This window comes from Roseomonas sp. CECT 9278 (assembly GCF_918698155.1).
Lineage (GTDB): Bacteria > Pseudomonadota > Alphaproteobacteria > Acetobacterales > Acetobacteraceae > Neoroseomonas.
In genome coordinates, this window is sequence record NZ_CAKKLX010000022.1 from 1 (window position 1) to 55002 (window position 55002).

The window sequence follows — 55002 nt, forward strand, 5'->3', positions numbered from 1 at the left end:
GGTCGCCGCCAGGCCACCAGGCCGGATCCTCAGACCCACACTCACCACCGCGGGGTGGAGCAGCCCGGTAGCTCGTCAGGCTCATAACCTGAAGGTCACAGGTTCAAATCCTGTCCCCGCATCCAACGTTCCCAGCACTAGACCAACAAGGCCGCCAACCCAATCGGGAGCGGCCTTTTTGTGTTGTGCCAAACCACCAGATGAAGGCCCAGCGCGCCGGGTGTCGCATCCCGCTGGCGCAGACCGCGCTTCATTTTGCCGTTGCCGCGCGCCATCATGCGCCGCGTCCGACACATGCGAACGGACGCCAACGCTATCATGAGACGCGGGCACGAATGCCCAGCAAGCAGAAGTACGGACGCCCAGCCCCATGGACGGTTCGCTTGAGGCCATAGAGGCGGTGCGCTCAACGCGCGAGGCTGCCAACCGAACGCATCGCTGGCGGTTCGGGGAATGGCTTGGACGGATCAACACGCGCGCGGCGATGATCAGCGTCTTGTTTCTCGTTGTCATCGGCCTGTTCGCGAGCAACGCGCTGACAACGCTCTCCCGGCAGTCATTGGTCATTGAAGACCTCGCTGGATACCGGCGAACCGCAGACGAAACGATCGAGGCGCTCGAATCGAGCGTCGCCGCCTATGGAACCGCGCTCGCAGGCATCGTTGCCGGAAGCGTCCCGCCCAATGCGATCGCTGCGCGCATGGTCGCGCAGGCGGCGCGGCTCTCCGCAGCCTTTCTTGCCGTCGAGCACGCGCTCGCGCCGGAACTCGATCCTGCCGCATTGGCCACGGCGCGTGATGCGCTCGCCCGATTGCCGGCCCTGGCCGAGCGCACGCAGCAGACCCTCGGCGCCCGCCGACGGGGCGACCCCGCCGCAATCCACGACGAATGGGTCAATGCCCAGGACGGCTTTTCCCGCCTTGTGGCGTCATACCGCGATCAATCCAGCAAGCGCATTGAAGCGAGCCTGGCGGCAGCGCGTCGCATCGAATCCGACGCACGTGCAGTCACCTTCGCCGCCATCGGCCTTGGCATTGCGGCGACGATTCTGGTGTGGGTCATCGTCGTCGCGATGATCACGCGCCCGATCGGCAACCTCGCGCAATCCATGGTGCGCGTCGCCCGCGGTGACGTGGCCGCAGCGGTGCCACTCACGGACCGCGAGGACCAACTCGGCATCATGGCGCGTGCCGTTCTGGTCTTTCGCGAGACCCTGAATGTCACCCGCAGCCTCGCCGCCAGGGCGCTCGAAGGTGCGACCCAGACCTCGACATCGCTCACACAGGCCGCCACCGCGATGGACCGTGTCGCGAGCAATGTCGCCGCACAGCGCGACGATCTGCGTGGACTGACCGAAAGCCTGGACAAGACCGTCGAATCGTTCCGACGCGTCGGCGACACCGCGCAGCAGGCGCGCGACCGCGCCGGGGACGCTAAGCTCCTGCTCGACGACACGCTGCGCAAGCTCCGCTGCCTCAAGCCGCCCGAGCGTGACGGGGCGCACGACCGGGATCACGTCAACCGCGTCACCGCCGCCATCGTGCGCATGGCGACACAAGCCAACACGCTCGCCGCCAACGCTGCGCAGGAAGCGCTGAGGACAGGCGCCGACAGCGGCGTCGCGGCAATCGCCGAGGAAGCGCGCAGACTTTCGGCAGGCAGCGCGACCCTTGCGATCGAGATCGCCGAGGCGATCGACATGCTGGGCAGCAAGGGTCGCGCGGGGGACGAGGCCGCGGAGGCCATCGCTGCATCATCCGACCGGCTGGAGGGGTTGGTCACGGATACCGCCCGCCTGGCCGTTACCATCGCTGAAGGGATGATGCAGCAACGCGAGACGCTGCGCCGCCTGGGTGAACAGATCGATCAGGTTGCCGCCAGCGGACAGTCCAACGCGACAGCAGCCCGAGACCTCGCGGCATCCATGGCCGACCTCAAGCGCCACGCCGCCGAGACACGAGTGGCGGTCGACTCCGTCGCCGCAGGCGCGCAGTTGGGCCGCAACGCCTGAACCATTTTCCGTTCAGACGGAACAGATTGGCCGGGGTGAAGCTGCGCTCGCCGCGTCGGCACGCGGCGTCAGGTCCTTCGCCGTGGTCACTTCACCAACATCACGTTCCGCGCGAAGGTGGCACATGAACCGTGCGACGCCCTCATCGGATCCAATGCATGCCACCGCACCCGATACGGTTGCCGGGCTGGTGGTGGCGGCGGTCGGGGCGCGCGGGACGCGCCGCATCTGGGGGCTGCCGGGCGGTGGTTCCTCGCTCGACCTGATCCAGGCGGCGGGCCGATGCGGCGTCGACTTCGTGCTGTGCCGGCACGAGGGAAGTGCCGCGATGATGGCGGTGGCCGATGCCGAACTGACCGGCGCACCCGGGGTCGTGCTCACCACCAAGGGGCCGGGCCTCTCGAACGCGGCGAACGGCGTCAGCTGCGCCACGCTCGAACGCGCCCCGGTCCTGCTGGTGACCGACGGCTTCACCCCCGCCCAAACCGGCTGGATCACGCACCAGGTCTTCGACCAGCGGGCCGCGACCGCTGCCTATGTGAAGGGCCATGCGCGCTGCGAAGGCGATGATGCGGCGGCAGAACTCGACACCTTGCTCGACATCGCTGCGGCACATCCGCGAGGCGCGGTCCATCTCGACCTTACCTCCGCGGCGGCGAAGCGCCAGGCGCGTCCAACTCCACGCCAGCCGCCGCCGCCCGTTGCGCTGACCGACCTGGAGCCGCTGCGGGCGCTGCTTGCCGCTGCGCATCGCCCGGTCCTCATCCTGGGTCTCGAAGCGACCGAGGCCGCAGCGGAATGCCGTGCGCTGGCCGCGGCGCTCGGCTGCCCGGTGCTGGTCACCTACAAGGCCAAGGGCGTCGTCGACGACGCACACCCCCAGCATGCCGGGATCTTCACCGGCGGCACGCTCGAAGCGCAGGTCGTCAGCGCGGCGGACCTGATTGTCCTGGTCGGCGCCGATCCTGTCGAATTCATCCTGCAGCCCTGGCGCTACCGGGCGCCGGTCGCCGAGATCGCCGCGCGTCCTTTCCCCGTGCACTACACGGCCATTGCCGCAGGGGCCTACGGGTCGATCGCGCGCATCGCTGCCACACTGGCCGAACATGCAACGCCATCGGACTGGAGGGCGACCGAAATCGCCGCGCATCGCGCTGCCATGCGCGACGCGCTCACCTGGCCGCCGGGCGGCGGCGGCGTCGCGCCGCCGCGCATCGTGCAGCTCGCCGCCGAGGCTGCGATGCGCGCCGGCCGTGACCCACGCGCCACGGTGGATGCGGGGGCGCACATGTTTTCCGCCACGGCCTTCTGGCCGTGTTCACGCCCACGCGACCTGCTGATCTCGAACGGGCTCGCCACCATGGGCTTCGCGTTGCCGGCCGGCATCGCGGCGGCATTGCACGATCCTGGACGCGGCGCCGTCGCCTTCACCGGTGATGGCGGGTTGATGATGTGCGTGGCTGAACTCGCGACCGCCGCGGATCAGTCTGCGCGCCTGGTGACGGTAGTGTTCAATGATGGCGCATTGTCGCTGATCGACGTGAAGCAGCAGCAGCGCCAGTTGCCGACCGAGGGCGTGCGCTGGGGCCGAGCCGATTTCGCCATGGTGGCCGAGGGCTTCGGCGCACGCGGCTTTCGCGCGCATGACGAAGCCGGCCTGGCGGCCGCGTTCGATGCAGCCTTCGCGCATGACGGGCCGTCGCTCGTCGATGTCCAGGTCGACCCGGCCGGCTATGTGCAGCAACTCCAGGCAATGCGGGGCTGAAGACAAGACATGGCAGGTTTTACGGCGCTGCGCCTCGGCTCGGCCTGGAGCCGAATCGCGGGGCTGATGGACGAGGCGGCGCAGAACTTCGTGCGCACCTCCTTCTCCTCCGTCGTGCGCGACAACTGGGACATGGCGATCGGGCTGATGGACAGCGCCGGTCGGCAGTTCGCACAGTCGTCGCGATCGGTGCCGTCCTTCGTCGGCACCATGCCGGTCACGCTCGGCCACATGCTGGCGCGCATCCCGCGCGAGAGCCTGCGCCCGGGCGATGTGCTGATCAGCAATGACGGCTACCTCGGCACCGGGCACCTGAACGACATCACGACCATCCGGCCGATCTTTCGCGAGGGACGCATCGCAGCGTGGATCGGCGGCACCTTCCATTCCACCGACATCGGCGGCGCGCCATCCGTCGAGGCACGCGATGCCTGGGAGGAGGGCCTGACCATCCCGATCGCGCGCATCCTGAAGAGCGGCGTCGAGAACGAGGATGTGATCGCCTTCCTGGAGGCGAACTTGCGTCAGCCGAGCGAGACTCTGGGCGACATCCGCGCCTTGTTCGCGGTGTACGAGCAGGCGGAGGCCCGCCTGTTCCGCATCATCGCCGAGGAAGGCATCGGCGATATCGATGCGCTGGCTGCCGAGATCTTCACGCGCTCGGAACGCTCCATGCGCCAGGCGATCGCCGCCGTGCCGGATGGCGAGGTGACCGATCAAGTCACCGCCGACGGCTTCGAGCATCCCGTCACGATCCGACTGCGCCTGGCCGTGAAGGGGGACGCACTGACACTCGACTTCGCCGGCAGCGATCCGCAGATCGCCCGGCCGGTGAACTCGCCGCTGAATTTCTCCCGCGCCTACAGCCATTACGCGGTGAAATGCGCCTTCGACCCCGAGACGCCGAACAATGACGGATGCTTCCGTCCGATCAGCCTGATCGCGCCCGAGGGCAGCATCGTGAATCCGCGCCGCCCCGCGCCGGTCTGGGGGCGGCACCTGACCGGCCACTACCTGCCCATCCTGGTGCTGGCCGCACTCGGCAAGCTGATCCCTGATCGCGTCATCGCCGAATGCGGCAGCCCCTTGTGGAACTGCTACTTCACCGGCGAACACGCCGATGGCCGCCGCTACGTCCGCATGTTCTTCATGAACGGCGGCCATGGCGCGCTGCCGATGCGCGACGGGCCGGCCTGCCTGTCCTTCCCCTCCAATGTCGCGACCCAGGCGGTCGAGCAGTTCGAGAACGCCGTGCCGATGCTGCTGACCGAGAAACGCCTGATCCCCGATTCCGGTGGCGCCGGGCGGATGCGCGGCGGCCTGTCGCAACGGCTGACCTTCGAGGCGACGGGGCCGAATCCGGTCACCGTCACCTACCGGCACGAACGTGTGCAGCACCCGCCGCGTGGCATCCTCGGTGGCCAAGCGGGGCGAGGCGGGCGTGACCTGGTCAATGATGCGCCTGTCGCCGCGAAGGCGCGCATCTCCCTCGCGCCCGGCGACCGCATCACCTTCGAGACGCCCGGCGGCGGCGGCATGGGGCCGCCGGCCGAACGCGACCCGTCGGCACTCGGGGCCGATATCGCCGAGGGCTACGTCACCGAAGCCGGCGCCAAGGCGTATCGCGCATGACCGCCGCGCCCTATCGCATCGGTGTCGACATCGGCGGCACCTTCACCGATTTCGTGCTGCTCGACACGCGCGACGGCACGCTGCGCAACGGCAAGGTGCTGACCACGCCGGCGGCGCCGGAGGAAGCCGTGCTCGCCGGCATCCGTCAATTGTTGACGGCGCACGGCATCGCGCCCGCCGATGTGCAGCACGTCATCCACGGCACGACGCTGGTGGCCAATGCGCTGATCGAACGCCGCGGCGTGCCGACCGGCCTCATCACCACCGACGGCTTCCGCGATATCGTGGAGATCGGCACGGAACTGCGGCACGACACCTACGACCTGTTCATGCGCGTGCCCGAACCGCTGGTGCCTCGCCGCCGCCGGGTCGAGGTGCCGGAACGTGTGCTGCCCGACGGCACCGTCCGCACGGCCTTGGATGAGGCAGCTGCGCGCGCTGCGGCGCGCGACCTGGTCGCGCAGGGGGCGCAGGCCGTCGCCGTCTGCTTCCTGCATGCCTTCCGCAACCCGGCGCATGAACGCCGCATGGCGGAGATCATCGCCGAGGAAGCGCCGGGGCTGACGCTGTGCCTGTCCTCCGACGTGGTGCCCGAGATCGGCGAATACGAACGCGCATCGACCACCATCTGCAACGCCTACGTCCTGCCGGTCTTCCGTCGCTACCTGACGCGCCTCGCGGAAGGGCTGCGCGGGCTCGGCCTGACCGGGCCGCTGTACCTGATGCTGTCGGATGGCGGCACGGTAGGCGAGGCAACCGCCGCGCGCCATCCGATCCGCCTGGTGCAGTCGGGACCCGCCGGCGGCGTGCGCGCCACGGCGCTGTACGGCGTCGCCGCCGGTGCGCCCGATATCCTGTGCTTCGACATGGGCGGCACCACCGCCAAGGCCTGCCTGATCGAGGGCGGCGAGCCGCTGCGCAGCCTCGACTTCGAAGTCGCGCGCGTGGATCGCTTCCGCAAGGGCAGCGGATTGCCGCTGAAGGTGCCGGTCATCGAGATGATCGAGATCGGCGCCGGTGGCGGTTCCATCGCCCAGGTCGATCGCCTCGGCCTGATCCGTGTCGGGCCGGAGAGCGCCTCCTCCGATCCCGGGCCGGCCTGCTACGGGCTCGGCGGTACGCGGCCGACGGTCACGGATGCCGATCTGGTGCTGGGCTACCTGGGTGCGGACAGCTTCCTCGGCGGCGACATGCGGCTTGATGTCGCCGCGGCCGAGCGTGCGCTGCGCGAACACCTCGCCGAACCGCTCGGCCTTTCGGTGGTGGAGGCCGCCTGGGCGCTGCACGAGACGGTCAACGGCAACATGGCCCAGGCCGCGGCGATCCATGCGCTGGAGAAGGCACGGCGGATCGAGGGCTACACCATGGTGCCGATCGGCGGTGCAGGGCCGGTCCATGCCGCGCAGGTCTGCCGCAAGCTCGGCATCGCGAAGCTGGTCGCGCCGGCGGGGGCGGGCGTGGCCTCAGCCTTCGGCTTCCTTGCCTCGCCGATCTCCTTCGCCTTCGTCCGCGGCTGGGTCGCCCCGCTCGACAGCATCGACTTCGGGGTGCTGCGCGACATGGTCGGCGGCATCGAGGCCGAGGGGCGCGCGATGCTGGCCGAGGCCGGCGTGGCGCCCGGCGCTGCGATCCGCACGGTGATCGGCGCCTTGCGCTATGTCGGCCAGGGCTTCCAGGTCGAGGCGGAGATCCCGGGCGATGCCCTGGCCGCCGGCGACCGCGATGCCGTTCGCGCGGCCTTCGAACGGCGCTACCTCCAGCAATACGGCCGCACGGAACCATCGCTTCCGGTGGAATGCGTCTCCTGGCAGGTCATCATGGCCGGGCCGGTGCCGGAGGTCTCGCTCTGCGGGCCGTCGGCCGGCGCCGGTGCGGCGGCGGCCCCGCGCCATCGCCTGGCCTGGTTCCCCGAGACGGGCGGCCATGTCGAGACACCGGTGATCGACCGCGCCAGCCTGCGCCCGGGCGACCGCGTGGCGGGGCCGGCCCTGGTCGAGGAACGCGAAAGCACCCTGGTGCTGCCACCTGGTACCGAGGCGATCTGCGACGCCTCGTTGAACCTGTTGGTGTCGCTGTAGAGCGTTACCGCGGCGGCACCACGAAGGCGCCCTGGCCCGGCGTCTCGGCCCAGGCGCGGAAGGCGGGCGACGGCGTGACGCGCCCCTCCCGCATCAGTCGCAGCCAAACCTCCGTCGCACGCACGAAGGGGTTCACGCCGCGCGGCCAGATCGCGAGGCTCATGGCTTCGGCGATCTGGGGTTCGGGCACGCCGGCGGCATAGGCAGCCTCGATCTCCGCCGCCAGGCCCCAGGGTTCGTCGCAGGCGGTCTGGATTCCGACCAGAGCGAGCCGCGCGGTCGCTTCGCCCAGCGGCGATCCGGCAATCAGCGCACGGCCTGCCGCGCGGTATTCGGCCGCGAGGTCAAGACCGGCCAACTTGTCCTGCCAGTTCGCAGCGAGGGTCGCGTAGGTCGCCGCCCCGGCTGCCCAGGCGGCAAGTCGAAACACCGCGCCGCCCTCGGCCTGCGTGCCGCCGGTCGCCATGAAGCGATGGAGGTGGTGCGTGCCGACCGGCTCGCGGCAGGCGGCCAGGATCGCGAGCCAGACCACCTCCTTCACATGCGGCGGCAAGTGGTGATCATCGACTGTCAGCGCGCGGTACATCGCCTCATAGGCCCCGTGCAACTCGGGCAGGGCGGCCGCCATGGCGCCGTGATGGGGCAGCACGAAGCCGCGCACGGCGCGGATCTCGGCCAAGCGCGCGCGCACCTGTTCGGCGCTGGGCGGTGTCATGCGGCGACCGGCGGCAGGGTCTCCAGCATCCAGCGCGCGATGGCGGCGGCCTGCGCATCCATGTTGACCTGTGCCATGACCTGGATGCCCATCGGCATCCCGCCCACCGTGGTGAGCGGAATGGTCACGGCCGGCGCACCGATCCCGGAGCTCGGCGTGTTGAACACGGCGTCGCCGGTGGGCCGCGCCACGGGCTTCGCGTTCGGCACCTCGCCGGCCCAGAGTGGCGCCGGGCCGGGCGAGGCGGGGGCAATCACCGCGTCGACGATCGGCGCGAGCAGCGCGTGGCGGAGGCGCAGTTCCTCGCGTTGCATCAGGCGCAGGCGGTAATCCTCGGGCGTCATGCGTTCGGCCATCGCCAGCACGGCGCGCGAGCGGGCGCTGATCGCCTCCGCCTCCGCGGCGACCAGGTTGCGGAACAGCCAGTGGTTTTCCCAGCCGGTGATGGCGCTGGTCATCGCCTGGACGCCAACCAGCGATGTCTCGAACGCCTCCAACATCGGGTGGTCGGCGCGGCGCAGCACCGTGACGCCGGCGGTGCGAAGCGCCGCGACCACCTGTTCGAAGGCCGCCTTGCTGGCATCGTCCAGCGCATCCCAGCCTTCGGTTTCCATCACGCCCAGCACGGTCGGGCGGCGCGCCTCGGGCGGCGCCGGCGGACCGAACAGGCCGGGGCGGCCGGGGTCGCCGCCGGCACGCTTCGCGATCTCGATGGCGACCTGCCACATGTCCTCGATCGTGCCGGCGTGGATGCCGGTGGTGCTCATGCTGGTGGCCTGGCGTTCGCCGCGGTTGATGCCACCCTGCGTCGGCTTCAGCGCGACATTCCCGCAATAGGAGGCCGGCCGGATCACCGACCCGCCAACCTGTGTGCCGAGTGCTGCCGGCACCATCCCCGCGCCGACCGCCGCCGCCGAGCCCGACGATGACCCGCCCGGCGTGCGCCGCTGGTCGAATGGGTTGGTCGTCGGGCCGGGATGCGCACCGCCCAGTTCCGTCGTGACGGTCTTGCCCAGCACGACGGCGCCCGCCTGGCGCAAGGCCCAGACTGCGGCATTGTCGCGCTTCGGGAAATTCCCGCGATAGGCCGGGCAGCCCATCTGCGTCGGCATGTCGCGTGTCTCGAGCAGGTCCTTGATGCCAAGCGGCATGCCGTCGATCGGCGAGAGCGCCCTGCCGTCGCGCCAGCGTTGCGTGCTCGCATCGGCGGCCGCGCGTGCGCCGGCCTCGTTCGTCACGACCCACGCGCGGACCACGGGTTCGCGCGTGGCGATCGTTTCGAGGCAGCGTTCGAGATACGCGCGTGGCGTGTCGGTCCCCGCGGCGAAGCCGCGAACGGCGTGATGAAAGCTGTGGGCGCGGGCGGTCATGGGCGTTCCTGCTGTCTTTCCGGGCATTCAGCTTCGATCGACGGGGCCTGTCCAGCCAGCCGCGTCGAGAAGCCTCTGGCGCTCACCCCGGATTCCACGGCAACGTGATGGTTGGGACAGGCAAGACGCCGAAACGTGGCGACTGGGAGCAGATGGCATGACCGAAGACGATCTCCGCGGGCTCATCGCGCGCGTGAAGGGCGGCAACCTGTCACGGCGCGGCTTCGTGAAGCGGCTTGCAGCGGTTGGCTTCACCGCGCCGATGGCGACTCAGCTGCTCGCGATAGCGGGCGCCGCGCCGGCCGGCGCGCAGGCCGCATCGGCCTATCGCCCGACGCGCCGCGGCGGGGGCGGGGCGCTGAAGGTCCTGTACTGGCAGGCTTCGACACTGCTGAACCCGCATTTCGCCGCCGGAACCACCAACCAGGATTCGAGCCGCGTCTTCTACGAACCGCTCGCCGGCTGGGCATCCGATGGCACGCTGGTGCCGATCCTCGCCGCCGAGGTCCCGTCGCGGGAGAATGGCAGCCTGGCCGCCGACGGCAGGTCGGTGACCTGGAAGCTCAAGCGCGGCGTGAAGTGGCATGACGGGCAGGATTTCTCGGCTGACGACGTCGTCTTCAACTGGGAATACGCCAAAAGCCCGCAGGTCGCGGCGGTCACCTCCGGCTCCTATCGCGACGTCAATGTCGTGAAGGTCGATGACCACACGGTGCGCGTGGAGTTCCAGCAGCCAACGCCGTTCTGGGCCGATGCCTTCGTCGGCGCGACCGGCCAGCTGATCCCCAAGCACCAGTTCAAGGACTTCGCCGGTGCCAATTCGCGCGATGCGCCCACCAACCTCCGACCGGTCGGCACCAGCGCCTACAGGTTCGTCTCCTTTGCGCCGGGCGACACGCTGCGCGCGGAATTGAACCCGAACTACCACATGGACAACCGTCCGTATTTCGACACGCTCGAGATCAAGGGCGGCGGCGATGCGGTTTCGGCCGCGCGCGCGGTGCTGCAGACGGGCGACTACGACTACGCCTGGAACATGCAGGTCGAGGACGACATCCTGAAGCGCCTTGAGGCTGCGGGGCGCGGCAAGGTCAATATCGTCGAGGGTGGCGGCATCGAGTTCGTGCAGCTCAATGCCACCGACCCGAACCGCGAGGTCGATGGCGAGCGTTCGCACATCAGCACGCAGCACCCCGCCTTCCGCGACGCCGCGGTGCGCCAGGCGATGGCGCTGCTGATCGACCGCAACGCGCTCGAACAATTCATCTACGGCCGCGGCGGCCCTGCCACCGCCAACTTCCTGAACAACCCGCCGCGCTTCCGCTCCGAGAACATGCGCTGGGAATTCAGCATCCAGAAGGCGAACGAGATCCTCGACGCCGCTGGCTGGGCACGCGCGCGCGATGGCATCAGGGCGAAGGATGGCGTGCGGCTGCGCTTCGTGTTCCAGACGTCGGTCAATGCGCCGCGCCAGCGCACCCAGGCGGTCTACAAGCAGGCGGCGCAGCGCGCAGGCATCGACCTCGAGCTCAAGTCGGTGACGGCCTCGGTGTTCTTTTCCTCGGATGTCGCGAATCCGGACACCTACACCAAGCTCTATGCCGACATGCAGATGTACACGACCACCATGCCGCAGGCGGATCCCGAGCGGTTCATGAACCAGTACACCTCCTGGGAAGTCTCCTCGAAGGCGAATTCCTGGCAGGGCCGCAACATCGTGCGCTGGCGCAGCGACGAATACGACACACTGTTCCGCTCGGCCCAGGGCGAGCTCGACCCGGTCAGGCGCGCCGCGATGTTCATCCGGCTGAACGACCTGGTGGTGTCGTCCAACCACATCATCCCGCTGGTGCGCCGTCCGACCGTCAGCGCCAGCCTGAACAACCTGCGCCATGTGCTCAGCGCCTGGGACCTCACGATGTGGTACCTCAACGACTGGTGGCGCGAGACCTGACGCGCCGCGCGTGACGCAGTACCTCATCCGGCGCCTGCTGATCGCGATCCCGAGCCTGCTCGGGATCAGCGTGGTGCTGTTCACCATCCTGGCGCTGGCACCGGGCGACCCGTTCGAGGAACTGGCCACCAACCCGGCCATCCCACCGGACGTACGTGCGAACCTTCGCGCGAGCCTTGGCCTCGATGACCCGGTGCATCAGCGCTACTTCAACTGGCTGTTTGCCATGCTGCGCGGCGAGTGGGGGTATTCCTTCGTCAGCCGCGTGAATGTGGACCAACTGATCCTGCAGCGGCTGCCCACCACGATCATCGTGATCGGGGCGGCGCAGGTGCTGGCGCTGTGCATCGCCCTTCCGGTTGGCGTCTATGCAGCGACGCGACCCTATTCGCTGTTCGACAAGATCGCCAATACGCTGGCCTTCATCGGCTTCTCGCTGCCTACCTTCTTCACCGGACTGCTGCTGATCCTGCTGTTCTCGATCACGCTGGACTGGCTGCCCTTCGTCTATCGCGCGCAGATCGACGCTACCGGCTGGCGCTGGTGGTGGGAGCACATCCGCCAGTCGATCATGCCTGTGCTGGTGCTCGGCCTGTTCCAGGGCGCCGCACTCGTGCGCTTCGTGCGATCGGCGGTGCTCGACGTCATTCGCCTCGACCACGTGACGACAGCCCGCTCGAAGGGCCTGCCGGAGCGCACCGTCACGCTCAAGCATGTGGTGCGCAATGCGATGATTCCGGTGGTCACGCTGGTCGCGCTGCAGATGCCTATCGTTTTCGGCGGCGCCATCGTGACCGAGCAGATCTTCCGCATCCCGGGCATCGGGTCGCTGCTGATCACCGCCATCCTGGCCAACGACACGCCGGTCATCATGGCGGTCACCTTCGTGCTCTCCTGCCTCGTTGTCCTTTTCAACCTGATCGCGGACCTGGTGTATGGCTGGCTCGATCCCCGCATCAGCTACCGCTAGCACCGGCGCCGCGGCGCCGCGCGTCGGGCCATGGCGGGAAGCCTGGCGGCGCTTCCGAAAGCATCGGCTGGCGGTCGTCAGCCTTGTCATCCTTTCCGTGCTCGTCCTGGCCGTGCTGGTCGGACCCTTCGCGTGGCAGGTGCCGATCGACGAGATCGACTTCACCGCGCGCCTGCAGGGCCCGTCCTGGGCGCATCCGATGGGGACCGACGACCTGGGCCAGGACATCCTGGCGCGCGTGCTCTATGGCGGGCGGATCTCGCTGGCGGTCGGCTTCGCGGCGATGATGGTGGCGATCTTCGTGGGCGTGCTGGTCGGCGCAGTGGCCGGCATGGCGGGCGGGCGCATCGATGCCGGGCTGATGTGGCTGACCGACCTGTTCCTGTCGCTGCCCCAGCTGCCGCTGCTGCTGCTGATCATCTACCTGTTCCGCGAAGGCCTGACGCAGGTGGTCGGGCAGGAGCTCGGCGTCTTCATCCTGATCGTCATCATCATCGGCGGCTTCAACTGGATGCAGGTGGCGCGGCTGGTGCGCGCACAGTTCTTCTCGCTGCGCGAGAAGGAATTCGTGGAAGCCGCGCGCGCGCTGGGCGCATCGCGCCTGCGCCTGGTCGTGCGCCATATCCTGCCCAATGCGCTGGGCCCGGTGATCGTCGCCGCCACCATCGACATCGCGGCCGCGATCATCGCGGAATCGACGCTCTCCTTCCTCGGGCTTGGCTTCCCGCCGGATGTGCCGACCTGGGGGCGGCTGCTGTTCGACGCGAAGGACAACCTGGATTTTGCACCGCACTGGGCGCTCTTTCCCGGCGCCATGATCTTCCTGACCGTGTTGTCCATCAACTTCATCGGCGATGGGCTGCGCGACGCCTTCGATCCGCGCCGGGTGATCGCCTCGTGACCGAACCGCTGCTTGCCATCCGCGGCCTCAAGGTCCACTTCGCCACCGATGACGGCATGGTCCGGGCGGTGGACGGCGTCGATATCTCGGTCGACCGCGGCGAAACGGTCTGCGTGGTGGGTGAATCCGGCTGCGGCAAGACCGTGACCGCGATGACGGTTCTGAAGCTCATCGCCATGCCGCCGGGCCGCATCGTGGCGGGTGAGATCCTTTGGCAGGGCCGCGACCTGGTGCCGTTGCCACCGGAGCAGATGCGCGCGATCCGCGCCAAGCAGATCGCCATCGTCTTCCAGGAACCGATGACCTCGCTCAACCCCGTCTACACGGTGGGCGACCAGATCGCCGAGGTCGTGCGCTACCAGGAGGGCCTGTCGCGCCGCGCCGCCCTGGACCGCGCGAAGGAAATGCTGGCGCTGGTCAACATCCCGAACGCCGCGCGCCGGGCATCGGACTACCCGCACCAGTTCTCCGGCGGGATGCGCCAGCGCGTGATGATCGCCATGGCGCTGTCCTGCAATCCGCAGTTGCTCATCGCGGATGAGCCGACCACCGCGCTCGATGTCACCATCCAGGCGCAGATCCTCGATCTGCTGGCCGAGATGAAGGATCGGCTCGGCATGGCGGTGATGCTGATCACCCATGCCATGGGCGTGGTGGCGGAAGTCGCGCAGCGCGTCGTGGTGATGTACGCCGGCAAGGTGGTCGAGGAAGCGCCGGTGCGCGCGTTGTTCGGGACCCCGCGCCACCCCTATACGCAGGGCCTGATCCGCTCGATTCCGCGCCTCGACCTCGCGGCCACGGAACACCGCCGGCTCGAAGCCATTCCAGGCACCGTGCCGCAGCTGCTCAACCCACCGCCCGGCTGCCGCTTCGCCGCGCGCTGCCGCCATGCCACCGACGCCTGCATGGCGGCCGAACCGCCGCTGCGGGAGGTCGCGCCGGGCCACAAGGTGGCCTGCATCCTGTGAGCGCCGCGAAGGACACCGCCATGGCGCAGCCGCTGCTATCGGTCCGCAACCTGGTGAAGCGCTTCCCGGTGCGCGGCGGGGTCCTGCGCCGCGTGGTGGACCAGGTCCATGCGGTGGATGGCGTGGGCTTCGACCTGGCTTCGGGCGAGACGCTCGGCCTGGTGGGCGAATCCGGCTGCGGCAAGTCCACCACAGGCCGCTGCATCCTGCGGCTGATCGAGCCCACCTCGGGCGAGGTGCGCTTCGAAGGGCGCGACGTGTGCGCGCTGACCGGCAATGAACTCGCCGCGATCCGCCGCGACATGCAGATCATCTTCCAGGACCCCTTCGCCTCGCTGAACCCACGCATGACGGTCGGGTCGATCATTGGCGAGGCGCTTGAGATCCACCGCCTGGCGAAGACGCGGCGCGAGCGCGAGGCGAAGGTCGCGGAACTGCTGGAAACCGTCGGCCTGCGCCCCGACCACATGTCCCGCTTCCCGCATGAATTCTCCGGCGGCCAGCGCCAGCGCATCGGCATCGCGCGCGCGCTCGCGGTATCGCCCAAGCTGATCATCTGTGACGAGCCGGTCAGCGCGCTGGATGTCTCGATCCAGGCGCAGGTGATCAACCTGCTGGAAGACCTGCAGGAAAAGTTCGGCCTGTCCTACCTGTTCATTGCGCATGATTTGTCGGTGGTGGAGCACATCAGCGACCGGGTGGCAGTGATGTATCTCGGGCGGATCGTCGAGGTCGCGCCGTCGCGCGATCTCTATGCCCAACCGCTGCACCCCTATACGGAGGCATTGCTCTCCGCGGTGCCGATCCCCGACCCGACCCTGAAGCGCGAGCGCATCAGGCTGCAGGGCGACATCCCGAGCCCGATGAACCCGCCTTCGGGCTGCCATTTCCACACCCGCTGCCCGATCGCCGAGAAGGGCCTGTGCGACGTGGCGGCCCCCGACTTTCGCGAAGCGACGTCGGGCCATTGGGTCGCCTGCCACAAGCGTGGATAGCGGCTGTCGCCGTCCGATCGGGCAAGGCTACGCTAGGCGCAGAACCAAGGTCTTCGATGCGGTGTCGTGAGCCGAGGCGAACGAAAGCTGCTTCAGTCCACCGCTTTCAGAAGAGCGAGGCGGCCCGGGGGCGGTCTCTCCCCCGGCCTTTCCGTCGTCAGGAACGCTTGCCCATCGGCACGAAATCCCGCGCTGCCGGCCCAGTGTAGATCTGCCGCGGCCGCCCGATGCGCTGCGACGGGTCTTCGATCAGTTCCTTCCACTGGCTCACCCAGCCCACGGTGCGCGCCACCGCGAACAGTACGGTGAACATCGACGTCGGGATGCCCATCGCCTTCAGGATGATGCCCGAATAGAAGTCCACGTTCGGGTAGAGCTTGCGGCTGATGAAGTAGTCGTCGGTCAGCGCGATCCGCTCCATCTCGATCGCCATGTCGAGCAGCGGCTCGTCCTTGATGCCGAGCTCGGCGAGCACCTCGTGGCAGGTCTCCTTCATGATCTTCGCACGCGGATCGAAGTTCTTGTAGACCCGGTGGCCGAAGCCCATGAGCTTCGTGTGGGAGTTCTTGTCCTTCACCTCGCTGATGAACTGCGGGATGTTCTCCGGCGAGCCGATCTCGGCCAGCATCTTCAGCACCGCCTCGTTCGCGCCGCCATGCGCGGGGCCCCACAGCGCGGCGATGCCGGCGGCGATGCAGGCGAAGGGGTTGGCACCTGTCGAACCTGCCAGGCGCACCGTGGAAGTGGAGGCGTTCTGCTCGTGATCCGCATGCAGGATCAGGATGCGGTCCATCGCGCGGGCGAGGATCGGGTTGTTGACGTAGGGCTCGGCCGGAACGCCGTTCAGCATGTAAAGGAAGTTCTCCGCGTAGCCGAGGTCGTTGCGCGGATACATGAAGGGCTGGCCGATCGAGTACTTGTAGGCCCAGGCCGCGATGGTCGGCACCTTCGCGATCAGACGGAAGGCCGCGATCTCGCGCTGCCGCTCGTCATTGATGTCGAGGTTGTCGTGGTAGAAGGCGGCCATCGCGCCGACCACACCGCACATCACGGCCATCGGGTGCGCGTCGCGGCGGAAGCCCTCGAAGAAGCGGCGCAGCTGCTCGTGCAGCATGGTGTGGTAGGTGACGCCCTTGTGGAACTCGGCGTACTGGCCCGGGTTCGGCAGGTCGCCGTTCAGCAGCAGGTAGCAGACCTCGAGGAAGGACGAATTCTCGGCCAGCTGCTCGATCGGGTAGCCGCGATACAGCAGCACGCCCTCGTCGCCGTCGATATAGGTGATGGTGCTCTCGCAGGACGCGGTGGCGCCGTAGCCGGGATCGAAGGTGAAGATGCCAAGCTCACCGTACAGCTTGCGGATATCGGCCACCTTCGGGCCGAGCGTACCGCCCAGCAGCGGCAGCGAGACGCTTTTGTTGGAGCCCTCCATCGTGACGGTGATGGCGCCGGCGGCCTTGCTGCTCATGCGGGGATTTCCTCAGGTCATCCGGGAGCGGGGAACCTCCCGCCGTGGCCGGAATTGGTGCGCCGCAAGATAAGGCGCTGCCCGGCGGCTTGGCAAACCGTCACGTTGGAGCGCGCGGCGCCCGCAGCCTTCGCAGCATTGCCAGCGCAAAGGTTCGGCTTGTCGGGTGCCACGGGCAAGAAAACGCGGGCCTTCGGCGCCGCGGCGCCGGTCTCAGTTGCGCGCCCGCCAGGTCGGCGGCACGCCCGCGCCATTCGCCCATAGGCCCTGCGCGGTGCGCCGCGCCGCCGCCTCCTGGTTTCGCAGGGCGCTTGTGGTGGCGATCGCGTAGCCACCGACGACCAGCGCACGGTTCAGATCCGCCCCGGCGGCGTCGCACTGGCCCAGGCCGCGCCCGAACGCATCCTGGCCGACGATCCGGCACTCCACGGGGCGCCCGGCGACCAGGCGCGTCAGCGCTGCGGCCGAGGCACCGCCGCAATCAAAGGCCTCGCCGGAGGACGCCCTGCACGCTTCGCCGCGCGCCGGTGCGGCCACGCCGTCCAGCCGCACGATCCGTTCGCCAAGTCCGATCGTCTCGCCATCGACGATACGAATGGCGTTGGCATCGGCCCGCCAATTGCGGTCGGTGGGCGCCGACCCGAACAGGTTCGACGGCAGCGCAACGCCAAGCACGACAGGCGCCGCGATCGCAGCCGATAGCAGCAGCGCCGCCCCGCGAAAGCGGGGGCGGGCTCTACGACCCTTGAAGATTCGACGTCTCTCGATCACGCGCGGATCGTTAAACGGACCGCCAACGGCCTGCAACCGCCGGACGCGTCGAAAAACGACACGCCACCGCGACCGCAGCGTGGGCGGTGGTTAAGGAAATGCGTCTAATCGCCTGTCCAAAAACGATCCTTGCCGCTCAAACGGCGCCAGGCCGCCAATGCGTCATCGCGATGATCCGCGACCCGGGCCTCGCACCAGCCCTCGACGCTGCCCACGGCCCAGCTCCGGCCCGCGCCAGGGCCTGCCAGCGACCGCGCCAGGCCCCGCGCCACCGCTGCGTCATTGGCGATGCCAAGGCCGTCCTGGAGCCGTCCGACCCGACGCAGGAAGCGCCGTGCCCGCCGCTGGTCGAACAGCGGCGCGAAGACCTCGGCGGCGTAACGCAGGCGCTTGCCGTCCAATCTCAGTTCATGCAGTTGCTCAGCCGACAGCGTCTCGAAGGCGGCACCGGCGCGGCGCAGCCGCGACCAGCGACGGTCGAGCACCACACGTCCGAAGCTGCGGGCAGCCATGTCCAGGGCGTCGCACTGCTCGGCCGATGCCGCATCGCGCCAGGGGCGCGCCAGCAGCACCGCCAGCGCGTCGATCAGCAGCAGCCGCCAGCCCGGCCCGCCGATCATCGCGATGGCCGCATCATAGGCCGCGCTCCGCCGCGCCTCGGCAGCGCGCAACAGCGCCGCGACGCGCGTGTCCCCGGCGAAGGCCGTCCCGACGTGCCGCCCGATCCCGGCCAGGAACACATCCCAGTCACGCGCCGGGCCCAGGATGCCGACCACCTCCCGCAGGCGCGCGTCCAGGCTTCGCAGTTCCGGCGCGTCCGTGGCGTTGCGGAATACGCGCAGCACCGAACGCAGGCGGCGGAGCGCCACACGGCTCTGGTGCACCGGCTCGGGACCGGCGGCGTGACGGATGCGCGCGCCTTGTTGGTGCAGGACTTCCAGCAGGTGTCCGACGGCACGCAGGAAGGCGTCCTCGACGGTCGTCGCCGCCGCGGTGTCGGGCGGTCCCAGCCGATGCGGCCGCGCCGACGTCCCGGCCGCCATCGCCCGGGCTTCCTCAGCCAGGGTCACGAGCGGCGGCGTCATCGGCAGGTGTTCGGCGATTCCGGTCGCTGCGGCAATGACCGCCGACAACGGGCCGGACAGGCACAGGCGCGCGACCGCCTGCTCGGCCGCCACGCTGCGCAGCCGGCCGCTCAGCATCTCGACCATCGCGGTGCCGGCGGGCAGGGCCAGGGCAAAGGACTGGCGGCGGCCGGTGAAGGCGGCGACCGCGACGAGAGGCGCGCCCTCGGCCTGCGGCACCGCCTCGCCGGTATCGAAGGTGGCTTCGATCGCGGCAGGCTGGCCGGGATGCCAGACGCAGTGCGGCAGCGGCACCAGGCGCCGCAACCTGCGCTTGCCGCGGCGTGGCGCCTCCAGGATCAAGCCCTCGGCCGACAGCGCGCCGTCTGCCGTGTCCGACCAGATCGTCTCGGCCGCCATGCTGCGCGCGCGGCCGTCGCGGTGCGCCTGCACGAACGGCAGCCTTGCCAGGCGGCCGGCCGCCTCCGGCGTCAGCGCGAACTCCAGGACCACGACCTCCACTGCCGCCTCGGCAGGCGCGGCGGGCGGCGGTTGGGCGGTGTCGGCCGGGGGCTCGGCGATGGGCAGGCGGTTTGCCGTCGATGCAGCGGACATGGTCAGGCGGCCATTTCCGGCAGGTCGGCGGGCGCGACGAATCGCACCAGGCGCCCGCCCCCTTCGGCCAGGTCGTGCCAGGGCGTGGCGATTCCGAATTCGGCCAAGGCGCAGGTGGGGAAGCCCTCGGCCAGGCGCCGCGCCGCCGCCGCGGCGCTGCCCGTCATGCCGCCGGCACCGACCAGCGCCAGCGCCAGGTCCTGCAACCCCGGATTGTGACCGATCAGCATGACGCTGCGCGCCGTCTCCGGCGCCCGGCGCAGCATGTCCATCAGCCGCGGCCAGGGTGCGAGGTACAGGTCGTCCATCGGCTCGACCATCGGGCTGTCGGGGAAGGGTGCGAGGGCTTCCAGTGTCTGCAACGTGCGCCGTGCGGAGGAGACCAGCACCACGTCCGGCGCCAGCCCCAGATCCTGCATCGCCGCGGCCATGGCCTGCGCCGCGCGCCGCCCGCGCGCATTGAGCGGGCGCGCATGGTCCGGGAGCGAAGGATCGTCCCAGGATGATTTCGCATGGCGAAGAAGAAGGAGTTGGCGCATCGCGAGGCATCCTGCCATGGACCGCGCCGGCTGTCGCGGCCTGGACCGACCCTCGCGGTCCAGGTCGGCACCCCCATGTGCGATGGCCGTGATGACGGTCTGGAGGCAGCATGTCGGGACGAATCGTGGTGGTTGGCGCCACCGGCGCGGTGGGCGCGGCCTTGGCGCGACGCTGCGCCGCGCGCGGCGTGGGGCTGGTTCTGGTGGCGCGGGACCCCGTGCGGCTCGCGGCGCTGGCGGCGGACCTGCCGGGGAGCCTCGCGGTGCCCGCCGATGCGACCGATCCGGCCGCCCTGCGAGCGGCCATTGCCGCAGCGGGGCCAGCGATCGCGGGGCTTGCCTACTGCGCCGGGTCGATCGCGCTGAAGCCGCTGAAGCGCCTGACCGAGGCTGATTTCCTAGACGCTTTCCGGCTCAACGCCCTGGGCGCGGCGATGGCTGTCCAGGCAGCGCAGGAGGCGCTCGTTTCGGCGAAGGGGTCGGTGGTCCTTTTTTCGACCATTGCCGCGCGCGCCGGTTTCCCGAACCATGCGGCCATCGCCGCCGCCAAGGGGGCGGTCGAGGGGCTGACGGTGGCGCTCGCCGCCGAACTGGCGCCGGTGCGGGTCAACTGCATCGCCCCTTCGCTCATGCGCAGCGCCATGTCGGCGCCGCTGGTCGGGAATCCGCAGATGGCCGAGGCAATCGCGAAGCAGCACCCCCTGGCGCGACTGGGCGAGGGCGAGGACGCCGCGGCGCTCGCCGATTTCCTGCTGTCGGATGCCGCTGGCTGGATCACCGGCCAGGTCATGGCGGTGGATGGCGGCCGGTCGACGGTGCGGACGCGGGGCTGATGCACCGCCGCGCCGCCCTGCTGTTGCCCGGCGCGCTGGCACTGCCCGCCGCGGCGGCGGATGGCGACTACGCCTTCCGGGTGAAGCGGCGCGGCACCGTGGTGGGCACGCATGTGGTGCGCTTTGCGCGTCGCGGGCCTGAGATCGTCGCGACCTCGGACCTCGTGATCACACCGCGCGTGCTCGGGGTGGTCGTGTATCGCTACGAGCACCGCTACGAGGAAGTCACGTTGGGCGATCGCTTCCGCAGCGTGGCGTCGCGCCTCAATCGCAACGGCCGCATCGTCGAGGTGCGCGGCGAGGCGGTGCGCGGCGCCGTGGTGCTGGACGGCACCGAGGGGCCGCAGCGCCTGGCCGCCGACGCCGCGCCGCTGTCCTGGTGGCTGATGGCGCGGATGGGCGGGCGCGTGCCGCTGTTCGGCACCACCACCGGCCGGGCGATGACGCTTGCCTGGCAGGCGCGGCGGCTCCCTGGCGGCGGCAGCGAATTCGCCTGTGCCGGCGACGTCACCGCGACCGTCACCTTCGATGCCGGCGGCCGCTGGGTCGGCTTCGCCGCGCGCGGCGAGGACGGCACCGACATCGCCTACGAAGCAGGATGAGCGGCGGGATGACCGGCGGCACGCTGCGGGTGGTGCTGGGCGACCAGTGCTCCCGTGGGCTCTCCGCGCTCGATGGCCTCGATCCCGCGACCGACACGGTGCTGATGATGGAGGTGCAGGGCGAATGCACCTATGTCCCGCATCATCCGCAGAAGATTGTGCTGGTGCTGTCCGCGATGCGGCATTTCACGCGGGCCCTGGCGGCGCGCGGCGTGCGGGTCGACCATGTCCGGCTGGATGATCCGGCGAACACGCACAGCTTGGCGGGCGAGGTCACGCGCGCCGTCGCGCGGCACCGCCCGGCGCGCATCGTCGCGACCCATCCCGGCGAATGGCGCGTGCTGGCGGACATGCGGGGCTGGGAAGCCGCCACCGGCGTGCCGGTCGAGATCCGCGAGGATGACCGCTTCCTCTGCTCGCTGCCGCGCTTCCGCGCCTGGGCCGATGGGCGCAAGCAGTACCGCATGGAATTCTTCTACCGCGAGGTGCGCCGCGCGACCGGCCTGCTGATGGAGGGCGACGAGCCGGCCGGTGGCCAATGGAATTTCGATGCCGAGAACCGCGCGGCGCTTCCCAAGGGCGTGACGCCGCCACCGCCGCGCCGGTTCGCCCCCGATGCGCTCACGCGGGAGGTGATGGCACTGGTCGCCACCCGCTTCGGTTCCCATTTCGGCGACGTGGACGGCTTCGCCTGGCCGGTCACGGCGCGCGACGCGACGGCGGCGCTGGACGCCTTCATCGCCGATCGCCTGCCGCTGTTCGGCGACTACCAGGACGCCATGGCGGCGGGGCAACCCACCATGTTCCACGCGCTGGTCTCGACCAGCCTGAACATCGGCCTGCTCGATCCGATGGACGCCTGCCGCGCGGCGGAACGCGCCTGGCAGGAGGGCCGCGCCCCGCTCAACGCCGCCGAGGGGTTCATCCGCCAGATCCTGGGCTGGCGGGAGTATGTGCGCGGCATCTACTGGCACCTCATGCCCGGCTACGCGCAGGGCAATGCGCTCGACGCCCATCGCCCGCTGCCTGGCTTCTACTGGGGCGCGCCGACGACCATGCGCTGCGTGGAACAGACCGTCGCGCAGACCCGCGACCTCGCCTATGCGCACCACATCCAGCGCCTGATGGTGACCGGCAACTTCGCGCTGCTGGCCGGCCTCGATCCGGCCGAGGTCAATGCCTGGTACCTCGCCGTCTATGCCGATGCCTTCGACTGGGTGGAACTGCCCAACACGCAGGGCATGGCGATCCATGCCGATGGCGGGGTGATGGCGTCCAAGCCCTATGCGGCGTCCGGCGCGTACATCAACCGGATGTCGGATTATTGCGGCGGCTGCGCGCACGACGTGAAGCAGGCGACGGGACCGCGCGCCTGTCCGTTCAATTTCCTGTACTGGGACTTCATGGCCCGGCACGCCGACCGCTTCGCGAAGAACCCGCGCATGGCGATGCCGCTGCGGACATTGGCGAAGATGGACCCGAAGAAGGTCGCGGCGATGCGATCGGACGCGGCGCGCTTCCTCGCCACCCTCGACGCCTGAGCGCGCGCGCCGCATCTTCCGCCCTCCATGGACGCAGCGGAGGATCCCATGCCCCGGACGACCGAGATCGAGTGGATGAAGCTGACCGCCGCGGAGCTCAATGCCCGCGCGGCCGATGATGCCCTGGTGATCATCCCGGTCGCGTCGCTGGAACAGCACGGGCCACACCTCGCGACCGGCGTCGACATCGTCTGCGCCACCGCGGTCGCGCACCGCGTCGCGCGACGCATGCTGGAAGCCGGCCGGCCTGTCGTGGTGACGCCCTGCGTCTGGACCGGCCTGGCGGAGCACCACGTTCCCTTCGGCGGCACCGTCACGCTGGACTTCGACGCCTTCAAGGCCGTGCTGCGCGGCGTGGTGCGATCCGCCATGCGCGCCGGCTTCAAGCGCGTGATGCTGCTGAACGGCCATGGCGGCAATGCCGAGGCGGTGGCGGTGGTCGGCGTCGAATGCAGCAACGAGTTCGGCATCGCGATCGGCGCGGGCACCTATTGGCACCTGGCCGGCGACGCCTTCGCGCCGATCCTGGAACGCCAATCCACCGTGCAGCACGCCTGCGAGGCCGAAACCTCGATGATGATGGCCCTGATGCCCGAGGCGCTGCGCGCGGATCGCCTGGCCGAGGCGCACGGCCCGCATTCCACCCGCCCGGAAGGCGTGCCCGCCGCCCTGTTCCGCCGATGGTCCTTCCAGGACGTCACGCCCTCCGGCGTGGTCGGCGATGCGCGGGCGGCGAGTGCCGCGAAGGGCGAGGCGCTGCTCGCCGTCGCTGCCGAGCGCATCGCGGAGCAGTTGGGCAACGCGAAGATCTGGGGCTGAGGCGTCAGGCCAGGCACGGCTTGCTCATGGCTGCGTGGCCGTCACCGCGTCGGCCTGCCACCCATCGGCATCGGGCTGGTCGAAGGGCAGGTCGAGCCACGCCAGCGCGCCGCCCTTGCCGGCGCCGGTGTCGAGGAAGACCGCGCGGCCGCCGCGCGCATTCGCCATGGTCAGCGGGCGTCCGTCGCGCGATCGGTTGTCGTGCCCGACCAGCACTGTCAGCCCGGCCGGGATGCGATCCACCCATCCGACCAGGCGGATCGGAAAGCCATCGGGCCCGACCCTGCCCGTGACCTGGCCGAAGATGGCGCGCCCGACCAGGCCCTCCGGGCGTGCGGTCCCGGCATCGGGCGGCGGCGCGTGCTGCAGCATGGCGTCGTGGAAGGCGGCATGGACGAAGAACCAGCGGCCGATCCGCAGCCACGCCGGGGCGCCCCCGATCTCAGTGACCGCGCGCGCCGAAACCGCCGTGCCATCCGGCGCAGCGGCGAGCTGTTCCAGCGTGCGGCCAAGCCCCGCCTTCTCGACACGCACCGCGTCGCCGATCAGCGCGCGCCGCAGCTTGTGGTCGTGGTTGCCCAGCAGGAACAGGCCGCGACCGGCATCGATCAACGCAAAGACCGCGCGCAGCACGCCCGGATTGTCCGGCCCGTGGTCGGTGAGGTCGCCGAGCTGCACGACGAAAAGCCCCGCCGCCTCGGCGCCGGCGATCGCGGCATCGAAGCCGCGCGCATCGCCGTGCACGTCGCCCACCACGCGCAGGCCGCGGAAACCGGCGGCGCGGAGAGTCTCCAGCGTCGGGCTCACGCCGCCGCGTCGCCCTTGATGGCGGCAAAGGCCGCGAGGGCGCGCGCGCGGCCCGCGGCGAGGTCCACCAGCGGCGCCGGATACTGTCGCCCGAGCGTGATGCCGGCGCCGCGCAGCACGACATCGGGCGCTTCATGGACACGATGGATCCAGCGGTCGGGCAGCGCCGCCAGCTCCGGGCACCAGCGCCGCACATAGCGGCCGGACGGATCGAACTTCTCGCCCTGCAGCACGGGATTGAAGATGCGGAAATACGGCGCCGCATCGGCCCCGCAGCCCGCCACCCACTGCCAGGATGCCGCATTGGCCGCGAGGTCGGCATCGACCAGCGTGTCCCAGAACCAGGCCTCGCCGTCCTGCCAGGGTTGCAGCAGGTGCTTCACCAGGAAGGATGCGGTGATCATCCGCACCCGGTTGTGCATCCATCCGGTCTGCCAGAGCTGGCGCATCCCGGCATCGACGATCGGGTAGCCGGTGCGGCCGCGCTGCCACGCCCGCAGCACCGACGCATCCGGGCGCCAGGGGAAGGCGGCGAAATCGGCGCGCAGCGGGGCCTCGGGCATTTCCGGGCGATGCCACAGCAGGTGGTGGGAGAATTCGCGCCAGAGCATCTCCTTCTGGAAGGTCTCCAGGCCCTTCCCGCCCTTGGCCTTCGCCGCGTGCCAGACCTGGCGCGGCGAGACCTCCCCCAGGTGGAGGTGCGGCGACAGGCCGGAGGTGCCCCACGGCGCGCCGGGGTCGTTGCGGCGGTCGCCATACGCCGCCAGCCCGTGGTCGAGGAACGCGGCAAGGCGCGCCGCCGCACCGGCCTCCCCGGGCTGCCAATGGTCGCCAAAGCCGGCGGCCCAGTCGGGCACCGGCGGCTGCGGCAGCAGGTCCAGGGCATCGAGGCCGAGCCCCACCGGCGCGCCTGGCACCGCGACCAGCCGGCCTGGCGTCGGGAGCGGCGGCGGCAGCCCCTCGAGCGACGCGAAGACATTGCGCGAGAACGGCGTGTAGACGCCATACGGCGCGCCGGCCCCGGTGCGCACCTGGTGCGGTTCATGCAGCAGCGCGGTGCGGTGCAGCACCAGCCGGGCGCCGATCACCTCCAGCGCGGCATGGGTCTCGGCATCGCAGCGGCGGCCCGCGGGCTCGGTCCGTCGTCCGGCATGGACCTCGGTTGCCGCGACGCGCGTGGCGAGGTCAGGGATCAGCCGCCGCGGGTCGCCGCGCAGCACCACCAGCGGGGCGCCGAGCTGCGCGAGATCCTGCCCCAGCGCCGCCAGGCTGTGGTGCAGCCACCAGCGCGCGGCGCCGCCGGGCGCCCACGGGCCGTCCTCCAGGATGTAGACCGGCAGGATGCGCCGCTGCGCCACGGCATCGAGGGCGGGATGGTCGGTCAGGCGGAGATCCTGGCGGAACCAGAGAATCGCGGTATCGGACATGGGGCGAATGTAGGCCGACCAGCGCCGGCGTCACGGGGCCGGCGCCGGCGCCGGCGTCGCTGTGCGGCGGCGTGCGGGCCGCGCCATGTCCTGGCGGCGCGGCTCCTGGTGCGCGGCGCCGGGCTCGGTCATGGTGCCGCGCAGACGTCACACGGGGGAACACGATGCGCAGCCTGATCGCCGGCCTGGCCCTGCTGGTCGCCACAGTCGCGGCACAGGCGCAGCCGGCCTATCCCGACCGGCCGATCCGCATGGTCATCCCGTTTGCTCCCGGCGGCGCCGCGGACGTGGTCGGGCGCATCATGGCGCAAGGCATGGGCGAGGATCTCGGCCAGGCGGTGGTGGTCGAGAACCGCGGCGGCAGCGGCGGCGTCATCGGGTCGCAGGCCGTGCTGCAGGCGCCGGCCGATGGCTACACCATCGTGCTGCACACGCTCTCCTCCGGCGTGATGAATGCCGGGCTCTACGCCACCATGCCCTTCGACCTGCGGCGCGCCTTCGCCCCGGTGGGGCTGGTCGGCACGGTGCCGAACATCATCGTGGTGAACCCGCGCGTGCGCGCGCAGACCTTGCAGGAGCTGGTGGCGCTGGTGCGCGCCAATCCGGGGCGGATCACCTATGCCAGCTCCGGCCCGGGCACCATCGTCCACCTGTCGGGGCAGATGCTCGCGAACATCATCGGCGCAGAGATGGTCCACGTGCCCTATCGCGGCTCGGGGCCGGCGCTGGCGGACCTGATGGCCGGCACGGTGGACGTCATGGTCGATACGCTGCCGCCCTATGTCGCTTTGGTGCGCGAAGGGCGCGTGCGGGCGCTGGCGATGGCCACGCGCACCCGCTCCGCCGCCCTGCCCGATGTGCCTACCGCCGAGCAGGCCGGCCTGCCGGGCTACGAGACGTACAACTGGCACGCGGTGTTCGTTGCGACGGGCACGCCGGCACCGATCGTCGCGCGACTGGAACGCGCCCTGCGCAACGCCGTTGCCGCGCCGGCGACGCGGTCCCGCCTGGTCGACCTCGGCGTCGACCCGATCGGCGCCGGCGCCGCCGAGCTTGAGCGCTTCTGGGATGAGCAATTCGGCATCTGGATCCCGATCATCCGCGCTTCCGGGGCCACGGCGAACTGACGGTGCGCCGCCGCGCGGTTCCTCCGGCGTGCGGCGCGGCCTGCGCCTGTGTGCGTCCCGCGGGCGGTCCCATGGGGCGTGCCGTGGAACTCCAGCTGCGGTGCCGCGCGCGCCTTGTACCGGTCGGGGCGGTCGGCTTCGACGCGGTCGAGGCGCCGGCGGGCCGGAACTGCCCGGCAGGCACGCGCCGACCGGCCGCGGCAGCATCCCGGGGCAGCCGTGCGCCGTGCCCTGCGCCGCCCGCCGCCCGGCGCGCGCCTGCATCGCCAACGTCTGCGCCTGCATCACGAATACCCTGCCGCCGAACGGCCCGCGCGCTGCCAGCCAGCCTGCCATGCGCCGTGGGCGTAGCCGTCGGGCCCGGTTTCTTCTTGATCCAGCGCAAGCATGCGTCGACACTGACCAAGCTGGCTCGAAGGGCCGGAGGGAGACCGCGGCCGAACCGGCTGCAATCGCAGGTGAAGGCGTAACATGCATCCGCTTGACGCCGCGCGCGCCCTGATGGACGGCCTCGGTGCCGACGCCAATGTCTGCGCGAAGTGCGGTTCCCGCTCGATGGGCCTGTGTGCACCACTCGATGCGGCGGCGCTCGACGACATGTCGGGCGAAAGCGAACGCATCGACTTCGAACAGCGCGACGCCATCTTCCGCCAGGGCGATTCGGCTCGGCATGTCTATACGCTGACGGAAGGGATGGCGCGGCTGACCCGCGTGCTGCCCGATGGCCGCCAGGCGGTGATCGGCTTCCGCTTCGCCGGCGACATCCTGGGCTTCACGCCCGAGGAGGAGCACGCCTTCGGCGCCGAGATGCTGACCCGCGGCACTGTCTGCCGGCTGGACCGGCGGCGGCTCGAGAAGATGTTCCGGCGCTACCCGGTGATGGAACGGCGCTTCCTCGACCTTTGCGTGAAGGAACTCTCGACCAGCCAGGACCACATCCTCGCGCTCGGCCGCTTCAGCGCCGAGGAACGCGTGGCCGCCTTCCTGGTCTCGCTGGTCGAGGCACAGCAACGCCGGGGCCAGGCCGGCCCGGTCTTCGACCTGCCGGCGACACGCGCCGATATCGGCGAATTCCTCGGCCTCACGCTCGAGACGGTCAGCCGCGCCGTTTCCGCCTTCCGCAAGCGTGGCTGGATCCGACTGCACGGGCATTCCGGCATCGAACTCACCGACCGCGAGGCCCTGGGCAGCCTGGCCGCCGGCGAGGGCGCCGACGCGGCATAGGCGGGGCGCCACGCGGCTGCCCGCCGCGCGCATGGCGGCGATGCGTTCCGCTGCATGGCGCCCCCCCGGTTCGGCGTAGTCTTGCGCGCCCATGATTCCCCTGCCGAGTCCCCAGCAGTTGCGCTACCTGGTCGCGCTTGCCGAACACAGCCATTTCGGCCGTGCCGCGGCGGCGTGCGCGGTGACCCAGTCGACCCTTTCCTCGGGCATCCTGGCGCTCGAGCGCCAGATCGATGCGCCACTGCTGGAGCGAACGGGTGGCAAGCGACCGGTCTTCACGCCGCTTGGGCGCGACCTGGTCGGGCGTGCCCGGATGGCGCTCGCCTCGCTGACCGCCTTCGTGGAGACGGTCGATGCCGCGCGGGAGCCGCTGACCGGTTCGTTGCGGCTTGGCATCATCCCGACCATTGCGCCGTTCCTGCTGCCGCGGCTGATGCCACGCCTGCGCGCGGCCTATCCCCGCCTGCATCTGTGGCTGCGGGAGGACCTGACCGACGCCTTGCGGAGTGGCCTGGAGACCGGGCGGCTCGACCTGCTGCTGGTCACACTGCCGAGCGATTGCGGCGACGCCGAGACCCTGAGCATCGGCGAGGACCCGCTGTCGATCGCCTGCGCCCCGGGCCATCGCCTGGCGCAGGGCGACGCGATCGCGCCGGCGGCGCTCGCCGGCGAGAGGCTGCTGCTGCTGGAACAGGGCCATTGCCTGCGTGACCAGGCGCTGGCCGCCTGCGGACTGCCGGCGGCGCCGCTGTCGGAGGAATTCGGCGCCACGTCCCTGCACACGCTGGTGCAGATGGCGGCCGGCGGCCTGGGCGTGACCATCCTGCCGCGCCTTGCCCTCGCCGGCGGCGTCGCAATGGGCGCCGAGGTCGCGGTGCGGCCGCTGGCCGGCGGCGCCGCGCGGCGGATCGGGCTGGCCTGGCGCGCGCGCAGCCCGCGTGCGGCGGAGTTCCACGCCCTGGCCCCTTCCATTGCCGCGGCGCTCGCTGACCTGTAGCAACGCGGTCGTGCGGAGGGAGCCGGCGGATGGCGCAGTTCGACCTTGGCGGTGTGCTGGGCGCGGTCCTGGGCGGCGGCGGGCCAGCCCGTGGGACGCGCCGGCGGCCGGCGGCGCGGGGCGGGCAGGATCTTGGCCGTGCCCTGGCGATGCTGGCCGGTGTCGCGATCGAGGCGATGTCCAAGTCCCAGCAGCAGCCCGCACCCTCGCCGCCGCCGCCGCCCATGCCCGCGAAATCACGACCCGCGAACGCCCCGGGCAAGCCGGCGGCGCTGCCGGGGGGCACGAAATCCGCCCGCGGCAGCGTGCCCGTTGCGGGGCGCGATCCCTGGGGCGGCGCGGCCTCCGGCAAGCCGGCGCCGGGCGACACCTGGGCGCCGGTGCCCGGCATGCCCGCGCCGCCGCCGATCTCGGCCGAGGATCGCGAGGGCCTGCTGATGCTTCGCGCCATGATCGCCGCGGCCAAGGCGGATGGCCATGTCGATTCCGACGAGCGCGGGCGCATCGCCGACCAGCTGGATGCCGCCGGTCTGGGCCAGGCGGCGCGCGACGCCGTGCTGGCGGAATTCGACCGCACGGTTGCCCCCGAGGCGCTGGCGCGCGAGGCGCAGGATCCGATGCTGGCCGCGCAGGTCTATGCCGCCGCGGTGGCCGGTGCCGCCTCGGTCGAAGGGGCGGAACGCGCCTGGCTGGATGGCTTCGCCAAGGCGCTGCGGCTCGACCGCGCCGCGGCCGAGGCCATCGAACGTCGCATTCGGGGAGGCTGACACCATGGATGGATTGACCGACGCCGAGGCCCGGCTGCGCGACCGGGCCCGCGAGCTCGCCCGCGCGGCCGCCGACCAGGCCGCCGCCACCGACCGCGCCGAGCAATACCCCTGGCCGATGGTCGCGCGCATGACCGAGGCCGGCTTCATGGGCCTGACCATCCCGCGCGAATGGGGCGGGCCCGGCCTGTCCTATTTCGACGCGGTGCTGGTGATCGAGGAATTCGCCAAGGCCTGCGCCGTGTGCGGGCGGATCGCGGTGGAAGCGAACATGGGCGCGGTCGGCGCCATCATGGCCTATGGCACGCCGGCCCAGAAGCGCATCGCGGCCGAACTGGTGCTGGCCGGCGACAAGCCCGCCATCCTGATCACCGAGCCTGAGGCCGGCTCCGCCGCCACCGACATGCGCACCCGCGCCGTGCGCCACGGCGACGACTGGGTGATCGAGGGCGACAAGACCTGGATCACCGGCGGCGGCGTCTCCCGCCTGCATCTGGTCTTCGCGCGCGCCTTCGAGGGCGGCGAGGAGAAGGGCATCGGCGGCTTCATCGTGGCCCGCACCGGGGAGGGCATGCCCGATGGCATGACCGCCGAGCGCATCCCGTCCATGGGCCTGCGCGGCATGCCGGAGGCCAATATCGCCATGCGCGGCCTGGTGGTGCCGGATGCCATGGTGTTGCGCCCGCCCGGCGGCTGGGCGCGCGGCTTCGGGCGGCTGATGGACGCCTATAACGGCCAGCGCGTGGGCGCGGCGACGGTGGCGCTTGGCCTGGCGGCGGGTGCCTATGACCACGCGCTGGACCGTGCCCAGGCGCGCCGGCAGTTCGGCCGGCCGATCGCCGAGTTCCAGGGCCTCGCCTGGATGCTGGCGGACATGTCGATCGAGCTCGAGGCCTCGCGCGCGCTGGTCTGGCGCGCGGCACGCTCGGCCGGGCCGAACGGCTTCCCGGACCGGCTGGCGGCGGCGCAGGCCAAGGTGATGGCGGCCGACATGGCGATCCGCGTGACCAACCAGGCGCTGCAGGTCTGGGGCGCGGCGGGGTATTCGCGCGACAACCCGATGGAACGCTACGTGCGCGACGCAAGGATGTTCGCCATCGCCGGCGGCACGGCGCAGGTGCTGCGGACGCAGGTGGCGGAACAGATCCTGGGCCGCAAGCTGCCGCAGACGCGCGACGGCTTCGCGCGCATCGCGGCCGAGGAGAGCGCCGCGCGCCGCACCGCCGCGGAGTGACGGGCGCGCGCCGGCCGATCTGCCGCGGGCGGGCCGTGGCGCCCGTCGGCCGCCGTCAGCCCAGCGGCCCGGTGCGGAACAGCGTCACGCGCAGCCCGCCATGCGGCACCGGTGGCCCGGGCGTGAGGAAGGGCAGGGCCGTCGCGTGCGCCAGCTTCGCCTCCTGCGCCACCAGGCCCACGCGCCAGCCGGCGAAGCGTGTCGTCAGAACCTGGCCGAGCGTCCGATACAGCGGTTCCAGTCTGGCGCCCTCGCCGAGTCGCGCGCCGAAGGGCGGGTTCATGATGACCAGCCCGGGCGGTCCCTCGGGCGGCTGCAGCGCGCTGATCGCGCCCTGCCTGAATTCTGTGCTCGCGCCTACGCCGGCGCGTTCGGCATTGGCCTGGCTCATGGCGATCGCGCCCGCATCGCGGTCGCGGCCGTGGCACAGGATGTCCTGTCCGGGCGCGCGCGTGACCGCGCGCATGCGGCCCCAGGCCTCGGCGTCGAAGGTCGCCAGCTGTTCGAAGGCGAAGGCGCGGGCGCGGCCGGGATTGAGCCGTGCGGCGATCTCGGCGGCCTCGATCACGAAGGTGCCGGACCCGCACATGGGGTCGAGCATCGGCTCGGTGCCCTCGTACCCGCATTGGCGCAGGAACAGTGCGGCCATGGTCTCGCGCAGCGGGGCGGCGTTCACCGCCTGCTTGTAGCCGCGCTTGTGCAGCGGTTCGCCCGACGTATCGATGCTGAGGGTGCAGAGATCCTTCTCGACGCGCGCCATCACCACCACCGCGGCATCGGACGATTCCGGCGCGCCGGTCGCGTCGCGGATGGCGGTGGCGACGCGCTGCGCCACCGCGCCGCTATGGTACAGGCGCGATCCGGCGCAGGACGCCTCGACCCGGAACGGCACGTTGCGACGCAGGACATCCGTCCAGGGGACACGATGGGCCAGCGTGTCGAGCTGCGCCATGTGCACCACGCGGAAGGCCGCGATGCGCGCCAGCACGCTGCCCGCGCCGCGCAGCCACAGGTTGGCGCGCCAGACCTCGGGCCAGCCCCCCCGCGTGACCACCCCGCCAGACGTCACCGTCGGGCGCTTGAAGCCCTTCAACCGCACTTCCTCGGCCAGCACGGGCTCCAGCCCGGGCACGGTCGACAGGAAGATCTCGAAGTCGCTGGCGCTGGTCATCGCATCCGGTTCGGAGCAGGGGGGGCGGCCTTGGGGCCTCGGGCGCGGCGTGGTTCGGCGCCGGCATCCACGCCGCCGCCGCCCTATACCGGCGCGCGCGACCGAGGGCCATGGCGCTGCCGTGCGCGCCCCGCCAGGCCTGGCGCGACGCGCCCTCCGCGGACGGTTGACTTGCCCGCCGCCCCCCCCTAGAAGCGCGCCTCCAAGAGGTTGGCCATGAAGATCCGCAATTCCCTGAAGACCGCCAAGACCCGCGACAAGAACTGCGTCCTGGTGCGCCGGCGTGGTCGTGTCTACGTGATCAACAAGAAGAACCCGCGCCTGAAGGCCCGCCAGGGCTGAGGCGTCGGCAGCCGCACGCGCGACTGCCTTGAGGGGGGCTTCGGCCCCCCTTCGCGTTCCCGGGTGCCGATGTCGGTCTATTTCCCCGTCGCGCCGCCTGGCTGCATGACCTCTGTGCCGATGCCACCGCCCTGGCCCTGGGTCCAGGTGCCCAGCAGCCGACCATCGGCCTGCACCGCATAGGCCGCGACCCCGGTCTGCCCGCCCATCGTGTAGCCGACCACCAGCAGCGGGCCCTGCGGTATCAGGATGCCAACGCCCGACGCCGTGTCGTTGCCGACGCGCCAGGTGACGCGCCAGGTGTTTTGCCCCAGTGGCGCGAGGGTGGCGGTTCCTTCGTAGCGCGACCCATCGGCGCTCTGCCCCTCCACGCCGTAGGTCCCGGCGCGCTGCGCCAGGGCCGGCGCAGCGAGGCCGGTCACGAACGCCGTTGCCAGCAGGAAGTGTCGCATCGCTCGATCCTCCGGGGGGGGGGCCGGATGCGGCGCCCCGGCGGATGCTGCGCCGGTCGTCTCCCGTGCGCAACGGCCGTTCCCGCTTGCCGCTGCGCCCCGTCATGCGCATCTTCCGACTGCAACGAGGAAGCCCGCCGTGATCGCGCAACCCGCCCCGAAGCCCGAGATCCTCGCCCGCCGCGAGGAGATCCTTGCCGCGCTGAGCGCCCTGGTGCCCGGCGACGGCGTGATCGGCGACGAAACCCGCCTGAAGCCCTACGAGACCGACGGCCTGGCTGCGTACCGCCAGGTGCCGCTCGCGGTCGTGCTGCCACGCACCACGGAACAGGTTGCCGCCGTGCTGCGCTATTGCCACCAGACCGGCCTGCGCGTGGTGCCGCGCGGCGCCGGGACGTCGCTGTCCGGCGGCGCGCTGCCGCTCGCGGATGCCGTGGTCATCGGCCTGATGCGCATGAACCGCATCCTCGATATCGACCTCGATGACCGCTTCGCCGTGGTGGAGGCGGGGGTCACCAATATCGGCATCACCAAGGCCGTCGAGGGCGATGGCTTTTTCTATGCGCCCGACCCGTCGTCGCAGTTGGCCTGCATGATCGGCGGCAACGTGATGATGAATTCGGGCGGCGCGCATTGCCTGAAATACGGCGTCACCGCGAACAACCTGCTCGGCCTGAAGTTCGTCACGATCGAAGGCGAGGTGATCGACATCGGCGGCGCGCACCTCGATGCCGCCGGCTATGACTGGCTCGGGCTGATCACCGGGTCCGAAGGCCAGCTCGGCATCGTCACGGAAGTGACCGTGCGCATCCTGCGCGGGCCGGAGGGCGCGCGCGCCATGCTCGCCGCCTTCAAGGGCACCGAGATCGCCGGTGCCGCGGTCGATGCCATCATCGGGTCGGGCATCATCCCCGTGGCGCTCGAGTTCATGGACAAGCCCTGCATCCACGCCTGCGAGGCCTTCGCCCATGCAGGCTACCCTCTCGATGCCGAGGCGATGCTGATCATCGAGGTCGAGGGCAGCACCGCCGAGCAGGAAGACCTGCTGAACCGCATCAAGGCGATCTGCGAGCGCTTCGACCCGATCAGCCTGAAGGTCGCCGAGTCGGCGGAGCAGTCGCTGGCGATCTGGAAGGGCCGCAAGGGCGCCTTCGGCGCGGTGGGGCGCATCAGCCCGGACTACCTGTGCATGGACGGCACCATCCCGACCTCCGAACTGCCCTTCGTGCTGAAGCGCATCGGCGAGATGAGTACGCAATTCGACCTCAAGGTCGCGAACGTGTTCCACGCCGGTGACGGCAACCTGCATCCGCTCATCATGTTCGATGCCAACGACCCCGACAGCTTCCGCCGTGCCGAGGCCTTCGGCGCCGCCATCCTGACGCTCTGCGTGGAGGTGGGCGGCTGCCTGACCGGCGAGCATGGCGTCGGTGTCGAGAAGCGCGACCTGATGAGCGTGCAGTTCACCGCGCGCGAGCTCGACCAGCAGCGCGCGCTCAAGACGGCCTTCGACCCGCAATGGCTGCTGAACCCGTCCAAGGTGTTTCCGCTGGACGGCGCGCCCCTGGCGATGGCGGCCGAATGACCGACGCGCTGGGACCCGCCGACGAAGCCGGGGTCGCCGCGGTCGTCGCCGCCGCCCATGCGGCGCGCGAACCGCTCGCGATCGAAGGCAATGGCACGAAGCGCGGGGTGCTGCGGCCGGTCCAGGCGGCGCGCACGCTCTCGGTGCGCAACCTGTCGGGCATCACGCTCTATCGCCCGTCCGAGCTCGTGCTGTCGGCGCGCGCCGGCACGCCGATCCCCGAGATCGAGGCGGCGCTGGCCGAACGGGGCCAGCACCTCATCGCCGAGCCACCCGACCTGCGCGCGCTGCTCGGCGGCGACGATCCGGCCACGCTGGGCGGGACGGTCGCGGCCAACCTTTCGGGCCCGCGGCGCATCGCCTGGGGTGCGATGCGCGACCATGTGCTGGGCGTGCGCTTCGTGAACGGGGCGGGCGAGGTGCTGCGCTCCGGCGGGCGCGTGCTGAAGAACGTCACCGGGCTTGATCTGTGCAAGCTGCTGGCGGGGTCCTACGGCACGCTCGGCGTGCTGACCGAGGTCACCCTCAAGGTGCTGCCGGCACCCGAGGCCACCGCGACCCTGCTGCTCCGCGTGCCGGACCTCGATGCCGGCGTGCGCGCGCTGTCGGCCGGTCTCGGCAGCCCCTTTGGCGTGAGCGGCGCGGCGCTGCTGCCCGGCACGCCGGACCTGGCCGCCTTGCGGCTGGAGGATTTCGCCGCCTCGGTGGCGTATCGGATTGGCCGGCTGCGGGATGATCTCGCGGGTTTCGGCGATGCCTCCATCATCGAGGGGGAGGCGAGCCGCGCCTTCTGGCGCGAGATCCGCGACGCGGCGCCGCTGGCCGCGCAGCCGCAGGAGGCGGTGTGGCGCCTCTCGGTGCGACCTTCCGCCGGGCCGGCGGTGGCACGCGTCGCGCAGGCGCTGGGCGGGCGGGCGCTGCTCGACTGGGGCGGTGGGCTGGCCTGGGTGGCGGCGCCGGCCGATGCTGCGACGCATGATGCGCTGGCGGCCGCGGCGGGCGCGACCGGCGGCACTTGCACACTGTTCCGCGCGCCCGAGGCGCTGCGCCTGGCCGTCGCCGTGCTGCCCGCCGAACCGGCCCCGCTGGCGGCGATCGGCGCGCGCGTGAAGGCGGCGCTCGACCCGGCGGGCATCCTCAATCCCGGGCGGATGCGGGCGGGCCTGTAAACTCGGGTTGAAGCGCCCATCTCGGCTGCACGCGCGTCGCGCGGATATGGCATGTTACGCGCACGGTCAGCAGAGGGGCACAGGCAATGGCGAAGCTCAACGTCAATGGGCGGGTACTGGAGGTCGCGGTCGACCCGGACACCCCGCTGCTCTGGGCCATCCGCGACCATGTCGGGCTGACCGGCACGAAATACGGCTGCGGCGTCGCGGCCTGCGGCGCCTGCACGGTGCATGTGGACGGGCAGCCGATCCGGTCCTGCTCCATGCCGGTCTCGGCCTTCCAGGAGACGCAGCGCATCGTCACCATCGAAGGGCTCTCGCCCGACGGCAACCACCCGATCCAGGTGGCGTGGCGTGCGCTGGACGTGCCGCAATGCGGCTTCTGCCAGTCCGGCATGATCATGGCCGCCGCCGCGCTGCTGGCCGAGAAGCCCCGCCCGACAGATGCCGATATCGACCAGGCGATGACCAACATCTGCCGCTGCGGCACCTACAACCGCGTGCGCGCCGGCATCCACGCCGCCGTGCGCGGCGGCACGACGGGCTGAGGGAGGCACGACGATGAACGCCATCAACACGATCCGCCCGTCCCGCCGCGCCGTGCTGGCGGGTGCGGGGGCATTCGTCCTCGGCTTCCATGTCGCGCCGAAGGGCGTGCTGGCGCAGGCCTCGGCACCGGCCGCCACACCCGAGGTCAATGCCTGGGTGGTGATCCACCCCGATGACCGCGTGGTGCTGCGGATGGCGCGCACCGAGATGGGCCAGGGCACCCGCACCGGCCTGTGCCAGATGATCGCCGAGGAACTGCACTGCGACTGGGCGAAGATCGAGACGCAATACGTCACGCCGGGCCAGAGCCTGGCGCGCAACCGCGCCTGGGGGAATTTCCTCACCGCCGGCAGCCAGGGCATCCGCCAGAGCCAGGATTATGTCCGGCGTGGCGGCGCCGCGGCGCGGATCATGCTGGTGCAGGCAGCGGCGGCGCAGTGGAACGTGCCGGTCGGTGAATGCTCGGCCAAGGACAGCGTCATCACCCATGCGCCGACCGGGCGGACGCTGCGCTATGGGCAGGTCGCGGCGGCCGCGTCTCGCCTGACGCCGCCCGATCCGGTGCCGCTGAAGGACCCGCGCGAATGGACGGTGATCGGCCAGTCCAAGCCGCGGCTCGACACCGCGGCCAAGACGACGGGCGCGCAGATCTACGGCTCCGACCTGAGGATGCCGAGGATGCTGGTGGCGGTCCCGAAGCGCTGCCCGGTCTTCGGCGGGCGCGTGCGGTCCTTCGACGCGGCGCGCGTGCGCGGCATGCCCGGCGTGCGGCACGTGCTGCAGGTGGGCGACAGCGCGGTCACGGTGGTGGCGGATACCTTCTGGCAGGCCAAGGTCGCGCTGGATGCGCTGCCGATCGAATGGGACCTGGGCGAGAATGCGCGGGTTCAGCAATCCACCATTGACGCCATGCTGGATGAGGGGCTGACCGCGGCCGAGGCCTTCGTCGGCAACAGCAACGGCGATGCGCGTGCGGCCATCGCCGCGGCGCCGCGCAAGGTCGAGGCGACCTATTCCTACCCGTTCCAGAACCACGCGCCGATGGAACCCATGAACGCGACGGTGGTCTGGACGCCGCAGCGTTGCGACGTCTGGTGCCCGACGCAGAATGGCGAGGCCGCGCTGGTCGCGACCGCCCAGGCCGCCGGCCTGCCGCAGACCCAATGCGACGTGCATCGCGTCGACCTTGGCGGCGGCTTCGGCCGGCGCACCACGCATGACTGGCTGATCGACGCGGTGCTGACCGCGAAGCAGGTCCCGGGCGTTCCCATCAAGACGATGTGGACGCGCGAGGAAGACATGATGCACGGCCGTTACCACCCCGTCACCAAGGCGAAGATGACCGCGGGCGTCGACGCACAGGGCAACATCACCGGGCTGCACATGCGGATCTCCGGCCAATCGATCCTGTCCTACGTGTTCCCCACGGCGTTGCAGCAGGGCCGCGACCCGGTGCAGTTCCAGGGGCTCAACGCCAGCGGGGCGGAAAGCGCAATCGGCTATACCTTCCCGAACCTGCTGATCGACCATGCGATGCGCAATACGCATGTCCCACCGCATTTCTGGCGCGGCGTGAACCACAACCAGAACGCCATCTACCTGGAATGCTTCCTGGACGAGGTGGCGCACGCCACCAGCCAGGATCCGCTGGCGCTGCGCCGCAAGCTGATGGGCAACCACCCGAAGCACCTGGCGACGCTGAACGCGGTGGCGGAACGCATCGGCTGGGGCAGCGCGCCGCCCGCCGGGCGCTTCCGCGGCATCGCGCAGCAAATGGGCTTCGGGTCGTACGTGGCCGCCGCGGCGGAGGTCTCGGTCAGCGATGGCGGCGTGCTGCGCATCCATCGGATCGTCGCCGCCACCGACAGCGGCGTGGCGGTGAACCCGCGGCAGATCCAGATGCAGGTCGAGGGATCCTTCGTCTATGGCCTCTCGGCGCTGCTGTACGGCGCCTGCACCGTGAAGGACGGCGCGATCGAGCAGACCAATTTCGACACCTACAACGTGCTGCGCATGGACGAGATGCCGCAGGTCGAGACGATCGTGATGCCCTCGGGCGGTTTCTGGGGCGGCGTGGGCGAGCCCACCATCATGGTGGCGGCACCCGCGGTGCTGAACGCGATCTTCGCGGCGACCGGCAAGCGTATCCGCTCGGTGCCGCTGAAGGATCAGGACCTGCGCCGCGCGTGAGCGCGCGGCACGCATGCGGCGCGTGACATGCGGGCGGCGCTGGTCCTGCTGCTTGCCGCGGCATCGCCCGCGGCGGGCCAGGTCACGCCCTTCACGGTGGCGGGCGATGCCATCGAGGCACCGCTCGCCGGCCGCGCCGGCGATGCCGCGCGCGGCGAGGCCGTGGTGAAGAACCGGGAGAGCGCGAATTGCCTGATCTGCCACAGCATCCCCGACGCCCGCGAAGCCTTCATGGGGGAGATCGGCCCGCCTTTGGCCGGCGTGGGCGCGCGCCTGACGCCCGGGCAGATCAGGCTGCGCCTGGTCGACCCCACGCTGGTCAATCCCGGCGCGATCATGCCGCCCTATCATCGCATCCACGACCTGGTGCGGGTCGATCCGCGCTTCGCCGGCCGGCCCGTGCTGAGCGCCCAGGAGATCGAGGACGTGGTCGCCTGGCTGGCCACGCTGCGGGAGTAGCGCCGTGATGAAAGCCTCGCGCCGCGCCGTGCTGGTCCTGCCGATCGCCACGGCCGCGCTGCCTGCGGCCGCGGCCGAGGAGGATGTCGCGACCGCCGAGCGCGCCATCCTCGCTGGCCGCACGCCGGTCGCGACCGGCATCGCCTTCGAGATGCCGCCGCTGTCGGAGAACGGCAATTCCGTCGATGTCGCCGTGCGCGTCGACAGCCCGATGACCGCCGCCGACCACGTGCGCGCCATCCACATCCTGTCCGAGAAGAACCCGGTGCCGCGCGTGGCCAGTTTCACCCTGACGCCGCGCGCCGGGCGGGCGGAGGTCGCGACGCGCATCCGCCTCGCCACCTCCCAGCAGATCATCGTGCTGGCCGAGACCTCCGCCGGCCAGGTGCATCGTGCCATGCGCGAGGTGATCGTCGTGCTCGGCGCCTGCGTGGAGACCGGCTGATGGCCAACCCCATCATCGCGCGCATCACGCTGCCCGAACGCGCCCGCCGCGGCGAGATCATCACCATCCGCGTGCTGGTCCGCCACCCGATGGAACGCGCCATCGACGCACCCGGCCTGACGCCCCTGCCGCGCAAGATCCTGCACACGATGCGCGTGACCTATGCGGGGGAGGAGGTGGTCCGCGCCGACCTGTCCCAGGGCATCACCGCGAACCCCTACATCGAATTCACCACCGTGGCGGTCGACAACGGCCCGATCGTCTTCGAATGGGACGAGGATGGCGGCACCACCTATCGGCGGGAGGCCCGCCTGGTGGTGACGTGATCCGCCGCGCGGCGGCCGCGGCGGCGCTGCTGGCCTGCGGCGTCGCGGCAGCGTCCGAACTGCGTCCCGCGCGCGATTTTCTTTCGCCCGAATTGCGCGCGCAGCAGGATGATCCCTCGCGCCATCCCGGCTGGCTCTGGGTCGAGGAGGGCGAGGCGCTGTGGCAGCGCGGCGAGCGGTCCTGCCAATCCTGCCATGGCGGGATCGCGACCATGGCGGGGGTCGCGACGCGCTACCCCGCCGTCGCGCCGGATGGCGCGCTGCTGAACCTGGAAGGCCGGATCGAACGTTGCCGCACGCAGCAGCAGGGCGCGGCCGCCTTCGGCTACGAGAGCGACGCCTTGCTCTCGCTGACCGCCGCCGTCGCGCAACGCTCGCGCGGCCTGCCGATGAGTGTGGCGACCGATGGCGCGGCTGCCCCCTTCGTCGAGGAAGGGCGGCGCTTCTATGAAGCGCGCCAGGGCCAGCTCAACCTCGCCTGCGGGCAGTGCCACGACGACAATGCCGGCCGGCGGCTGCGCGGCGACGTCATCTCCAACGGGCTGGGCACCGGCTATCCGGCCTATCGGCTGGACTGGAACACGCTGGGCTCGCTGCACCGGCGGCTGCGCGCCTGTTCGCTTGGCGTACGGGCCACGCAGCTCCCGCTTGGGGCGCCGGAATACCTGTCGCTGGAATTGTTCCTCGCGGCGCGCGCCGCCGGGCTGCCGGTGGAAGCGCCGGGGCTGCGGCGGTGATCACTTGATCGGGGCGGCGGCGAAGCGCGCCTTGCCTTCCGCCTCCAGCGCGGCGCGGCGTTCGGCCTGCTGGCGCTGGACGGCGTCGCGGTCGGACCGACTGTAGCGGTAGCGCCGGCACCCGGCGTTCCATTCCGTGATGGCCGCGTTGAACGCCTGAACCTGGAACTGGTTGGCGCTGCGCATGTCGGGGCGGGCGGCCTCGATGCGGGTGTCGTTGAACATACACCAGCGCAATTCGGCGCGGCTGAGCGTGCGGTCGCCGGTGTGCTCGGGCGGCTTGGTCTCGGTCAGGTCGTCGCCGCAGGCGATCAGGCCAAGGGCGACGAACACGGCGGCGGCGGAGTGAAGGCGCATCGGCGGCATCCTGCGGCGGCTCGGGCGATTCCCCGGAATGCTAGCATGGCCGGAACGATATGGTGCGGTGACCTTGCGCTCACGGCGCGCCCCCTTACGGTGCGCGCCGACCACGAGGAGGCGCCCCATGGCCCAGCGCAAGCACCGCATCGCCGTCATTCCCGGCGACGGCATCGGCAAGGAAACCACGCCCGAGGGGCTGCGCGTGCTGGACGCCGCGGCGCGCCGCTTCGGCTTCGACCTGGAACTGACCCACTACGACTGGTCCTGCGAGACCTACACGACGACCGGCAAGATGATGCCCGATGACGGCATGGACCGGCTGCGTGACAGCGATTCCATCTTCCTCGGCGCCGTGGGCTGGCCGGGCGTGCCGGACCATGTCTCGTTGTGGGGCCTGTTGATCCCGATCCGCCGCCAATTCGACCAGTATGTCAGCCTGCGGCCCTGCAAGCTGCTGCCGGGGTCGAAGTCGCCGCTGGCCGGCCGCGGGCCGGAGGATATCGACTTCTACGTGGTGCGCGAGAATACCGAAGGCGAGTATTCCTCCATCGGCGGCAAGATGTTCCCCGGCACCGACCGGGAATTCGTCTCCCAGCAGACGGTGCTGACGCGCATCGGCTGCGACCGCATCATGAAATACGCCTTCGAGCTGGCCATGACGCGCAAGCGACGGAAGGTGACGTCCGCCACCAAGTCGAACGGCATCACCTTCACCATGCCCTATTGGGATGAACGCTTCGACGCCATGGCGAAGAACTACCCGGAGGTGACGACGGACCAGTTCCACATCGACATCCTCTGCGCCCATTTCGTGCAGCACCCGGACTGGTTCGACGTGGTGGTGGGGTCGAACCTGTTCGGGGACATCCTGAGCGACCTGGGCCCGGCCGTGGCGGGGTCCATCGGCATCGCCGCCAGCGCCAACATCAATCCCGAGAAGACCGCGCCGTCGATGTTCGAACCCGTGCACGGGTCGGCCCCCGACATCGCCGGCAAGTGGATCGCCAATCCGATCGGCCAGATCTGGTCCGGGGCGATGATGCTGGAACACCTGGGCGAGAAGGCGGCTGCCGACTGCATCGTGCAGACCATCGAGAAGCTCCTGGCCGAGGGCGGCCCGCGCACCCGCGACATGGGCGGCCAGGCCGGCACGGTCGATGTCGGCAAGGCGATCGCCGAGGCCGTGGCCCGCGGATAGACCTGGCAGGCAGGCCGGTGCGCCAATGGCTTGAACGCCCGGCCGTCTGTCGCTATCGTTTCCGGACGTTGCGAGTGACTCGCAACTGACTGTTCGGAGGGTTCGGCCATGGGCCGCGACTTCAGCCATATCGCCCGCCGCTGCGAGCGATCCGTGGTGACGGCCTATCGGGAACTGCGCGAGCAGGGGACCGGCGACTTCAGCGCCTTCGGCGCGTGCACGGCCCTGTATCGCATCCACCACCCGGAATCCTCGGTCAGCGAGGCGCGGCGCCTGGTCGCAGAATGGATCGACCACCACATCATTCGTGCCGCGGACGGCCCGACCGACGGCTGCGACTGCGACTGACCACGCGGCGCGACGGCGCCTCCCGTCTGCGCCTGCTGCAGGCCCGATCCTGGTCGAACGACGTTATCAGACAAGCATCCGCTTCAACCCGCAGGCTTCGCCCAGGCGATCGCCGCACGCGCCAGGGCATCGATCGTGTCCGCCACCGGGAAGGGCAGGGCAGGCCCGGCGGCCATGCCAAGCGGGATCTCCGTGCAGCCCAGCACCACCGCCCGCGCGCCGCGCCCGGCCAGGGCGATCGCCATCTCGGCCAGCGGCGCATAGGCTTCCGCCACCCGATTCGCCTTCACGCCGTCGATCGCCGGCATGACGATGCGGTCCATCTCCTCCGCCGAGGGCACCAGCACCTGGTAGCCGCGGCCCTCGAGCCGGTCCTGGTACAGGCGCATCGCCAGCGTGCCCTTGGTCGCCATCAGCCCGATCGGGCCGTTCGCCACGCCAAGGCGCAGCAACTCGTCCGATGCGGCCTCGACAATGTGCAGGATGGGCAGGCGCGTTGCCGCCTGCATGGCGTCGAACCAACCATGGGCGGTGTTGCACGGTATGGCGATGGCGCCGGCGCCGGCGGCTTCCAGCCCGGCGATGCCGCGCATCAGGGCCGCCAGCGGGTCCTCGCCGCCGGACAGCCGCGCCGCGGTGCGATCGGGCACCCGCGGGTCCGACCACAGGATGGTCGGGATGTGGTCCTGGTCGCGCTCCGCCGGGGTCAGCAGCGTCAGGCGCTGCATGAAGGTGGCCCCGGCCAGCGGACCCATGCCGCCCAGCACGCCCAGCGTCCTTGCCTCGGTCATCCCGCGAATATCCCGTCCCAGGTCAGCTTCACCCCGGTCGCCAGCAGCAGCCCATACAGCAGCCAGTAGAACAGCGCATCCGAGACGTGCCGCTGCATCCAGATGCCAAGATACACGCCCGCCGGCGCCAATGGCAGCAGCACCAGGCTGGTGGCCAGGTTGCCGAGGCTGAGATTGCCCAGGAAGAAATACGGCACCAGCTTCACGTAGTTGACGATGCCGAAGAACACCACGGTGGTCGCGGCCATCACCTGGCGGTCCAGCCGCCGCGGATACAGGTAGATCGCGAGCGGCGGCGACCCGGCATGGGCGATGGTGCTGGTGAAGCCCGATGCGGCCGCGCAGATGCTGCCCTTGATCGGGTTGTGCGGCGCCGGCGCCGGTGCCTCCCGGTGGCGCGCGAGCCACAGCGTCCGCGCCAGGAAGGCCAGCGTCGTGACGCCGACCATCGCCATGATCGCGCGGTCGGACATCAGGGAGAAGACCAGCCCGCCGATCAGGATGCCGACCAGCGCGCCGGGCACCAGCACGCGCATCTCCCGCTTGTCCCACGTGCCCCACCAGGCCCGCAGGCCCGAGACATCCATCGCGCACAGGACGGGCAGCGCGATGCCGGCGGCGATCGGCGCCGGCACGCTCAGCGCCATCAGCGGCACCATCAGGTTGCCCGCGCCCGAGGCGAACCCGCCCTTGCTGATGCCGGTGATCAGAACGGCCGGGATCGCGAGGGCGTAGAACCAGGGATCGGTGACGAAGGCCAAGGCAGGGTGACGCTCGATGGGTCAGCGTGTATGCCACGCCGCCCTCGCATCGCCCATCCCGGAGGCCGCGCCATGGACCACCTGACCGACCCGTTCTGGCTGGCCGCGCTGGCTGCCGCCATGGCCGCGACCGGGCTGGTCTCGGGCACGCTGGCGGGGCTGCTGGGCGTCGGCGGGGGCATCGTGATCGTGCCGCTGCTGTTCAACGTGTTTCCGCTGTTCGGCATTCCGGAGGCGATCCAGATGAAGGTGGCGGTCGCGACGTCGCTGGCCACCATCATCCCCACCTCGATCCAGTCGGCGCGCAAGCACTACGCGACGGGCACCATGGATGTGGCGCTGCTGCGGTCGATCTGGCCGGCCATGCTGGCGGGCGTCGCCTTCGGCACCTTCATTGGCGTGTATGTGAAGGGCGAGGGGCTGACCGCGGTCTTCGCCATGGTGGCGCTGCTGGTGGCGCTGAACATGGGCTTCACCGGCGTCGACTTCAAAATCGCCGACCGCGTGCCGGATGGCCCGCCGCGCGCGGCGCTGGGCATCGGCATCGGGTCGATCAGCGCGATGATGGGCATCGGTGGCGGGACGCTGGGCGTGCCGATCCTGTCGATGTTCGGCTACCCGATCCGCGCGGCGGTCGCGACGGCCGCGGCCTTCGGGCTGATCATCTCGATCCCCGCGACCGTCGGCTTCGTTCTGGGCGGGTGGAATGACGCGCGGGTGCCGCCCTTCTCGGTCGGCTATGTCAACCTGATCGGCTTCGCGCTGATCGCGCCGAGTTCCATCCTGGCGACACCCTGGGGCGTGAAGCTGGCGCACACCATCCCGCCGCTGTGGCTGAAGCGGGCCTTCGCGGTGTTTTTGGCGGCAACGAGCCTGCGCATGTTCTGGTCGCTGTTCACCTGACAGGATTCGCGCGACCGGCCCCGCACGCACATTCGGCCCGAGGCTTTGCCTCGGGCCGCGAGCGCGAAGCGCGACCGCGCGCGACCGACCTTCGGCGCCAATGCGCCCTTGCCGCGCGAAGCCAAGGCGCGCGGATTCGCGCCGCCCAGCGTCTGAGGGTCACACGGATCTTCTATGGTCCTTGAACATCTCCCGCAGCTTCGTCTTCAGGATCTTGCCTGTCGCGGTGTGCGGGATCTCGTCCACCACCACCAGGTCGTCGGGCAGCCACCATTTCGCGACCTTGTCGGCCAGGAAGTCCCGCATCTGGTCCAGCGATGGCGAGAGCACGCCCGGCTTCATCACCAGGATCAGCAGCGGGCGCTCGTCCCACTTCGCATCGGCCATCGCCACGACGGCGGCCTCCGCCACGCCGGGATACGCGACCGCGGCATTCTCCAGCGCGATGGAGGAGATCCATTCGCCGCCGGACTTGATCACATCCTTCGACCGGTCGGTGATCTCCATGTAGCCGTGCTCGTCCATGGTCGCGACATCGCCCGTGTCGAAGAAGCCGCTGTCATCGAGGATCTCCTCCTCCTCGCGCCGGAAGTAGCGGCGCGCGATGGCCGGGCCGCGCACCTTGAGCCGCCCGAACGCCTGGCCGTCCCACCGGACCGGCGCGCCGGTGTCGTCGGTGATCTTCATCTCGACCGTATAGGGCGGCGTGCCCTGCTTGGCCTGCAGGCGCAGCATGGCGTCGCCCTTCAGGTGCGCGACCTCGGGCTTGACCGCGAACAGCGTGCCGACCGGCGACATCTCCGTCATGCCCCAGGCATGGATCACCCGCACGCCGTATTTCTCCTGGTAGGCCTTGGTGATGGCGGGCGGGCAGGCGGAGCCGCCGATCGCCACCCGGTTCATGGAATCGATGCGCGACCCGGTGCTCTCGAGGTGTTGCAGCAGCATCATCCAGACGGTCGGCACGGCGGCCGAGAAGGTCACGCGCTCGCGCTCGATCAGTTCATGCACGGATGCGCCGTCCAGCTTGGCGCCCGGCATCACCAGCGCCGCGCCCACCATCGGCGCGCACAAGGCCAGCGACCAGCCATTGGCATGGAACATCGGCACCACCGGCATCACCCGGTCCGCCGCGCCCAGGCCGAAGGCATCCACCTGGTTGGACACCAGGGCGTGGATCACGTTCGACCGATGCGAATACACCACGCCCTTCGGATCGCCCGTGGTGCCCGATGTGTAGCAGATGCCCGCCGCGGCATTCTCGTCCACGCGCATCCAGGCGAAGTCGCCATCCACCTCGGCGATCCAGTCCTCATACGCGATGGCGCCGGGCAGTGCCGTCGTCGGCATGTTCGCGGCATCGGTCAGGATCACGTACCGCTCGACCGCCGGCATCTTCGCCGCCAGCGCCTCCGCCAGCTTCACGAAGGTCAGGTCGAGCATCAGCACGCGCGATCCCGCATGGGTCATGATCCAGGCGATCTGCTCGGGGAACAGGCGTGGGTTGACGGTGTGGTAGACCGCGCCGGCGCCGGTGATGCCGTACCAGGCCTCGAGGTGCCGCCAGGTGTTCCAGGCCAGCGTCGCCACGCGGTCGCCGGGCCTGATGCCGTCCCGCGCCAGGCGTTGCGCCACCCGCAGCGCGCGGCCGCGCACCGTCGCGTAGTCGGTCCGGTGGAACGGGCCCTCGACGGACCGCGAGACCACCGCGCGCCTGGGGTGCTGGATGGCCGCGTGGTCCAGCACCGTGTGCATCAGCAGCGGCCAGTCCTGCATCAAGCCAAGCATGCGTCGCCTCCCCTGCGCGATCCGTCCTGGCCCTGCGCGGGCGGCGGATCGTCCGATACGGAAAGGCTACACCAATTCCATGCCGCGTCAGCGGGGTGCCGATGGCCCGCCCGGATCGCGGTCGGCTGCGGGCACGCGCGACGACGCAGCGGGTGCCGGGAGCCCTGCCGCGCGCCAGGCCGGCCGAACGCGGTGCCGGTGCGGGGCGGCCATGCCGGCGCGGCGGTTGCGGCGCGTCCCGCGCTGCACCATTTTGCCCATCCGGGCGTCGTGCCCGAAAAGGGAGGCGAGCCGTGGTGAGCGTGCCGGATATCACCCCGAAGGCGACGTGGGAGGCCCTGCGCAACGACCCGCAGGTGGCGCTGGTCGATGTGCGTACCGACGCCGAGTGGAATTTCGTCGGCCTGCCGGACCTCGCCTCGATTGCCAAGCAGACCGTGCTGATCCCCTGGCAGATCTATCCTGGCATGCAGGTGAATGGCCATTTCGCCGACCAACTGCACAAGGCCGGGCTGACGCCGCTGCACCGCATCCATTTCATCTGCCGGTCCGGCGCACGTTCGCTGGCCGCCGGCCAGGCGGCGCAGGCCGCCGGCTTCCCGCACGCCTTCAACGTGGCCGATGGCTTCGAAGGCCCGGTCGACGCGCAGGGCCATCGCGGCACCGTGGCCGGCTGGAAGGCCGACGGCCTGCCCTGGCGGCAACGCTGAAGCGGGGGCATCCTGGCGCGACCGACACCTGGGGAAACGCGCCATGACACCGCTGCCGCTGACGTCCGAATTCCTGTTCCGCATGGCGCTGTCCGCCGGCACGCCACAGATGGCCGGCACAGCCCGCAACGGGGAGCTGCGCGTCATCCCGGTGACCGGCGGCAGGCTGGAAGGGCCGCGCTTCAACGGCGAGGTGCTGCCGGGCACCGCCGCCGACTGGCTGCGCGTCGATCCCGACGGGACCGCGCACATGGATGTGCGCCTGACACTCAAGGCGTCGTCGGGCGGCATCGTCTACATGCACTACACCGGCATCCGCACCGGTGCGCCGGAGGTGCTGGCACGGCTGAACGGCGGGCAGCCGGTGGACCCCGCCGACTACTACTTCCGCGTCGCCATCCGCTTCGAGACCGGCGCGACCGACCTCGCGTGGATGAACAAGGTCATCGCCGTGGGCATGGGGCAGCGGCCGCCGAGCGGGCCGACCTATGATGTCTATGCCATCAACTGAGGTGACGGAGGGGCGCTGCCCCTGCGGACCACCCCGCCAGGGGGCTGCGGCCCCCTCGACCGCGGAGACTTGGAGCAGATCGCGTTCAGATGGAATCATCTGAAGGCGTGAAGATGCTCTGAAAACAACAGTCTAGAGCCTGCGACGTGAGCGCGAGGCGAACGCAGCAGGCTCTAGCGCGGCACGTTCAGGCGCTGCAGGATCGGGCGCCACTGGTCGTCGGAACGCTTCAGGAAATTCGCGAAATCCTCGGGGCTGCCGCCAGCCAGGAACTGCCCGTCGGTGGTCAGGCGATCGCGAACGCGGGCATCCTGCAAGGCCTCGTTCGCGGCGGCATTCAGGCGCTGCACCAGCTCCGCCGGGGTGCGCGCCGGGGCCAGCATGCCGAACCACGACAACACCTCCAGCCCCGGTGCGAACTGGCCGATCAACGGCACCTCGGGCGTGGATTCCACGCGGCGCGCACTGGTCCAGGCGATCAGCCGCCCCTGCCGGTTGCGGTGCACCGGCTGCGCGGTGCCGCCGGCGACGATCAGCATGTCCAGGTCCCCCGCCAGGAACGCCGCCAGCTGCGCTGAATCCCCGCGGTAGGTGACGTCCTGCATGGTGATGCCCAGGCGCTCCATCACCATCAGCATGGCCACGTTGGTCAGCGTGGTCGGACCATTGGTGCCATAGGTCATCACCCCGGGTCGCGCCTTCGCCGCCGCCACCCAGGCCGGCACATCGACCGGACCACCCTCCAGTTTCGTGATGATGCCGAAGGGGAAAGTCGTCGCCAGCATGACCGGCGCGAAGTCATCCACCTTGTAGGGCAGGTTCGGCACGATCACCGGGTTGATGGTCAGCGTGGTGCCGGCCGCCATCAGCAGGGTCTGCCCATCGGGCCGGGCGCGCGCCACGAACTCCGCGCCGATCACGGTATTCGCCCCGGGCCGGTTCTCCACCTGGACAGTCTGGCCCAGCAGCGCCGTCATGCGCTCGGCCAGCAGGCGCGTGACGATGTCGGTGCTGCCGCCGGGCGCGAAGGGCACCACCACCGTGACCGGCCGCGCGGCCTGCGCCAGGGCGGGTGCGGGAAGCAGGGCCAGCGCGCCCAGCAGCGGGCGGCGGGAAATGCGGAATGGCATGGTGGCGTGGTCCTCGGCGCTTTATCCGTCGCGCTCTGTGGCGCGGTCCGGCGCAGTATCGCCCGGTCAGCGCCGCCCGGCCAGTTGCCGGTTCTCGAGCCGGCTCAGCACCCGCACCAGCGGCCACAGCAGGATGAAATACACCACCGCCGCCACCATGATGGGCGTCGCGTTATAGGTGACGGACTGCGCCTGGCGCGCCTGGAACAGGAGTTCCGGCAACGCCACCACGGATGCGATGGAGGTCAGCTTCACCACCTCCAGCGTGTTCGAGATCAGGTCCGGCAGCACGTTGCGCACCGCCTGCGGCAGCACGACGAAGCGCATGGTCTGCCCGCGCGTGAGGCCGGTCGATCGCGCCGCTTCGATCTGCCCGCGCGGGATGCTTTCGATCCCCGCGCGCAGGATCTCGCCGTAATAGGCGCCGGTGTTGAGGAAGAACCCGATCGCCACCGCCCCCCAGGCGCCGACATCCAGCCCCATGAAGGGCAGCCCGGCGAAGATGAAGATCAGCAGCACCAGCGGCGGCAGGGCGCGGAAGGTGTCGACCCAGGCGCGCAGCGGCCACTTCACCCAAGGGCTGTGCACGGTGGACAGCACCGCGATCAGCACGCCGCCCAGGATGCCGAGCGGCACCACCAGCGCCGACAGCAGCAGCGTGGCCTGCAGCCCCTGCCACAGGATCGGCCAGGCGTCCTGGACGATCTGCCAGTTCAGGAAGGTGTCGAGGAAGATGTCCACGGTGCTACCGCCGCGCCAAGCGGCTGGCGCGCTGCGCCGTCGTGGCCCGCGTCCGCATGCCCGTCATCGCTTCCACGCGAAGCGCGTCTCGATCCAGCGCCCCAGCACCACCACCGGGAAGAACAGCACCAGGTAGGCGATCGCGCCGAGTGTCAGCGGCGAAGGATTGAACGAGAACGACACCCCCGCATTCGCCGCGCCCAATATGTCCGGCACCGCCACCACCGACGCCAGCGCCGTGCCCTTGGTGATGGCGATGGTGCGGTTGGTCAGCGGCGGGATGGTGATGCGCAGCGCCTGCGGCAGCACGACGTAGGACAGCGTCTGCACGAAGCCGAGCCCGGTCGATCGCGCCGCCTCCCACTGCCCCTTCGGCACGGAGGTGATGCCGGCCCAGAAGATCTCCTCCGAGAACGCCATCAGCACCAGCGTCAGCGCCAGCCAGGACGCCACGAAGCCCGACAACTCCAGCCCCGCATTGGGCAGCCCGAAATACAGCAACACGATGATGACCAGCGGTGGCAGGGCGCGGAACAGGTCCACCACGAAGATGATCAGCCAGTTCAGCGGCCGGATGCCGAAAGCGCGGACCAGCGCCAGCGCCAGGCCCGCCGCCAGCCCCGCGGCAATGATGCACAGCGCCAGCACCACGGTCAGCCAGAAGCCGTCGATGATCTTGGGCAGGTATTCCGCCATGACGCGGGCGTTGAAGAAACTGTCGGTGAAGCGTTCCCAGCCGGTCATGGCGTGCAAAGCCCGCCCCGGCCTGCGCTAGGATGCGCGCCAGTGCCGAAGAAGGACCGCGCCGAATGACCCTGCCGAAGACCGCCGCGCTGGCCGTGCTTGCCATGCTCTGCACCGCCGCGGGGCCACCGCCCGAGGACCAGCGCATGGTGCCCGGCGGCCGTGGCGGCTTCGTCAGCGACGGCGCGGATGGCTGCTGGCTGTGGGCGAGCGGCATCCGCGCCAGCGCGCAGAACCTCACCGCCTCCTGGAGCGGCCCCTGCCCGGAAGGCCCGGCCGAGGGCGAGGGCCGCGCCGAGGTCCGCTGGCAGGAGGATGGCGCCGAGCGCGCCATGATCTACGAAGGCGCGCTGCGCCGCGGCAAGAACGAAGGCCGCGGCATCCTCACCCTGCTGAGCGGCAAGGAGATCCGCGTCCGGCAGGAGGGCACCTTCCGCGACGACTACTTCGTCTCGGGACGCGTCGAATTCCCCTCCGCCAACATCGTGTACGAGGGCGGCTGGAGCCGCACGCACCCGAATGGCCGCGGCCGCCTGGTCATCCGCGGCCGCGTCTTCGAGGGCGACTGGACGAATGGCTGCCTGCGCACGCCGCAGGGCTGGTTCGCCTTCACCCGCCCGGCGCAGGAATGCGAGGGGCGCGATACCTGACGCCGCCGCGCCCGCGCAGGCCCGGCGCCCGCATGCCGTCATGACGGGGCGGTGCGGCATCAATGCCGCTCGATCTGGCGGATGAAGCCGCGGGTGCGCTCGTGCTGCGGATTCGCGAAGATCTCATCCGGCGCGCCGGTCTCGACGATGGCGCCATCCGCCATGAACACCACGCGGTCGGCGGCCGCCTTGGCGAATCCCATCTCGTGGCTGACCACCACCATGGTCATGCCGTCCTCGCGCAATTCGCGCATCACCGCCAGCACGCCGCCGACCAGTTCGGGATCCAGCGCGCTGGTCGGTTCGTCGAACAGCATCACGCGCGGTTCCAGCGCGATGGCGCGCGCGATCGCGACGCGCTGCTGCTGGCCGCCCGAAAGCTGCAACGGGTAATGGTCGGCGCGATCGCCCAGATGCACCCGATCCAGCGCGGCCGCCGCCTTCGCCTCGGCCTCCGCGCGGCCGAGCCCCTGCACCTTGCGCAGCGCCAGCGCGACATTCCCCAGCGCCGTCATGTGCGGATAGAGGTTGAAGGACTGGAACACCATCCCGATGCGCTGCCGCGCCTTGTTGATGTCGGTGCGCGCATCGAGCATGTCGATGCCGTCCACCGTCACCGAGCCGGATGACGGATCCTCCAGCCGGTTCAGGCAGCGCAGCAGCGTCGATTTCCCCGAACCGGACGGGCCGATCAGGAAGACCAGTTCCTTCTCGGCCACCACCAGGTCCACGCCCTTCAGCACATGGAGGTGGCCGAAATGCTTGTGGATCGCGCGCGCCTCGACGATCGGGGCGCTTTGCATCAGCCGCAGGTCGGGTTCTGCGGGGTCGGGTCGAAGCCCGGCATGTCGGGCGGGCCATAGCCGGGGAACTCGATGCGCTCCGCCTGGTCGGGGCCGGGGGCATTGCCGAACCAGCGCTCGGACAGCCGCGCCACGGTGCCGTCGCGCTTCATGCAGGTCAGGATGTCCTCGACCTGGTTGCGCATCGCGCCGCTGTCACGGCGGAACGGCGTGCCCCAATGCAGCCGCGAGCCCGGCAGCACGAAATCCGCCACATATTGCGGCGTGCGCGAGGCCGAGTAGCGGACCACCGTGTTCCCCGACAGGTTCGCATAGGCGCGCCCCTGGATCACCGCCTGCGCCGCATCCGCCTGGCTGTCGAAAGCGAGCAGCGTCAGGTTGAGCCGTTCGCGGTTGTTGTTGACCCACTGCTCATAGGGCGTGCCCTTGTTCACGCTGATCGTCTTGCCGCGCAGGTCTTCTTCCGAGCGGATCGGCGGCGTGCCGCGGCGGATGCCGAATTGCAGCTCGGTCCAGATGTAGCCCTCGGTGAACAGCAGCGCCTCGGCGCGTTCGCGCGTGACGGTGGTGGGCGCGCACAGGAAGTCGTACCGCCCGGCATTCAGCGCGGGGATCAGGCCGGAGAAGGCGGCGCTGTCGATCACGATCTCACGCCCCATGCGCCGCGCCACTTCGCGGAACAGGTCGATCTGGAAGCCCTGCACGCCGCCCTGCAGCGACGGGAAGGCATGCGGGGCGAAGGTGCCGTCCACCGCGCAGCGCAGCGGCGGCTGCCCCTGCGCGAGGGCGGGGCCTGCCACGGCGGCCGAAAGGAAGGCGGCGGCGATCAGCCTGCGCATGGGGGAAACCTCCTGTTCACGTTGTGCCCTGCAACATTTCCAGATGGCTGCCCTGCTGTCCATGCAGGGACCGCCACAAACTTGCCTTGCGAGCGTCCCGGTGGTGCCCCCGCGGGGGTGTTCAACCAGGAATGAACCGAGGTGCCGCCATGCCAGTCATTCCCATCGCCCTGATCACCACCGGCCTGCTCGGCAACCTGCTGCTGGTCCTGCTGCTGATCGGCGACGCCACCGCGCCCGGACGGGTGCCGCTGGTGGTCGCCGCAGTGCTGGCGATCGGCGGCGGGGCGCTCATGCTGGGCGGCCTGCGGCTGCTCGAGCCGCGCCGGCCCGGACGGCTCGATCACACCTCGTGATGCCGGTTGTCCATTCCGCGGAACACGATCAGCGGGCGTGACGATCGCGCCCGCGCCGACATCGCGAGCCAGTCGAGAAACTCCACCAGCACCTTGCCCGTGATGTCCGCCACATGATGGCGATGCGCCGCTTCCGGCGTGTACCAGTCCAGCCGTTCGAGTTCACCGGACCCGGCGATCTCGCCCGTCACCGCCTCGGCCGGGGCGGCGAGGAAGCGGGCATTGAAGCGGATCGGCCGGCGCCCGGGCGTCACCGCCCGGCAGATGTAGTGCAGCGCACCGAGGTCGGCGGCCACGCCGTCGCCCCGCCGCTCGCCCAGCACCAGGCCGGTTTCCTCATGCAATTCGCGGATGGCGGCGATGCCGATCGCGCGCGCGCGGCCCGGCGTGGCGCGGCGTTCCAGCATCCGCTGCGCGGCCGGCACCAGTTCGCGCACCGCCGGCTGGCGATGGTCGTCGGCATCCACCCGCCCGCCGGGAAACACCATGACGTCGGGCATGAAGCGATGCTTCGCGTGGCGCTTGCCCATCAGCACCTCGGTCCCCGCGGTGCCGGTGCGCCAGACGATCAGGCTGGCGGCATCGCGCGGGCGGGCCGTGTGGCGCGACTGGCCCTCGGCATCGGCGCCACCCGGATTGTCGGCGGCCGGACCCTCGCGTGCGGGTTCAGTCAAGCGTGAAGCCCCTCAGGCGCAGCCAGGCGCGGAAGCCGAAGCGTTCCGGCACGCTGAGCTGGCGCGCGGCATTCTCCGACCAGGTGCAGCCCTCCGGCACCGGGCCGTGCACCTCGGGGTAGCGCGGCTTCTGGCGGGTCCGCAGCGCGTCATAGGCTTCGATGGCGGCGGGCAGCGCGGCGTCGTCATAGGCCTCGCGATGAATCACCGCGGCGGGCGGCAGGCGCGGCGTGGTCTCGGCGCGACCATCCGGCCAGCCCAGCGTCAGGCCGGCAACCGGGTAGACCGCCTCGGGCAGGCGGAACAGCGGCCCGACCTTCTCGATATGGCTGCGCACGTAGGAGATCGGGCAGGTGCCGAGCCCCGCCGCATCCGCCGCCGCCATTGCCATGCCCATGGCCAGCGCGGCGTCCACCGCGGTGTTCAGGAAGGTGTCCATGTTGTTATTGGCGTGGGCGCGCCCGTGCAGCGTGCAGGCCGCCTGGCCGCGGCGCATGTCGCCGCAGAACAGCAGCAGCACCGGCGCATCCTTGATCCAGGGCATGGTGCCGATCCAATCGGCCACGCGCGCGATCTTCGCGACATCCCGCGTGACCACGATGGAATACTGCTGCAGGTCCGACTTCGATGGCGCCGATTGCGCGGCGGCGAGGATGGTGTCGAGCAACGGTTCCTCGACATCGCGCGTGGCGTAGCGGCGCGTGACACGCCGGTCGAGCAAGGCGGCGAGCGCCGGCGCGATCTCCTCCGGCGGGTCGAAGGGCAGGGTGCCGTAGCGGGCGCGGATCAGGTCTTGGGGTGCCATTGCGGCAGCGTGGCACCGCGCGCGGGCGGCGTGAAGGTCGCGCGTCGGGGGCCGGCCGGACCCTGCGCAAGCCGCCGCGCAGCACGGGGGTTTGCCCCGGGTCGGCGCGACGCGGTCGCGCCTCGCCCGCCGGCCGAGGACGCCCCGCCGGCTGGCCCGCCAGGTGGCGCCGTTGCGGTCGCCTGCGCCCCTGATGGCCGGTGTGCGGTCAGGCGCGGACCACCCAGGCATCGGCGACCGTCACCCCCTTGCCCTCGGCATGGATGATCAACGG

56 protein-coding genes and 1 tRNA gene (1 of these 57 only partly in view) are annotated in these 55002 nt (G+C 70.6%); 35 read left to right on the forward strand and 22 right to left on the reverse strand.

What is annotated here, in order from left to right; all coding sequences use genetic code 11:
* The first annotated feature begins 48 nt into the window (after nt 1-48).
* From LQ222_RS15000 to LQ222_RS15020, 5 genes are all read left to right on the forward strand, one after another.
* Nucleotides 49-125, forward strand: a tRNA-Met gene (locus LQ222_RS15000).
* Between the two features lie 245 nt (nt 126-370).
* Nucleotides 371-2011: a methyl-accepting chemotaxis protein gene (locus LQ222_RS15005; protein ID WP_230167639.1), complete on the forward strand. Its 1641-nt coding sequence runs from the start codon at nt 371-373 to the stop codon at nt 2009-2011.
* A gap of 154 nt (nt 2012-2165) precedes the next feature.
* Entirely contained in the window at nt 2166-3776 is a 1611-nt protein-coding gene (locus LQ222_RS15010; protein WP_230167714.1) for a thiamine pyrophosphate-binding protein, read from the forward strand.
* A 9-nt stretch (nt 3777-3785) separates the two neighbouring features.
* Complete coding sequence (locus tag LQ222_RS15015; protein WP_230167640.1) at nt 3786-5408, forward strand: hydantoinase B/oxoprolinase family protein; 1623 nt, start codon at nt 3786-3788, stop codon at nt 5406-5408.
* Nucleotides 5405-7486, forward strand: coding sequence for a hydantoinase/oxoprolinase family protein (locus LQ222_RS15020; protein ID WP_230167641.1), 2082 nt, complete (start codon nt 5405-5407; stop codon nt 7484-7486). The genes LQ222_RS15015 and LQ222_RS15020 overlap by 4 nt, the downstream gene beginning before the upstream one ends.
* Before the next feature lie 4 nt (nt 7487-7490).
* Here LQ222_RS15020 and LQ222_RS15025 read toward each other — a convergent pair whose 3' ends face one another.
* Both LQ222_RS15025 and LQ222_RS15030 read right to left on the reverse strand, forming a co-directional pair.
* Complete coding sequence (locus LQ222_RS15025; RefSeq protein ID WP_230167642.1) at nt 7491-8201, reverse strand: carboxymuconolactone decarboxylase family protein; 711 nt, start codon at nt 8199-8201, stop codon at nt 7491-7493.
* Nucleotides 8198-9571 carry an amidase gene (locus LQ222_RS15030; protein WP_230167643.1) on the reverse strand — a complete coding sequence of 458 codons (1374 nt, stop codon included), beginning with the start codon at nt 9569-9571 and terminating at the stop codon, nt 8198-8200. The genes LQ222_RS15025 and LQ222_RS15030 overlap by 4 nt, the downstream gene beginning before the upstream one ends.
* Before the next feature lie 157 nt (nt 9572-9728).
* On the opposite strand from LQ222_RS15030, the gene LQ222_RS15035 reads away from it, so the two are divergent.
* Genes LQ222_RS15035 through LQ222_RS15055 form a run of 5 tightly spaced genes read left to right on the forward strand, consistent with a single transcriptional unit; the run spans nt 9729 to nt 15359 of the window.
* On the forward strand, nt 9729-11525 hold the full coding sequence (locus LQ222_RS15035) for a peptide ABC transporter substrate-binding protein (RefSeq protein ID WP_230167644.1): 1797 nt from the start codon (nt 9729-9731) through the stop codon (nt 11523-11525).
* A gap of 10 nt (nt 11526-11535) precedes the next feature.
* On the forward strand, nt 11536-12495 hold the full coding sequence (locus tag LQ222_RS15040) for an ABC transporter permease (RefSeq protein WP_230167645.1): 960 nt from the start codon (nt 11536-11538) through the stop codon (nt 12493-12495).
* Nucleotides 12461-13396 carry an ABC transporter permease gene (locus LQ222_RS15045; protein ID WP_230167646.1) on the forward strand — a complete coding sequence of 312 codons (936 nt, stop codon included), beginning with the start codon at nt 12461-12463 and terminating at the stop codon, nt 13394-13396. Before LQ222_RS15040 ends, LQ222_RS15045 begins: the two co-directional genes overlap by 35 nt.
* Before the next feature lie 56 nt (nt 13397-13452).
* Entirely contained in the window at nt 13453-14364 is a 912-nt protein-coding gene (locus LQ222_RS15050) for an ABC transporter ATP-binding protein (protein WP_230167715.1), read from the forward strand.
* Nucleotides 14365-14384: 20 nt separating this feature from the next.
* Nucleotides 14385-15359: an ABC transporter ATP-binding protein gene (locus LQ222_RS15055; RefSeq protein WP_230167647.1), complete on the forward strand. Its 975-nt coding sequence runs from the start codon at nt 14385-14387 to the stop codon at nt 15357-15359.
* 157 nt (nt 15360-15516) lie between these two features.
* Here LQ222_RS15055 and gltA read toward each other — a convergent pair whose 3' ends face one another.
* The 4 genes from gltA to LQ222_RS15075 all read right to left on the reverse strand — a co-directional run bounded on the left by gltA (nt 15517) and on the right by LQ222_RS15075 (nt 19813).
* Nucleotides 15517-16824 (reverse strand): citrate synthase, encoded by a 1308-nt coding sequence (gene gltA, locus LQ222_RS15060; RefSeq protein ID WP_230167648.1) that lies wholly within the window; start codon nt 16822-16824, stop codon nt 15517-15519.
* A gap of 213 nt (nt 16825-17037) precedes the next feature.
* Nucleotides 17038-17631: a thermonuclease family protein gene (locus tag LQ222_RS15065; protein ID WP_230167649.1), complete on the reverse strand. Its 594-nt coding sequence runs from the start codon at nt 17629-17631 to the stop codon at nt 17038-17040.
* A 68-nt stretch (nt 17632-17699) separates the two neighbouring features.
* Nucleotides 17700-19274 (reverse strand): CHAD domain-containing protein, encoded by a 1575-nt coding sequence (locus tag LQ222_RS15070; RefSeq protein WP_230167650.1) that lies wholly within the window; start codon nt 19272-19274, stop codon nt 17700-17702.
* Between the two features lie 2 nt (nt 19275-19276).
* Nucleotides 19277-19813, reverse strand: coding sequence for a histidine phosphatase family protein (locus tag LQ222_RS15075; protein ID WP_230167651.1), 537 nt, complete (start codon nt 19811-19813; stop codon nt 19277-19279).
* 110 nt (nt 19814-19923) lie between these two features.
* Here LQ222_RS15075 and LQ222_RS15080 point away from each other — a divergent pair, with 110 nt between their 5' ends.
* From LQ222_RS15080 to LQ222_RS15095, 4 genes are read left to right on the forward strand one after another with little or no spacing between them, the layout of a single operon-like run.
* On the forward strand, nt 19924-20646 hold the full coding sequence (locus LQ222_RS15080; RefSeq protein WP_230167652.1) for an SDR family NAD(P)-dependent oxidoreductase: 723 nt from the start codon (nt 19924-19926) through the stop codon (nt 20644-20646).
* Nucleotides 20646-21248: a DUF6134 family protein gene (locus tag LQ222_RS15085; RefSeq protein ID WP_230167653.1), complete on the forward strand. Its 603-nt coding sequence runs from the start codon at nt 20646-20648 to the stop codon at nt 21246-21248. The genes LQ222_RS15080 and LQ222_RS15085 overlap by 1 nt, the downstream gene beginning before the upstream one ends.
* A gap of 8 nt (nt 21249-21256) precedes the next feature.
* On the forward strand, nt 21257-22789 hold the full coding sequence (locus LQ222_RS15090) for a cryptochrome/photolyase family protein (protein WP_230167654.1): 1533 nt from the start codon (nt 21257-21259) through the stop codon (nt 22787-22789).
* A gap of 48 nt (nt 22790-22837) precedes the next feature.
* Nucleotides 22838-23608 (forward strand): creatininase family protein, encoded by a 771-nt coding sequence (locus LQ222_RS15095; protein ID WP_230167655.1) that lies wholly within the window; start codon nt 22838-22840, stop codon nt 23606-23608.
* A gap of 24 nt (nt 23609-23632) precedes the next feature.
* Here LQ222_RS15095 and LQ222_RS15100 read toward each other — a convergent pair whose 3' ends face one another.
* Nucleotides 23633-24415, reverse strand: a complete 783-nt coding sequence (locus LQ222_RS15100) for a metallophosphoesterase (protein WP_230167656.1) — start codon at nt 24413-24415, stop codon at nt 23633-23635.
* Entirely contained in the window at nt 24412-25842 is a 1431-nt protein-coding gene (locus LQ222_RS15105) for a deoxyribodipyrimidine photo-lyase (RefSeq protein WP_230167657.1), read from the reverse strand. The genes LQ222_RS15100 and LQ222_RS15105 overlap by 4 nt, the downstream gene beginning before the upstream one ends.
* A 164-nt stretch (nt 25843-26006) precedes the next feature.
* On the opposite strand from LQ222_RS15105, the gene LQ222_RS15110 reads away from it, so the two are divergent.
* The 5 genes from LQ222_RS15110 (at nt 26007) to acdA (ending at nt 31191) form a co-directional block, all read left to right on the forward strand.
* Nucleotides 26007-26969, forward strand: a complete 963-nt coding sequence (locus LQ222_RS15110; protein WP_230167658.1) for a tripartite tricarboxylate transporter substrate binding protein — start codon at nt 26007-26009, stop codon at nt 26967-26969.
* Between the two features lie 471 nt (nt 26970-27440).
* Nucleotides 27441-28193 (forward strand): Crp/Fnr family transcriptional regulator, encoded by a 753-nt coding sequence (locus LQ222_RS15115; protein ID WP_230167659.1) that lies wholly within the window; start codon nt 27441-27443, stop codon nt 28191-28193.
* A gap of 91 nt (nt 28194-28284) precedes the next feature.
* A complete protein-coding gene (locus LQ222_RS15120; RefSeq protein WP_230167660.1) occupies nt 28285-29190 on the forward strand; it encodes a hydrogen peroxide-inducible genes activator in 906 nt (301 codons plus the stop codon).
* 29 nt (nt 29191-29219) lie between these two features.
* Nucleotides 29220-29957, forward strand: a complete 738-nt coding sequence (locus tag LQ222_RS15125; RefSeq protein WP_230167661.1) for a DUF533 domain-containing protein — start codon at nt 29220-29222, stop codon at nt 29955-29957.
* 4 nt (nt 29958-29961) lie between these two features.
* Nucleotides 29962-31191, forward strand: coding sequence for a 3-sulfinopropanoyl-CoA desulfinase (gene acdA / locus LQ222_RS15130; protein WP_230167662.1), 1230 nt, complete (start codon nt 29962-29964; stop codon nt 31189-31191).
* A gap of 55 nt (nt 31192-31246) precedes the next feature.
* On the opposite strand, the gene LQ222_RS15135 is transcribed toward acdA, so the two are convergent.
* Entirely contained in the window at nt 31247-32362 is a 1116-nt protein-coding gene (locus LQ222_RS15135; protein ID WP_230167663.1) for a class I SAM-dependent RNA methyltransferase, read from the reverse strand.
* A 216-nt stretch (nt 32363-32578) separates the two neighbouring features.
* On the opposite strand from LQ222_RS15135, the gene ykgO reads away from it, so the two are divergent.
* Complete coding sequence (gene ykgO, locus LQ222_RS15140; protein ID WP_137125466.1) at nt 32579-32704, forward strand: type B 50S ribosomal protein L36; 126 nt, start codon at nt 32579-32581, stop codon at nt 32702-32704.
* A gap of 77 nt (nt 32705-32781) precedes the next feature.
* Here the strand turns inward: ykgO and LQ222_RS15145 are convergent, their stop codons facing one another.
* Entirely contained in the window at nt 32782-33156 is a 375-nt protein-coding gene (locus LQ222_RS15145; RefSeq protein WP_230167664.1) for a hypothetical protein, read from the reverse strand.
* A 139-nt stretch (nt 33157-33295) separates the two neighbouring features.
* Between LQ222_RS15145 and LQ222_RS15150 the strand changes: the two genes are divergently transcribed.
* The 8 genes from LQ222_RS15150 (at nt 33296) to soxA (ending at nt 40616) form a co-directional block, all read left to right on the forward strand.
* Nucleotides 33296-34741 carry an FAD-linked oxidase C-terminal domain-containing protein gene (locus tag LQ222_RS15150; protein ID WP_230167665.1) on the forward strand — a complete coding sequence of 482 codons (1446 nt, stop codon included), beginning with the start codon at nt 33296-33298 and terminating at the stop codon, nt 34739-34741.
* Nucleotides 34738-35910, forward strand: coding sequence for a glycolate oxidase subunit GlcE (glcE, locus tag LQ222_RS15155; RefSeq protein ID WP_230167666.1), 1173 nt, complete (start codon nt 34738-34740; stop codon nt 35908-35910). Before LQ222_RS15150 ends, glcE begins: the two co-directional genes overlap by 4 nt.
* A gap of 86 nt (nt 35911-35996) precedes the next feature.
* Nucleotides 35997-36458 carry a (2Fe-2S)-binding protein gene (locus LQ222_RS15160; protein WP_230167667.1) on the forward strand — a complete coding sequence of 154 codons (462 nt, stop codon included), beginning with the start codon at nt 35997-35999 and terminating at the stop codon, nt 36456-36458.
* A 13-nt stretch (nt 36459-36471) separates the two neighbouring features.
* Complete coding sequence (locus LQ222_RS15165) at nt 36472-38649, forward strand: molybdopterin cofactor-binding domain-containing protein (RefSeq protein WP_230167668.1); 2178 nt, start codon at nt 36472-36474, stop codon at nt 38647-38649.
* 27 nt (nt 38650-38676) lie between these two features.
* Nucleotides 38677-39108 carry a sulfur oxidation c-type cytochrome SoxX gene (gene soxX, locus LQ222_RS15170; RefSeq protein ID WP_230167669.1) on the forward strand — a complete coding sequence of 144 codons (432 nt, stop codon included), beginning with the start codon at nt 38677-38679 and terminating at the stop codon, nt 39106-39108.
* A gap of 7 nt (nt 39109-39115) precedes the next feature.
* Nucleotides 39116-39553, forward strand: coding sequence for a thiosulfate oxidation carrier protein SoxY (locus LQ222_RS15175; RefSeq protein ID WP_230167670.1), 438 nt, complete (start codon nt 39116-39118; stop codon nt 39551-39553).
* Nucleotides 39553-39879 carry a thiosulfate oxidation carrier complex protein SoxZ gene (locus tag LQ222_RS15180; protein ID WP_230167671.1) on the forward strand — a complete coding sequence of 109 codons (327 nt, stop codon included), beginning with the start codon at nt 39553-39555 and terminating at the stop codon, nt 39877-39879. Before LQ222_RS15175 ends, LQ222_RS15180 begins: the two co-directional genes overlap by 1 nt.
* Complete coding sequence (soxA, locus tag LQ222_RS15185; protein ID WP_230167672.1) at nt 39876-40616, forward strand: sulfur oxidation c-type cytochrome SoxA; 741 nt, start codon at nt 39876-39878, stop codon at nt 40614-40616. The genes LQ222_RS15180 and soxA overlap by 4 nt, the downstream gene beginning before the upstream one ends.
* Here the strand turns inward: soxA and LQ222_RS15190 are convergent, their stop codons facing one another.
* Entirely contained in the window at nt 40617-40973 is a 357-nt protein-coding gene (locus LQ222_RS15190; RefSeq protein ID WP_230167673.1) for a hypothetical protein, read from the reverse strand.
* 127 nt (nt 40974-41100) lie between these two features.
* Between LQ222_RS15190 and LQ222_RS15195 the strand changes: the two genes are divergently transcribed.
* Both LQ222_RS15195 and LQ222_RS15200 read left to right on the forward strand, forming a co-directional pair.
* On the forward strand, nt 41101-42174 hold the full coding sequence (locus LQ222_RS15195) for a tartrate dehydrogenase (protein WP_230167674.1): 1074 nt from the start codon (nt 41101-41103) through the stop codon (nt 42172-42174).
* 108 nt (nt 42175-42282) lie between these two features.
* The gene (locus LQ222_RS15200; protein ID WP_230167675.1) at nt 42283-42522 is read left to right on the forward strand and encodes a hypothetical protein; all 240 of its coding nucleotides are present in this window, start codon (nt 42283-42285) and stop codon (nt 42520-42522) included.
* 83 nt (nt 42523-42605) lie between these two features.
* On the opposite strand, the gene LQ222_RS15205 is transcribed toward LQ222_RS15200, so the two are convergent.
* Together LQ222_RS15205 and LQ222_RS15210 are read right to left on the reverse strand one after the other, a co-directional pair.
* The gene (locus tag LQ222_RS15205) at nt 42606-43313 is read right to left on the reverse strand and encodes an aspartate/glutamate racemase family protein (protein WP_230167676.1); all 708 of its coding nucleotides are present in this window, start codon (nt 43311-43313) and stop codon (nt 42606-42608) included.
* Entirely contained in the window at nt 43310-44074 is a 765-nt protein-coding gene (locus tag LQ222_RS15210) for a sulfite exporter TauE/SafE family protein (protein WP_230167677.1), read from the reverse strand. Before LQ222_RS15210 ends, LQ222_RS15205 begins: the two co-directional genes overlap by 4 nt.
* 72 nt (nt 44075-44146) lie before the next feature.
* On the opposite strand from LQ222_RS15210, the gene LQ222_RS15215 reads away from it, so the two are divergent.
* A complete protein-coding gene (locus LQ222_RS15215) occupies nt 44147-44977 on the forward strand; it encodes a sulfite exporter TauE/SafE family protein (RefSeq protein ID WP_230167678.1) in 831 nt (276 codons plus the stop codon).
* A gap of 159 nt (nt 44978-45136) precedes the next feature.
* Here LQ222_RS15215 and LQ222_RS15220 read toward each other — a convergent pair whose 3' ends face one another.
* A complete protein-coding gene (locus LQ222_RS15220; RefSeq protein ID WP_230167679.1) occupies nt 45137-46765 on the reverse strand; it encodes a long-chain-fatty-acid--CoA ligase in 1629 nt (542 codons plus the stop codon).
* 296 nt (nt 46766-47061) lie between these two features.
* On the opposite strand from LQ222_RS15220, the gene LQ222_RS15225 reads away from it, so the two are divergent.
* Both LQ222_RS15225 and LQ222_RS15230 read left to right on the forward strand, forming a co-directional pair.
* Complete coding sequence (locus LQ222_RS15225) at nt 47062-47475, forward strand: rhodanese-like domain-containing protein (RefSeq protein WP_230167680.1); 414 nt, start codon at nt 47062-47064, stop codon at nt 47473-47475.
* A 43-nt stretch (nt 47476-47518) separates the two neighbouring features.
* A complete protein-coding gene (locus tag LQ222_RS15230; protein ID WP_230167681.1) occupies nt 47519-47986 on the forward strand; it encodes a DUF3237 domain-containing protein in 468 nt (155 codons plus the stop codon).
* A gap of 173 nt (nt 47987-48159) precedes the next feature.
* On the opposite strand, the gene LQ222_RS15235 is transcribed toward LQ222_RS15230, so the two are convergent.
* The 3 genes from LQ222_RS15235 to LQ222_RS15245 all read right to left on the reverse strand — a co-directional run bounded on the left by LQ222_RS15235 (nt 48160) and on the right by LQ222_RS15245 (nt 50601).
* The gene (locus LQ222_RS15235) at nt 48160-49116 is read right to left on the reverse strand and encodes a tripartite tricarboxylate transporter substrate binding protein (RefSeq protein WP_230167682.1); all 957 of its coding nucleotides are present in this window, start codon (nt 49114-49116) and stop codon (nt 48160-48162) included.
* Nucleotides 49117-49182: 66 nt separating this feature from the next.
* Entirely contained in the window at nt 49183-49857 is a 675-nt protein-coding gene (locus LQ222_RS15240; RefSeq protein WP_230167683.1) for an amino acid ABC transporter permease, read from the reverse strand.
* Nucleotides 49858-49920: 63 nt separating this feature from the next.
* Nucleotides 49921-50601, reverse strand: coding sequence for an amino acid ABC transporter permease (locus tag LQ222_RS15245; protein ID WP_230167684.1), 681 nt, complete (start codon nt 50599-50601; stop codon nt 49921-49923).
* A gap of 65 nt (nt 50602-50666) precedes the next feature.
* On the opposite strand from LQ222_RS15245, the gene LQ222_RS15250 reads away from it, so the two are divergent.
* Nucleotides 50667-51251 (forward strand): hypothetical protein, encoded by a 585-nt coding sequence (locus LQ222_RS15250; protein ID WP_230167685.1) that lies wholly within the window; start codon nt 50667-50669, stop codon nt 51249-51251.
* Nucleotides 51252-51310: 59 nt separating this feature from the next.
* Here the strand turns inward: LQ222_RS15250 and LQ222_RS15255 are convergent, their stop codons facing one another.
* Both LQ222_RS15255 and LQ222_RS15260 read right to left on the reverse strand, forming a co-directional pair.
* Nucleotides 51311-52054 (reverse strand): amino acid ABC transporter ATP-binding protein, encoded by a 744-nt coding sequence (locus LQ222_RS15255; protein WP_230167686.1) that lies wholly within the window; start codon nt 52052-52054, stop codon nt 51311-51313.
* Entirely contained in the window at nt 52054-52893 is an 840-nt protein-coding gene (locus LQ222_RS15260; RefSeq protein ID WP_230167687.1) for a transporter substrate-binding domain-containing protein, read from the reverse strand. Before LQ222_RS15260 ends, LQ222_RS15255 begins: the two co-directional genes overlap by 1 nt.
* 149 nt (nt 52894-53042) lie before the next feature.
* Here LQ222_RS15260 and LQ222_RS15265 point away from each other — a divergent pair, with 149 nt between their 5' ends.
* On the forward strand, nt 53043-53249 hold the full coding sequence (locus LQ222_RS15265) for a hypothetical protein (protein ID WP_230167688.1): 207 nt from the start codon (nt 53043-53045) through the stop codon (nt 53247-53249).
* Here the strand turns inward: LQ222_RS15265 and LQ222_RS15270 are convergent.
* The 3 genes from LQ222_RS15270 to LQ222_RS15280 form a co-directional block, all read right to left on the reverse strand.
* Nucleotides 53237-53923: an NUDIX hydrolase gene (locus tag LQ222_RS15270; RefSeq protein ID WP_230167689.1), complete on the reverse strand. Its 687-nt coding sequence runs from the start codon at nt 53921-53923 to the stop codon at nt 53237-53239. The genes LQ222_RS15265 and LQ222_RS15270 overlap by 13 nt on opposite strands.
* On the reverse strand, nt 53916-54728 hold the full coding sequence (locus LQ222_RS15275) for a nitroreductase family protein (protein ID WP_230167690.1): 813 nt from the start codon (nt 54726-54728) through the stop codon (nt 53916-53918). Before LQ222_RS15275 ends, LQ222_RS15270 begins: the two co-directional genes overlap by 8 nt.
* 208 nt (nt 54729-54936) lie before the next feature.
* Nucleotides 54937-55002, reverse strand: the 3' portion of a protein-coding gene (locus LQ222_RS15280) for an acetate--CoA ligase family protein (protein ID WP_230167691.1). 1986 nt of this gene lie beyond the right edge of the window; the window shows 66 of its 2052 coding nt (coding positions 1987-2052); its start codon lies beyond the right edge, outside the window; its stop codon occupies nt 54937-54939.

Excerpts from the sequence above, each read along its gene's own strand:
- LQ222_RS15230 (WP_230167681.1), top strand. The coding sequence starts at position 47,519 with ATGACACCGCTGCCGCTGACGTCCGAATTCCTGTTCCGCATGGCGCTG.
- LQ222_RS15090 (WP_230167654.1), top strand. The coding sequence starts at position 21,257 with ATGACCGGCGGCACGCTGCGGGTGGTGCTGGGCGACCAGTGCTCCCGT.
- LQ222_RS15175 (WP_230167670.1), top strand. The coding sequence starts at position 39,116 with ATGAAAGCCTCGCGCCGCGCCGTGCTGGTCCTGCCGATCGCCACGGCC.
- LQ222_RS15010 (WP_230167714.1), top strand. The coding sequence starts at position 2,166 with ATGCATGCCACCGCACCCGATACGGTTGCCGGGCTGGTGGTGGCGGCG.
- acdA (WP_230167662.1), top strand. The coding sequence starts at position 29,962 with ATGGATGGATTGACCGACGCCGAGGCCCGGCTGCGCGACCGGGCCCGC.
- LQ222_RS15115 (WP_230167659.1), top strand. The coding sequence starts at position 27,441 with ATGCATCCGCTTGACGCCGCGCGCGCCCTGATGGACGGCCTCGGTGCC.
- LQ222_RS15145 (WP_230167664.1), bottom strand. The coding sequence starts at position 33,156 with ATGCGACACTTCCTGCTGGCAACGGCGTTCGTGACCGGCCTCGCTGCG.
- LQ222_RS15245 (WP_230167684.1), bottom strand. The coding sequence starts at position 50,601 with ATGACCGGCTGGGAACGCTTCACCGACAGTTTCTTCAACGCCCGCGTC.
- LQ222_RS15030 (WP_230167643.1), bottom strand. The coding sequence starts at position 9,571 with ATGACCGCCCGCGCCCACAGCTTTCATCACGCCGTTCGCGGCTTCGCC.
- LQ222_RS15120 (WP_230167660.1), top strand. The coding sequence starts at position 28,285 with ATGATTCCCCTGCCGAGTCCCCAGCAGTTGCGCTACCTGGTCGCGCTT.
- LQ222_RS15125 (WP_230167661.1), top strand. The coding sequence starts at position 29,220 with ATGGCGCAGTTCGACCTTGGCGGTGTGCTGGGCGCGGTCCTGGGCGGC.
- LQ222_RS15215 (WP_230167678.1), top strand. The coding sequence starts at position 44,147 with ATGGACCACCTGACCGACCCGTTCTGGCTGGCCGCGCTGGCTGCCGCC.
- LQ222_RS15085 (WP_230167653.1), top strand. The coding sequence starts at position 20,646 with ATGCACCGCCGCGCCGCCCTGCTGTTGCCCGGCGCGCTGGCACTGCCC.
- LQ222_RS15195 (WP_230167674.1), top strand. The coding sequence starts at position 41,101 with ATGGCCCAGCGCAAGCACCGCATCGCCGTCATTCCCGGCGACGGCATC.
- LQ222_RS15200 (WP_230167675.1), top strand. The coding sequence starts at position 42,283 with ATGGGCCGCGACTTCAGCCATATCGCCCGCCGCTGCGAGCGATCCGTG.
- LQ222_RS15135 (WP_230167663.1), bottom strand. The coding sequence starts at position 32,362 with ATGACCAGCGCCAGCGACTTCGAGATCTTCCTGTCGACCGTGCCCGGG.
- LQ222_RS15110 (WP_230167658.1), top strand. The coding sequence starts at position 26,007 with ATGCGCAGCCTGATCGCCGGCCTGGCCCTGCTGGTCGCCACAGTCGCG.
- LQ222_RS15275 (WP_230167690.1), bottom strand. The coding sequence starts at position 54,728 with ATGGCACCCCAAGACCTGATCCGCGCCCGCTACGGCACCCTGCCCTTC.
- LQ222_RS15265 (WP_230167688.1), top strand. The coding sequence starts at position 53,043 with ATGCCAGTCATTCCCATCGCCCTGATCACCACCGGCCTGCTCGGCAAC.
- LQ222_RS15075 (WP_230167651.1), bottom strand. The coding sequence starts at position 19,813 with ATGCGCCAACTCCTTCTTCTTCGCCATGCGAAATCATCCTGGGACGAT.
- LQ222_RS15165 (WP_230167668.1), top strand. The coding sequence starts at position 36,472 with ATGAACGCCATCAACACGATCCGCCCGTCCCGCCGCGCCGTGCTGGCG.
- LQ222_RS15205 (WP_230167676.1), bottom strand. The coding sequence starts at position 43,313 with ATGACCGAGGCAAGGACGCTGGGCGTGCTGGGCGGCATGGGTCCGCTG.
- LQ222_RS15050 (WP_230167715.1), top strand. The coding sequence starts at position 13,453 with ATGGTCCGGGCGGTGGACGGCGTCGATATCTCGGTCGACCGCGGCGAA.
- gltA (WP_230167648.1), bottom strand. The coding sequence starts at position 16,824 with ATGAGCAGCAAGGCCGCCGGCGCCATCACCGTCACGATGGAGGGCTCC.
- LQ222_RS15250 (WP_230167685.1), top strand. The coding sequence starts at position 50,667 with ATGACCCTGCCGAAGACCGCCGCGCTGGCCGTGCTTGCCATGCTCTGC.
- LQ222_RS15005 (WP_230167639.1), top strand. The coding sequence starts at position 371 with ATGGACGGTTCGCTTGAGGCCATAGAGGCGGTGCGCTCAACGCGCGAG.
- LQ222_RS15255 (WP_230167686.1), bottom strand. The coding sequence starts at position 52,054 with ATGCAAAGCGCCCCGATCGTCGAGGCGCGCGCGATCCACAAGCATTTC.
- LQ222_RS15260 (WP_230167687.1), bottom strand. The coding sequence starts at position 52,893 with ATGCGCAGGCTGATCGCCGCCGCCTTCCTTTCGGCCGCCGTGGCAGGC.
- LQ222_RS15190 (WP_230167673.1), bottom strand. The coding sequence starts at position 40,973 with ATGCGCCTTCACTCCGCCGCCGCCGTGTTCGTCGCCCTTGGCCTGATC.
- LQ222_RS15235 (WP_230167682.1), bottom strand. The coding sequence starts at position 49,116 with ATGCCATTCCGCATTTCCCGCCGCCCGCTGCTGGGCGCGCTGGCCCTG.
- LQ222_RS15015 (WP_230167640.1), top strand. The coding sequence starts at position 3,786 with ATGGCAGGTTTTACGGCGCTGCGCCTCGGCTCGGCCTGGAGCCGAATC.
- soxX (WP_230167669.1), top strand. The coding sequence starts at position 38,677 with ATGCGGGCGGCGCTGGTCCTGCTGCTTGCCGCGGCATCGCCCGCGGCG.
- LQ222_RS15070 (WP_230167650.1), bottom strand. The coding sequence starts at position 19,274 with ATGTCCGCTGCATCGACGGCAAACCGCCTGCCCATCGCCGAGCCCCCG.
- LQ222_RS15080 (WP_230167652.1), top strand. The coding sequence starts at position 19,924 with ATGTCGGGACGAATCGTGGTGGTTGGCGCCACCGGCGCGGTGGGCGCG.
- LQ222_RS15095 (WP_230167655.1), top strand. The coding sequence starts at position 22,838 with ATGCCCCGGACGACCGAGATCGAGTGGATGAAGCTGACCGCCGCGGAG.
- LQ222_RS15055 (WP_230167647.1), top strand. The coding sequence starts at position 14,385 with ATGGCGCAGCCGCTGCTATCGGTCCGCAACCTGGTGAAGCGCTTCCCG.
- LQ222_RS15160 (WP_230167667.1), top strand. The coding sequence starts at position 35,997 with ATGGCGAAGCTCAACGTCAATGGGCGGGTACTGGAGGTCGCGGTCGAC.
- LQ222_RS15045 (WP_230167646.1), top strand. The coding sequence starts at position 12,461 with ATGGCTGGCTCGATCCCCGCATCAGCTACCGCTAGCACCGGCGCCGCG.
- glcE (WP_230167666.1), top strand. The coding sequence starts at position 34,738 with ATGACCGACGCGCTGGGACCCGCCGACGAAGCCGGGGTCGCCGCGGTC.
- LQ222_RS15035 (WP_230167644.1), top strand. The coding sequence starts at position 9,729 with ATGACCGAAGACGATCTCCGCGGGCTCATCGCGCGCGTGAAGGGCGGC.
- LQ222_RS15220 (WP_230167679.1), bottom strand. The coding sequence starts at position 46,765 with ATGCTTGGCTTGATGCAGGACTGGCCGCTGCTGATGCACACGGTGCTG.
- LQ222_RS15020 (WP_230167641.1), top strand. The coding sequence starts at position 5,405 with ATGACCGCCGCGCCCTATCGCATCGGTGTCGACATCGGCGGCACCTTC.
- LQ222_RS15180 (WP_230167671.1), top strand. The coding sequence starts at position 39,553 with ATGGCCAACCCCATCATCGCGCGCATCACGCTGCCCGAACGCGCCCGC.
- ykgO (WP_137125466.1), top strand. The coding sequence starts at position 32,579 with ATGAAGATCCGCAATTCCCTGAAGACCGCCAAGACCCGCGACAAGAAC.
- LQ222_RS15025 (WP_230167642.1), bottom strand. The coding sequence starts at position 8,201 with ATGACACCGCCCAGCGCCGAACAGGTGCGCGCGCGCTTGGCCGAGATC.
- LQ222_RS15105 (WP_230167657.1), bottom strand. The coding sequence starts at position 25,842 with ATGTCCGATACCGCGATTCTCTGGTTCCGCCAGGATCTCCGCCTGACC.